This window comes from Caldicellulosiruptoraceae bacterium PP1 (genome assembly GCA_041320695.1).
Taxonomy (GTDB): Bacteria; Bacillota; Thermoanaerobacteria; order Caldicellulosiruptorales; family Caldicellulosiruptoraceae; genus JBGGOQ01.
The window spans coordinates 1-57,671 of the sequence record JBGGOQ010000009.1; the positions used below are offsets into that span (position 1 = coordinate 1).

The window sequence follows — 57,671 nt, forward strand, 5'->3', positions numbered from 1 at the left end:
ATTTCATCATTATATATTTAAATTATAGCAAAACATTATTTAAATAGATTAATATAGTTCATTTTGTAGCAAAATTAATAGAAAACATCTACTGTAAATGCAATTTTTGAATAATTGTAAATTCAGTGAAAAACATTAAAAAAGAGGCTGAATCACTATTTATTTGGCAGCCTCTTTAATTAATTTATATTAACTTTTTAATTAATGGTAATTATTATTCTGACTTAGCCCACAGATTACAATATAACCTCTCTATTTGTCCTTTTGAATTTTTCAATCTTTCTAAAGATTTCTTATCGCCTGATAGATAATCTAACATTAGTTTACCTTCATTAGAGCATAATTTATCATGTTTAGGTAATATTTCTCTTAATAAGAATAATGAATATTTTACTAATCTAAATGGACCATAAACTCTAACTGTTTCACCTGGAAGAGCTTCAACAGCCACACTATTTAAGTTTTTGATATTATTTATAATACTTTCTTGCTGTAAATTTTGAGAAAATACAATAGTATAATACCACCCAAAAAGATTTCCATTTTGACACCCATGTGAATCACTTACTCCAACAATAGGAATACTTTTCCCTTTTGATCTCTCTTCATAGTATCTAGCAACTTGCAATATATTACTATTTGCTTCACTTTTATAATATCCACCTATGAGTTCAAGAGCATCATATGGCTGATTTTCTAACATATATGATATAACAGTATCAGAAATATAATATCCTTCATTAACAAGCCAATATGGATGGCAGAATATACCAAGGCCATTTGCTTTTCTTATTTTATCAAAAACCCACAGACATGATGCACATTGATATTTTGCATCCTCGTCATGTATTTCTGGTAATCTTTCTTTTATCTTGTTTACTTCTTCATAGTATTTTTCTTTATTATTAATCATTTCTTCATTTATACTAAAATTACCGCCAAAGTTTATTATATGAACTGGGTTATTTTCTGGGTGTACTTCTTCACCAAGACATATCAAAAAATCTAAATCTAAATCTTTAAAATAGTTCTGTGCTTGAACTGAAGGTGCATACAAACCATGATCTGTTATAGCCATAAAATCTAAACCTATTTTTCTGCATGAAGCTGCTACAAATTCAGGTGATTCTTGTCCATCTGAATAATATGAATGCATATGTAAATCACCTTTATAAGGTCTTAAATCAAATAAATCTTTATGTAAAGAATATACATTAACCTTTAAGAAAGAATGATTAGAGTCCTTTTCTCTTATCTCAATAATATGTTCCTGTTCACTTTTAAAAAATTGATTTATTGAAAGTATATTATTATTAGCTTTTATAGTCCTTTTTTCTGCATACCTATATTCACCTAAAGGAGAATATCTTTCTAAAGGATAATAATAAATATCAAATTCCTTACTGTCTTTTATAAATCCTTGATTATATTTATCTTTTATAAATATGTTAGAATATTTATCTGCTAAAACTATTTTTGGCCATACTTCAAAGTTATCAATAAAGCTCATAATAGCTTTCCTCCTTAAAATAATTAATTAGTTTAATAAATTAATTATACTATAATTATATAATACTATAAGTAATATTTATATATTGACATTTAAATTTTGTTATTTTATTATTTAATTAATTTAATTAATTATATTAGGTGGAAAGTTAATGAAGCAGTATGTTGCATCTCATTTAAAAGATATGAATAGAAGAACAGTATATCAGATTTTTGAAGAAAAAGAAACACTTTCTCGAGCTGAAGTTTCCAGAATAACAGGAATTTCTGCACCAACAATATTAAAAATTACATCACATATGATGAAAAAAAATATATTATTCGAAATTGGAGAAGGTGAATCTGATTTAGGTAGGAAACCTTTACTTTTAAAATTTAATCCTGAAGCATCGTATACAATTGGAATAGATTTTCAAAATGAATATATTATTTTAGGTATAGTAGATCTAAAGGGTGAAATAAAAGGTATCAATAAAATTCAGATAAGCTCTAGTTTTATTGATATATTAAAATCAGATTTAAAATTCTATATTGAAAACTTGATAAAAGAATATAACATAGACATTTCAAAAATATTAAGTGTTGGTATTGGAATACCAGGGGTAGTAAACTCTGATGAATATATAATTAATGTCGCTCCAGCTATTGGCATAACTAAACAAGTAAATATAAGTCATGAAATAAAGTCTCTGTCAGATTACTTCAACCTACCCATTTATATAGAAAATGATGTTAATGCTGCTGCAGTTGGAGAATTTAATTTAAGAAATAAAAATTCTTATAATCATCTTGTATACCTTACTATAGGTAATGGTGTAGGTGCTGGAATAATACTAAACAAATCATTGTATAAAGGCACTAGATATGCTGCTGGTGAAGTTGGTTATATGATTTTTGATAAGAATTCGCAAACTGTTAAAGAAGACAGAGGTTGGTTAGAAAAACAAATTGATTTTAATACAGTATGTAATCTATCTGTTAATGAATCTCATAACAACCAAATACAGATAATTTTAGATCAGGTTACATCATATACAGCTTTATGTATTGCTAATATAGCTTCAGTGCTTGATATTGAAACATTTATTGTTGGCGGGGATCTTCCTAATATGTTAAAAAAACCTTTCTTTAATAAATTAGAAGAATATACTAATAAATTCTGTTTGAATAATATATTAATTGAAAGGCAAAAATCAGATTTTCCTACATTAGTTGGTGTTGCTACAATTGCTCGAATTAATTCAATTGATATTTTATTAGCAGATTAATAAAAAATTGAGGTGTTATTTTTGAACATTGATTTAATTAATAGTATAGTAGACAAACTAAAGTATAATAAAGACATTTTAAAACAATTTAATGTAACTTTAGGCTTTGATGGTTTTATTGATGTTATTTTGCGTCCAATTAAAAAAGGAAATAGCTTAAAAGTTGAAAATTATTTTTCAGAGATTAGCGAATTAGGACACTATTTATTATATCATTCAGGTAAAAGTTGTTCTATTGAGCTCAAAGAGTTTAGCTCAAAAATTGGTGGAAATACTGCAATATTTGGAAATGCATTATATGAATTGGGCACAAATGTTACTTGTATAGGTGCATTTGGATATCCAGAAATTCACCCTCAATTTTTAGAACTTGCTTCAAAATGTAACCTTGTATCAGTAGAAAACCCTGGTACAAGCTTAGCACTTGAATTTTTGGATGGTAAAGTAATGTTAGCAATGAATAATGGTATAAATAATCTTAGTTGGGATTTAATTGAGGATAGAGTTGGAACTGATAAATTAAAATCATATTATGGAAAAAGTGATCTTATTTGCCTTTTAAATTGGGGTGAATTGCCTTTTTCAACAGATATATGGAATAATCTTTATGAAAACATTTTAGCTCATATTAATAATAATAAATACATTTTTATTGATTTTTCTAATTTCAGTAGAAAGAACAAAAATCAAGTAAGAGATCTTATAAAGGTTATATCAAAGTTACACAAAAAGTTTAATGTAATCATTAGCTTAAATGAAAACGAACTTAAAGATTTATGTAATGCTTTAGATATTGATAGGAGACAATCTCTTGAAGAAATAGCAAGCAAGATTATGGATACTTTAGGAGTCTACTGCTTATTATTTCATTTTTATAAAGATTGTATGGTCTTTAGCAATAGATATTTCGTAAAGTTTGATAATTTAATTATAGAAAATCCAAGCATAACTACAGGTGGAGGAGATAATTTTAACGCTGGCTTTTGTATTGCTTTACTCTTGGGTTTAAATTTATCTGAATGCCTATTAGTAGCCTCACTCACTGCAAGTTTTTATGTAAAAAATGGTTATAGTCCGAGTTTAGATGATTTAGTAAGCTTCATACAAAATGAAATATTAATATAAGCAATTATTTAATTAAGTTAATAAATATATTTAAGAAAGGATGTTTATTATGAAAACTCCAAAGATAGTTTTTATTGGTGCTGGAAGTATGTCTTTTGGTATGTCAACTTTTAGAGATATTTTTACTGAACCAATGTTAGCTGGTGCAACTTTATCACTTGTTGATATTGATCCTGTTAATTTAGAGAGAATGTACAATTTAGCTGTAAAAATGAATGAAGTTACAGGTATGGGAATTAAAATTGAAAAAACAACAGAAAGAAGAGATGTTTTAAAAGGAGCTAACTTTGTAATCAATAGCATAGCTATTGAACGTTGCGAACTTTGGAAGCATGACTTTTTTGTTCCTAAAAAATATGGTATTAGACACTGTTTAGGAGAAAACGGTGGACCTGGAGCTTTGTTTTTTGGTATGAGAACCATCCCTGTTATTATGGACATTGTAAAAGATATGGAAGAATTGTGCCCTGATGCATACTTTTTAAACTTTTCAAATCCTGAAACAAGAATAGTATTAGCAGTTAATAAGTATTCCAAAATAAAATGCATTGGCCTTTGTCATGGAATATTTATGGCACAACACGATATTGCAAAGATATTAGGACGTCCTGCTGAAAGTATTGAAGTACTTGGTGCAGGTATGAATCACTTCCAGTGGATTTTAGAGATTAGAGATAAAGAAACTGGAGAAGATCTATATCCATTGTTTAGAGAAAAAGAAAAAACATTTGATCCAAAATTTAATCCTTATTCAAGAAGGATATTCAGATACTTTGGCTATTATCCAACACCTTCTGATGATCACCTTGGAGAGTATCAAGCTTATGGTTATGAAGCAGGAGAACATGGTTATAATTTCGAATGGGATGCACAGGAAAGAATTAGGATGGCTGAAGAGATTGCAAAAATAATATCTGGCGAATTAGATGTAAAACCTATTCTAACAAAATCAGGAGAAAAAGCAGTTGAAGTTATAACATCTATTTTCTTTAATAAAAGAAGATTTATTGAGTCAGCAATTGTATACAATGATGGCTGTATCACAAACCTACCTGATGATATTGCTGTTGAAGTACCAATTATTACAGATGCTACTGGAATTCATAAGATGCACATAGGTGAACTACCATTGGCTATTAAAAGTCTTTTAAATATGCAGGTTGGGCCCCAACAGTTGTCAGTTGAAGCAGCAGTTCAGGGATCTAAAGAGATTGCTTTACAAGCTCTATTGTGTGACCCTGTTATAAATAGTATTGATGCTGCAATAAAAACTCTTGATGAACTTTGGGAGATTAATAAAGCATATATAAGAAATTGTATATAATTGATTACTTTTAATGAAAGGCGGAAAATTTGTGGACATAAAGATTTTTGAAAGTTATCATGAACTATCAAAACAAATAGCAATAATAATTGCAAATATAGTGAAAAATAAACCAAATGCTATCCTCTGCCTGGCTGCTGGGCATACATCATTAGGAATATTTGAAGAAATGATAAAATTATCCAATGAAGGTTATGTTTCATTTGATAAATGCATCTTTGTAAGCCTTGATGAATGGGCTGGATTAGGCAAAGGTGATGATGGCAGTTGTATTGACTTTATGTATAATAATCTTTTTATACCGTTGAAAATTAACAATGAAAATATTGTCTTTTATGATGGTAAAGCAAATCTTCAAAATGAATGCAACAAGATTGATAGCTATTTAAAAGATAACGGCCCTATCGATTTTATGCTCTTAGGATTAGGAATGAATGGGCATATTGGATTAAATGAGCCGGGTGTTTCATTTGATAAATATTCTCATATTGTCGAATTAGACAACACAACTAAAATTGTTGGACAGAAATATTTCAATAAAGAAACTACTCTGTCTTATGGTATAACAATGGGTTTTCTTCATATTAAAGAAGCAAAACAAGTTATTTTAGCAGTTAGCTCAAAAAATAAGGCTGAAATTGTAAAGAAGCTTTTAGATTCGGAACCTAATTTCCTCCTCCCTGCTAGCTATTTAAAAAATCTATCTAACTGCTCTTTGTATCTTGATAAAGATGCTGCAATGTTAATTTAATTATCCCTCAGGCTGGTTCCAAAATGGATCCAGTCTTTTTTGTTAAAATATTTTATAAATTACTTAACTAAATGATATAATTAACTTTAATACTTGCAAAAAGTTGAGGGGGCATTTGCTTTGCCTGAAATTGTTAAAGAAGATTTATTCTTATTAAATGATTTTCCTTTTTCACTTTATGAATTATATCCAGAAAATAGCGATGTACCTAACTATCATTTTCATGATTACTTTGAGATAAATTATATAAAATCAGGTCATGGACTTTATTATATTAAAGATAAAAAATACTTTATTTTACCAGGTGATATTTTTATCATAAATAGTTCTGACCCTCATTTCGCATGGAGTGCAGGAGATTTAAATATACTTGCGTTGGTATTCCCTTCATCATTTATATGGGGTGGAAACCAAGATTTATATAATAATGAGTATCTGAAACCATTTTACATAAGTAGCCAAGGAGCCTTCAATAAAATTAGTTATGATGATGATATTGCAATTAAAACTGTTGAGATTATCAAGGAAATTGAAAATGAATATTATACAAAAGAAAAAGGCTATAAACCGATGATAAAAGCTTTATTGCTCCAACTCTTGTCCTATTTTATTAGATATTATAGAAAAAATAATATTAATGCTAATATTGAACTTCATAAAGAAAACTATGAAAAAATCAAGAAGGCATTAGATCATATGCAAAATAATTATAATCATCCTATTCACGTTGAACAGCTATCCAAAATATGTAACTTAAGTAAATCTCATTTTTGTTATATATTTAAAACTACAATGGGTTTAACTCCTTTGGATTATTTAACAAAGCTTAGGATACAAAAAGCTTTAGAGTTACTCGGAAATTCAAATTTGTCAGTAACAGAAATAGCATATGAGGTAGGATTTAATTCGGTAACAAGTTTTAATATTTCATTTAAAAAATGGACTGGAATAACACCTACTGAATGCAGAAAATAAAATGAGGGTGCCTCAATAGTGTGATATGCTTACCTTATAGTAGACAGCTAAAAAATGTTTAATAAGGCATGCATATCATAGATAAGTAGAACACCCTCATACATTTTATAATTATTAGTATTTTGTATTTATTTTACTATATACAGCACCAAATATAAAATAATATTAAGTTTTTAATCAGCCTTATATTCTAATCTATTTTTTTATAAACTTTAACATAGTCTACTAACATCTGCTGAGGAAAAATTGTTGTACTATCAGGATAACCAGGCCAATTACCTCCAACAGCAACATTCAATATTAAATAAAAATCTCTATCGAAAGGAGCTGGATGATCTTTATATATTCTTCCATTTTCGTCTTTTGTAAACCAATCTGTTCTGGTTAAATAGTGTACACCATCAACATACCATCTAATCTCTCCAGGTTCCCATTCTATTGAAAATATATGATAATCTTGCGAAAAATCCCCTTGTTCTAATGTATATGAACTTCCATTGTAGGTATGTGGATTCCCATAATGTATTGTTCCATATACCGTATTAGGTTCTTGCCCTAACAACTCCATAATATCTATTTCTCCACAACTTGGCCATTCACCATATTTATTCAAATCCTGTGGCATCATCCATATAGCAGGCCAAATACCTTGTGTCTTAGGTAGTTTAGCTTTTACCTCTACCTTACCATAAGTAAAATAAAATTTATCTTGTGTTGTAAGTTTACCAGAAGTATAATCATACGTTTCATTATATTTTGTATTTTCTTTTATTGCAGTAATAATTAAATTGCTATTTTCTACTTTTACATTTTCAAGCCTATCAGCATAGTATTGAAGTTCATTATTACCAAAACCACCGCCTGCATCAATTACATTCCATTTTGATCTATCTAACTCATTATCATTGAAATCATCAAAAAATATTAATTCCCATTTTTCTTGTTTATCTTTCTTATTTATCATAAGTTCATCCTCCCATTAAATTAATAGTAAATGTTTTAATAATTTACTTCATTATTTAATTTTTTATAAACATTATAGCTTCTTTCTGCGCACTCTGATATTTTTATTGGATGAAAACCAGGAATTTCTGAATACAATGTATCATTTAGTGGAGAAATCCAGTATTCAGGTATGTTTGATGCACCAACCATTGCTCCCATTATTGATCCTACGGTTGCACCATTACAATCTGTATCCCATCCTCCAAGAACAGCAGTGGTGACAGCTTTTTCAAAATCACCATCTCCAAATATTATAGCAGCAACGCATAAAGCAGCATTATTAATAGTGTGTACACAATGATAATGATTAAAGTTATCCCAAATTGAACTAACAAGTTCTTCTTGGTCCTTGGCCTTCTGAGCAATTTGCATTGCCTTTTTAATATCTCTCGATAATCTGCAATCATTAGGAATTTCACTCAAACCTATTTCCACAAGTTTAATTGGGTCTTTTTCAACAAAAGCAGCAGCAATAATTGCACTTATAAACATTGCACCATAAATACCATTTTTAACATGAGAAAATGAAGCATCTCTCCATGCAAGTTCGGCAGCTAATTCTGGATTTCCTGCTGCAGCATATGCATAAGCATCTACTCTTATTTGGGCTCCAATCCATTCTCTATATGGATTTAAATGTGTTCTTACCCATTCTATTTTCTTTTGCCAATCAGCAGGCTTTTCCCATTCGAGGTAACTAGTTACACTGCAAAAATTATAATAAGCCTGTGTTTCAGCAGTGCAAACACTTCCGTATGGTAGTTTTCGGTGCCAGTATTTACCTAAATCCCATGTGTCCCAGTTCAACCCTTTTTCTTCTAATAACGAGAGTCCAAGAACTGTATATCTTATATCATCATCAGTTTCCATAAATTTTATGTTTTCTCTTAGGCTTAACTTATTCCATATTGCCAATTTCAAACCATATTCATCTTGGGCTTTTGAATATGATGGAGTATAACCTTTTATTGGCCATGCATCAGCACCTTTAAACCAAAGCATAACATTTTTCCAACCAGGATTTTTTGAATTCCCCTCCATAAAATCCATTGCTTCTAAAGGTTTCCCTAATGCACATCCTACACATCTTCCAAGCCATGCACCATAGAATTTATTTTTAAGACTCCCATCATCATCTAATATTTCCAATCTTCTAGGTCCATTTGGCCTTAAGCTTTTTATAGTTTCAATGTCAGAAGGCTCAAAAAAAGAATTATCAATTTTTTTTGCATTTTTGAGCTCATCATATATTTTCATAAGGTCTTGTTCATTCTCTTCACAAGTATTCATGAGCTTTTCTTCAATACCTGTTACATCATATCCTTCTTCCTTTTTTTGTATAATTTCATATTTTAGAAGTTCCCTTAAAGATACCCAACCTGCCATAGTTAATCCTCCTATAAATTTTTAAACTTTTATTCTAATTAATTATATAATTGCCTTAATTTATTAAAATTGTTTTTGATTATTTATAGCTATTTAAAAACTCATAAACTTTCTCCAATGTTGGCATTGCAGTTTGAGCTCCTATGGCTGTTGTTGATAAAGCACCTACTGCATTAGCAAATCTTACACAATCAAATAAATTATCTGTTCCATTTGCTAAAGCATATGCAAAACCTGCATTAAATGAGTCACCTGCTGCTGTAGTATCTATTGGTTTTACTTTAAAAGCAGGTATATGTTCAAAAATGTTTTCACCAATAATGAAGGAACCCTTTTCCCCTGCTTTAGCAATAACAATGTTTGCACCTTTTTCAATCAATTTCTGCCCTGCTGTATAATAATCTTCAGGCCTTATTAATATAGGTGTTTGTGCTAAAGTTGCAAGTTCTACTTCATTAGGTGTAATATAGTCAACATAACTCAAAATTTCATCACGCCACACTACAGCAGGTGCTGGATCAAGAATAATAGTCTTCTCCAATTGTTTTAATTTTTTTATAGTATATAAAGTAGTACCTAACGGTATTTCCATTTGAAATAGGAATATATCACATTCAGTTATTTTATTCCATATTTTGTCTATATACTCTTCATTAACCATTTGATTTGCTCCAGGGTATACATATATCATATTATTACCTCCTGAAACAACAGTTACCACTGCTATCCCCGGATAGATATCTTCTAATATCTCTACAGTATCACATTTTATATTGTATTTTTTTAGCACTTCTAAATATTCTGGTCCATAAAAAAGACTACCTAATCTACCTACCATTCTGACATCAGCACCAAGTTTACCAAGTGCAACTGCCTGATTAGCTCCCTTACCACCGCCAACAAAAACATCAAATGTTTTGCTAAATATGGTTTCCCCAATCTTAGGAAGCCCTTCAATAGATGTAACAATATCAATATTTAAACTTCCTATAACACATATTTTCTTCATTTACTGATGAACCTCCATATATGTTACATTTTATAAATTTAACTGATTTATATTATCAAAACTATCAATAAATTCCAGAACAAAAAGGGCTATCCACTAAATGTGTCAGCCCTTTTTATTATTAGTCAGATATTAATGTCATTATGGAATGCGATGGAATTTTACTTTCAAAAAGATTATTGTCAAGCTCAAGTTCAAAATCAATATCTTGTTCTGTTCTATTTAAAATAACAATTACCCTTTTCCCATCATTTCTTTCGCATGCGAATATTTCTAATCTATCATCGTTGCAATTTGATGCCACCCTTACTGAACCAGGCTCAATAAATTTGCTAAAATGTCCTAAATAATAATATGCATTTTGATAAAATAAATCTTTTGCCTCAGTATCAACCAAAATAGGAGCATCACAGAAGTTGCCTACGTGATTAGGCCCTCCTTGCATATCTAATACAATGTTCCAGTCAATAAACCCAATTGTGTAATTATTGAGATCTCCAATAATATCATGTGCATATCTTTCTCCTAATGCCCATGAACCTGGTTTTGCTCCACCTTCTTGACATCCTTCAGTAAATAATAGATTTACATTTGGGAATTCTTCTTTTATTCTTGTAAGGTCTTCAAAATGGTCTCCACCATACCAGTGAAATGCTACACCTTCAACATATTTTGCTGCCTCTTTATCAGAAAGTATTGTTTTGGCTCTTTCATAAACTAAATCTCTATTGTGATCCCATACATATATTTTTATATCACCTAAACCGTTTTCATGTAATGTAGGGCCTAAGTAATTTTTTACAAAATCTCTTTCTTCTTCAGCAGTATAGATACATGACTCCCAAACTTGGACTGCCATAGGTTCATTTTGAACTGTTACTGCCCATACATCTATACCCTGTTCTTTATATGCCTTTATAAACTTACAAATAAACTCAGCCCAAGTTTTTTGATATTCTTCTTTTAGTTTTCCACCATGTGCCATTTCGCCATTTGTTTTCATCCAAGCAGGTGGTGACCAAGGAGATGCCAATATATGAAGCTTATTGTTATAAGATAAAGCCTTCTTTACATAAGGAATAATATTTTTTATATCTCTATCAATATTAAAATGCTTTAACTCAACATCTCCTTCAACATCATCACAGCTATATGAACTTACTGAAAAATCACAGCTATTGATGTGAATACGTGTAAGGTTATAACCTATACCATGCTCTCTATCAAAATACTTCTTAAATATTTCATCTTGCTTTTCTTCTGGTAGTAGTGAGATATTGTAGCAAGCTGCTTCAGTTAATGCTCCTCCAAAGCCAATTATTTCTTGATATCTTTTATTGGTATCTACTATTATTTTTGTTGAGTTACTATTCTTAGTATGTTTGTTATCTAATGAACCTTTGAATGTAAGCCTATCATTTGAATTTTTTGATGTTAGATAATAATTTAGTTTTGTAGTAGTCATTTGCTATTCTCCTTTCTTTATTTGGTGCCAGGAAGAACCGTCCCCATTGGCATAATTTTTTATTCACCAGTGATACCTGATTTTTCAATGCTCTCAACAAACTGTTTTTGTAAAACAAGATACATTATTAATAAAGGAAGTATAGTAATAAATGTACCTGCCATTCGTATACCTTCATTAATCCTATTTTCAGTGCTTCCATCCTCTGTAGGATACATGCTTTGATATTGACTTACAAAGTCTCTTAGCTTTAATGGTAGAGTTCTAATCTTATCTCCAAAGAATAAACCAGAGATATATGTTTCATTCCAATACCAAACAAAAGAAAATATAAAGGCAACAACAATAGCTGGCACTGCAGTTGGTAGTGCTATTCTGAAGAAAATCTGGAGACTTCCTGCTCCATCAATTTCTGCTGCTTCATCAAAAGCTTTAGGCATCATTTTGAAGAAATTGTAAAACATCAATACAAAAATAGAGCTTTTAATACCTTGTCCTGCAATTGCAGGAAGAAAAGATGCAAGCGGTGTTCCTACAATTTTAAGCCTATCAAAAAGCATATATTTAGGTATTACTGTTACCTGTGCTGGTATCAAAAATGTTGCGACAACCAAAAATAACCATAATTTTTTAAGCGGGAATTCAAATCTTGCAAGTCCATATCCTACAAGTGCTGTAGCAACTGTTTGTAAAATAGCAGGCAGCCCAGCCATAAAAATACTCTGAAATAAAGCTTTATTTGCATCTAATACTTTCCAAGCAATTTCATAATTATCAAGGTAAATTGATCTTGGAATCCATGAAACAATAGGACTTACAAGGTCATCAATACTCATTAAACTTGATGAAATCATAAAAAATAATGGATATAGATATGCATACCCAATTCCTATGAGCAATGCATAAATTATAGTTTTTGAAAGAATATTTACATAATGTTTTCTAGTGTAGGCAATTGTTTTTTCTAAGTTTACATTTTTCATCTATTTAATGTCCTCCTTGGCTCTCTTTCTCTTAAAAGAAAGAATGTAACCCCTATTATAGCTAAAACAGCTATAAAGTATATCCATGAAAGTGATGCCGAATAGCTATAAACCTTATCAATATCAAACATATGATTAGTTATACTTGTATTAATTACATTATTAGGGAAAGATGCTAAATCTACAATTGTATATACTGCATTAACTAAGATAAATGGTTTTATTATTGGGAGAGTAATCTTCCAAAATGTAACCCAACTATTTGCTCCATCTATACTTGCTGCCTCATATATATCATTGCTTATTTTTTGTAGACCCGCTAAGAAAAATAATATTTGAACACCTGAAAACCATAATATAAGTACTAAGTTATCAAAGATATATAAAAAAGGAGTATTAATACTTTTTGGCAATGTCGCAATAAATTTGTATATAAAATATCTGCTTGGATCTACTATCTTTGAAGCATTATTGCTCATAAGTTCTGATACAACAGGTCCACTTATTATTATTACAGGTAAAAAGAAAATGGCTCTAAAGATACCTCTTGCTTTGAAGTTTTTATTTAAAATAATTGAAATAATTAATGAAAAAATCACTACAAGAGGTACTGATAGTACTATATTTATAATGCTACTTGTAAAATTAAGTGGAAATTCTGTATCAACTTGAAAAGCGTATTTATAATACTGAAGACCTACAAATTTAGTTTGAATTCCATCAATATTAAAGTTTATATTATTAAGACTTAAATATATAGAAAATACAAATGGAAATACTGTAAATACTAAAAAACCTATAATCCAGGGTAGTATAAACAAATAACCCCAAAAAATATTACGACCTGCTATTGTTAACTTTCCATTATTAAAATATTTCTTTCTTTTCATTGTTTATCTACTCCTTCTTTTACAAGTCGCCAACCTTTTGCAGGGACAATTAAGTTTTTATATTTAAATGCTTTTTGAGTATAATTAACTATAATTGAATAGCCGTTCTTGTAGTCTACCTTCACAATTCCTTGCTCTAATACATTTCTGTCTACAATTTCTTGATTTTTTACAGGTTTTAAAGCCTTATTTATTTCATTGTATGTTTCTACAATTTGGTTATACCAATTTGAAAACTTTGTAGAATAAATCTCATTAAGTGCTGTATCTTTAAGTTCAAAATTATCAATTCCAGATACTATAAATGATGGGTATGCCCCATATTCAATTGCTTTTAAAATATCCTCCCTCGCATAAAAACTTAAATTGATGTATGGTGTAAAATAGTCAATATATCCTTTTAATGTTAATTGAAGAAATGGTACAGTGTCTGTCTCAAAAAGATATTGACTGTTAACCATAGGAGCATCAAAAATTTTATCTGTATATTTCCACACATACTCATTAGCTTTGTACATAGCTATATTATTTAAAGTTTTTTTAGCTTTCGAGAGAGTTGCTGTAAGTAACTCAACAGCTTTATTTCTTGTTATTTCAAATCCTCTTTTATTTTCACTATACAATCTATATCCATAGTCTTTTAATGCAATGTTCATAATTGAATCTTTTTTATAGAGTGCTAACCTGTCTGACAAATACTTTGAAACAAGTCCAATATTCATAAAATAGGTTCTATAAAACCATAGGTTTTTATTGTCCCTTTCTTCATAGATTAATGCTTGAGATAGATTTATTCCGCCTTCTTTTTTTAGGTTAATTTGCTTCTCATTCAAAGTAACAAAATTTTCAGTAAAGAATAAATTACCACCTATCATAGATAACTGTCTTTGCAATTCAAGTAGATCTTCTTTGGTACCTATCTTCTTTTCAAAACTATAATTTGATGGCTGTTGCCCATTTATTCCTCCACTTTGCCAACCTAATAAGGACATATCAATATTTTTTATGCCTTTTTTATTTAGTGAATTCACTATGTTTTTCATTTCTTTTGTTGTTGTAATTGGAATTACTGAATCAAAAATAAAACCTTTCTTGATATCCGCAGCTATTGTTTCTATATGGATTGGAATATCAGAATTATTATCTTTCTTTTTATTAAGCACACCTTTATCAATTAAAATCTTCCTATATAATTTTGACATTCCAACGTAATTAGCATCATTACCAGTTAGGAAATAATAGGTAATTTGAGCATCAAATTTATTTCTGTTTTTTTGGGCAACTTGAATACCAGAACCGCTTTTACTTGTTGGTTGCATGTATTTTTGCCTATATATAAACTTATTTGAAACCCAATTGTAGTTAGTCATAAGTCCACTTGGATAAGCAACAATTGAACTATATTCAGCACCACTTTGTATATATGCGAAAACACCATGGTTATTTGCACCATGAACAACGCCAAATACAGGCATAACAACATTGGGTTCTTCTACGATAAAGTCGTTAGGTCTGTTGGATTTTAAGTCATTTACTGCGAAAAGATTATCTATGCCATAATCCTTTCCATATATTCTTTTTTCAAAGTTTGTAAGATAATGGGCTGGTTTTGAAAATCTTATTAAGGCTCCACAACCATCAGGTACAAACATATATCCCTCAATTTCTTCCATTCTTGTTGATCCTAAAAAAGGAAAGAAATAGATAGATGCTAATTTGTATTCATCACCTTCTTTTATGTGGCTGTTTAAAACTTTAAATGTAATTGAGTTATTATTAAGTGACATTTCAAAATCAAGCTGTATATCTTGACTTTTAAAATTTACATGATATATAAGTTTATTCTTTTCGATTTTATATTCTTTGTCTACGCTTCTTGGGGCAATACTTTTGGTTTTTAATAAACCATTATAATCAAAGTATTCAATTGTGAGAAGAGAATTGCCCACACCTGCCCATGTGGTATTCATATCTTCTGGTTTCTCTTCTTTTAAACCACCCCATATATATCCAGACCTTTTATCAACAATTCGTATAGAAGCATTATCTTCCTTATGCCACACCTCAAGCACATTGTTTTCTAAAATCTTTTTATATCCTTTTAAATCCAGCCTATTCTTTATATTTACCTTTTTATCTTGCTGGGTATATCTATTTGATATAAAGTTTTCAAAACCAATATTTTTCGCTGAAATATTGGCAAATATAGAGTACTGAAAAATAGTTGAAAACAATGATATTAATAATATTAAAGAAATTACTTTCTTTTTAGTAAACACGATAAATCACCTCTTTGAATATGCTGTAGACAAAACCGATAACTTGATCCCACAGCATATATATAATGGAACCTGTTATAACAATTACAACAATCCAGAATAACGATAATAATATTGTTTTTATTGTGTTTCTTATGTTGTAATCGTGAATCTCTTTTGTTGCTATAAACATTATTATCCCGCTCCATACAACAAAAATCTGGCTTGAAAAATTGATAATAAATTGTTCATTTATAGTCAATACATAAGTTAATAAAACAACAAATGGCTGAAATAGAATATATGGAGCAAGTGAATAAGCAGTAGATATATAAATATGCTTTAACTTACCTTCGCCATCATTAATTGAACTTACAAGATAATTTGAAAATACCCACAAAGTAAGTGGTAATGTTGTAAGTATTAAAATATATGATGGTGTTTTTTGCTTTATATCGCTGCTAAATATAAAACCTCTAAAAGCATAATCTAACGCAAACACAATAATAAATAAAATATAAATTATACTTGCTGAAATAATTGATGTTTTTTCACCTTTTTTTATGTAGTAAAAACTATCAATAGGATGCTTAATAAGATTTTTTAAGTATAAAAGATCATCAATTACCTTTGCTTTCTTCAATCTTTCTCTAAGTACAAATTTTCTTTTTATTACGCCTTTAAACAATAAAATCTTATAAATCTTTATTAGTAAGTAAAGGCATATTAATACCAAAACAATAACTAACATATTTCTCTGTAAGAAATTATTTCTAAGTTCCCAGTATGCTTCTGAATATTCTTTTCTATTACCAGCAATTTTGAAATGGAATGCTGCTAATTCATAGTTCCCTTCTTGAAAATAAGCTTTACCAAGACCATTATGTGCTACCTTAGATACGCTATTTAGCCTCAATACTTCTTCCCATAATTTTTTGCTTTCTTTATATTTCCCTTGTAAAAATAGGCTTAAAGCTGAGTGTATCAAGTTAGCATACTGTGTCGGATAATAAACATGAACTATTCCTCTTTCTTTGTCAAGTACAAAGACATTATCATTTTCATCTACTGCAATTCCTGATGCAACAGTTATAAGCCCATTTCTCTCTGTTGCAATAGCTCTCCCTCCAAAAGAGAAAAGCAAAGAACCATTTTCATCATATTCATAAATTAGTCCAGTCTCTGTAATGGTATATATCTGCCCATATCTTCCTACATCAATATCAACAAAATTTTCTTCATCGGCCATTTCATTTGATTTTGATAAATAAAGTATATTATTGCCTAATGTATTATGCTTTTTTACACTATTCCCTTTTTCTTGCTGAGTAATTGTATAAATCAATCCTTTTTTATCAATTGTAATATTATAATATGGTCTTGGAATACGATAAAAAAGTTGGCTTTTCTGCTGTTCTGTAAAAAATAAATCCTGTAATACTTGAATAAATGATATAGCTACTTTGTTTGCACCAAAATATCCTAAAAATTCTCCAGTTCTATTTAACTGAATAATTCCATCAAATGAACCTTCACTTACAATATAAATATTACCTCTTTTATCAGATGCCACTTTCCTTGGTTTAAAGCTATTATACTTACCAAATAGTATTGATTCAGGTCTTTTGAACTCATTTATCTTTATTCCATTTTTATCAAAAATAAATACCTTTTCTAGCCCATAATCAGCTACATAGATATCTTCTTTTTCGTTTACAAATACTCCTGTTGGAGATTTTAGTATGCCTTGCCCAATTGTTTTTATTGCTCCATTTGATCTATCATATATTACAATTCTGCTGTTTCCTGTATCAGCAATATACAATTTATCATTTCTTATACAGATATCTTCTGGTTTATTAAGATCATAACTTTGAAATAATATCCCACTTACTAAATATGCATCCTGTGTTCTTATCCACTCATTTTCAGTTGACAATGTGTAAGTTTGAGTAGTTGAATTATTGGCATATGTAATAAGTGGTAAAACAAGTCCAATTATTAACATGAATATACTAAAAATTTTAATTATCTTACTAAGCTTATTCTTTTTATTCATTTTGCACCACCAATAAATATTATTTAATTCCTGAGTATGCCATTGTATTCATTACTCTTGATTGCATAATAATGAACAATACAAGATTTGGGATAAATAATATTAAGGACGCTGCCGCAGCCATACCCTGACCTGCAACTGTGTTACCTGTACTTGATGTAAGTGTAGTCATATAAAAAGCAAAAGTTTTTAGGTTATCATTATTTAAATATAATGTTGAAGCTTCTGTACTATTCCAAGCCATTTGGAATGCGAGAATACCAACAGTTGAAAGTGCTGGCTTAACCATGGGGATAATAACATTTTTTACTATCTGAAAATCATTTGCCCCATCAATCCAGGCTGCGTCAATCATAGCATTTGGAATTTGATCAATAAACTGCTTAACCAAAAATACACCTACTGGCATAGCTACAATTGGAAGAACATTAACAAGCATATTATCAATAAGTCCAACTTTATCTATTATTAAATATCTTGGTATAGTAACTGCAGTTGGTACAAACATTAAAGCTAAGTTATTTAATGAAAATATAAGATTTTTCCCATTAAAATCCTTTTTCGAAAGTACATAACCAGCAAAGACCGAAACCCATATTGTAAAAAATATTACTAATGCTGTAGAAACAATACTGTTTAGTAAATATCTGCTTAAAGGTATTGCTGAACTTTTTGTGGCTGCAAATAGCTCTATAAAATTGTCTAATGATGGTTTCCTAACAAAAAATCTTGGTGGATATAAAAACAATTCATCCAAAGGCTTTAATGCATGTGAAATAATAAATATAATTGGAAGTATCATAAATAAAGATATTGGTGTTAATATTACGTAAAACTTAATCTGACTTCTATGAAAATGCCTTGGATTAGTTCCGGTAGTAAATCTTGCCATTATTATCCCTCCTAATCATCTCTAAATAGCTTCCATGCAACTTTTGAAGCTAAATAGATTATCAATAATAATACAGTTGATACAGCAGCAGCATAACCCATCTCATATCTTATGAAACCGAAATCCTCTATATGGTTTGTAATTAACTGTCCAGCATATTGTGGAGTAGGATTTGAGCCTGTCAAAGCAACACCAATACCACTTGAATTAAATGTATTTACTAAAGACATTACTGCTCCAAAAAGCATTTGTGGTTTCATTGATGGTATTGTTATATAAATTATCTCTTGGACCCTATTTCTAATACCATCAATGTATGCTGCCTCATATAGTTCGTCGCTAATATTTAATATACCAGCAAGCATAGCCAAAAAGCCAACACCCATACTACTCCAAAGTGAAATTATTATCATTATTGTCATTAAGTAGTCAGGTGATTGGAGCCATTGAATTGGTTTTTCAATCAAATTCATTCTCATCAATAAACTATTCAAGTATCCGTTTTGATCTCCATTAAACAAAACACTCCATACAACAGCCATTGTTACACCTGATGTAAGAGATGGTGAATATATAATTAAAGCAAATATTGTTCTTGGTACTCTTGTAAGCTGTGCCAATAACCAAGCTAAAATAAATGAAAGAATATACCCTCCAGGGCCAACAATCAAAGCATATTTAATTGTATTTGGCAAAACCTTTTGCATAAAAACATCATCACGAGTAAGTAATGTAATATAATTCTGTATGTTAATAAATTTAGGTGTTTGGACAGTATTAAAATAAGTAAATGAAAGCCCTATTGCAATGAATACAGGCATTGCAATAAATAGAAAAAAAAGAATTAAATAAGGAGATAACATTATCCAATGAGAAAATCTATTAGCTAAGTCATTAACTTTTTTCAATTTTTATTCACCCCAATTTTTCAACTCATCAATTGAGTATATAGTATATGGCTTTATAACTTTTCCATTTTTAATATAACCAAATTCTGTTAATTTTCTTTCAAGTTCTCTGTTTATTATTATGCTTGATTTATCAATGGCAGTTCTTAGGTTATCACCATTTATAACCACATTGTTCCATATGTTGCTTATTTCTCTTTCTGACATATATCCCCCTGGATGCCTTGGTATTTCTTTTGTCCATTTCCATTGTTCCAATATAACATTTTTATGTTTATTATCAATCAAATATAACTCTTTAAAAGCATTCAAATTAGCAGTGTTCCAAAGATATAACGGTCCATACCTTGTTATAAGCATATTTGCATACTTAACTTGGGTATCTTTAGATAACCACCATTTTAAGAATTCCCAAGCTTCCTTCTTTTTATTTGATGTATTAAATACAACATCTGACCTATCACTCGCAACTTGATATCTAACAATTTGACCATTTGAGTTTTTTACCCCAGGAGAAGGAGCTATATCCCAAAGGCCAGAAAGCTCACTTGCTGCATTCATTAATGTAATATAAGTTGCGAAATTAGATACACCTATAGGAATTTTGCCATATCTAAAGTCGTTATAAAAATTAGCAACCTGTTCAGGAATACCATATATTGTAAATAATTCAGTCATTAATTCAAAGCCTTTTACTGAATTCTGAGTGTTTATTGCTGTTTTTAATCCATCTTTTGTATATAGCTGCCCTCCAGTCTGGAATATATATGGTGCAGTTGTATAAAAATATTTTGTAGCACTTGAACATAGAGGTAAATAGAAATTCATACCATACCTCTGTAGTTCAGGTAATATTTCTTTTACATCTTCCCATGTATTAGGTACAGGAATATTCAGCTTATCTAAAATATCTTTTCTATAAAATAGAACATAAAAATCCTGAGTTTCTGTAACACCATATATCTTGTCTCCAATTAAAAATGGAACTAATGTTTCAAGATTATAATCCTTTTTGATGTATGAAAGAAAATCTTTATATTCTCTAAGATCATATGCAATCCCTCTTAATGCCAACTCAAATGGTATCCAGTTGCTAATTCCAAGTGCTATATCAGGACTCTTTTGAGCGGCATTTGCTAAAATTAGCTTCTGTTCATTTGGCATTACAGAAAGCCTTGCTTTTATTCCTGTCTTTTTTGTAAAATCAGTATCTATTAAATATTGTAGTGTTTCTACATATTGTATTGGTCTATTAACCCAAATCTTTAGTTGATTATCCTGTTTATCATTGCTATATATTCCATAAGAATCATTTTTGTTTATTAAAGAATAATATAAACGTGCAATCTCTTCATATACCGACAAAGCAAATGTAGATTTTTGCTTAGGTAATTTAGTATTCTTGAAAACATAAATTCGATCGATTGACATCGGTTGTTCTTTTAATTTATTTATTAAATCACCTAATCTTTGGGCAACTGATGATGATCCTTCACTTAGCTCATCCAGTTTGTAAGGAATTTTTTCTGGTTCAGTAGCAATTCTTCTAAGTTGATCAGAAGAAATCTTTAGATCAAGCAAAAATGGGGATTTTGCACTATCAGTCATAGTCCTTAAAAATCTATATTGATTATCAAGTAAGTCAGCCCACTTATTTAAATCACTAACTATATTAGGCATATATTCTTTTATGTCCCAAGTTCTATTAGGATCTTGGTTATTTCCAACAAGCTTTTTAATATCCATTCCTAATGCTTGGATTTTATGTGTTATATCAAGTAGTTGATTAATTAAGCCTGTTATCTTTGCAGCATCTACTTCAAGGCTTATATAGTGAGTCCCTTTATTCAAATAAATCATATAAGGATTATTTTTTGGATCACTTATAATTTTATCTGTCCATTTATAGCCTGTATATTTAAAAGGATAGTTATCAAGTTCAGCAAAGGGTACTTCTCCATCTATTTTTATATTTCTGAAAACAGCCATGCCCTTATTTATATTCTGCATATATCTAAAAGCTATATTATAATATCCATCTTGTGGAACATTAAATTCCCATATAATTGTTTGACCAGGTGTCTTAAATGTTTGACCATCAATTATGTTAATCTTTTTGGTTTTAATATTATATGGATTAACAGAAATACTCTGTTCATTTCCTAAATTAATTATCCAGTCTGATTTTGCTACATAACTCTCAGCTTCAATTATTTCTAAAGTTTTTTGCTTGTCAGGAATATTAGAAATTGTTTTTATGTATTCTTTATAATCTATCTTCTTTTCTTTTTTAACTAACTTTAATTGCTTTAAAAGAATATCTTCTCCAATGTTTTTTAATACTATTTGATGACTCCCTTTTTCCAATTTTAATGTTATAGGAAGTGCATTTATTCTTTTGTTGTCTTTCATAAAATCAGTGACAAACTGATTAATAGTTTTCTGTTCTGGTGGAATCTCATTGCCATATCTATCAACATCAAATTTTTTTGTAGAATCAACAACGTAATTATTAACATATACAATATATGTATTCTTATTATTTTCATTGAGTTCAAGTAGGCTATTATTTAGCTTATTACCTAATATTTTGTATTCATAAAAAACATAGTATTCCCCTTTATCAGCTACATTAAAGTTAAAGCTAATCTCCTGATTTTTAGTTAAATAGATAGCCCCATCTTTTTCTACATATTGGTTATTTTGAGGTTTTAAATCAACCACTTTGCTATCAGTGATATTAATTTTTGGAATATTAACCTGTGTATTTAAAAGTATTTGTTTATTAGTTTGTTTAATTTGTGACCTATATGTAGCAAAACCTAAAAAGAAGGTAACAGTAAGAAGTAAAGAAACGATAATTAATATTATTAATATTCCTTTTTTGATATCAATTTTATATTTCATTTTTTCAACCTCACATCGTAACTATTGTGGTGATTAGATTTTAAATAAGGGTGGATACGAAATCCACCCCTGTTTAGTTTTAATTACCAGAAACTTGTTTTCTTATTTCAGCAAATTTCTTTTCTGCTTCTTTTAATTTCTTATTAAAGTCATCCCAACCAAGTTGTAAAGCCTTATTAGCTTTTGCCTCAATTTGTGCTGCAATAGCTGCTGGATCAGCTTTGCCTTGTCTTATTTGTTCATTTGCAGGGAAAATAACTTCCCAAACTGCTTTATCCCAACCTGGTTCTGTTTTGTAGAAGTCGCACTTAAATGTTTTGTCAAGGTTCTTAAGCATATATTTAATTCCACCTGGAACATAGCTTAATTTATCAAATGCTTTAATAACTCCTGGTGATGATGATGCAGGAACAAACCATTCTGGTGCTGGTTTACCCTTAGCATCTTTCTTAGAACCTAAATATTGAAGTCTTGCTGATATACCTTGTGTACCATATGACAACCATTTTAATAGTTGGAAAGCTTCTTTTGGATATTTAGCTGTTGCTAACATAAATGCATAGTCAGCATGTACTGGTTGTCTGTAACCAATCTTTGGATCGTTTGGCATTGGGTACATGTCAAATTTATATTTAAGTGTTTTTAGCCAACCATAATCCCATGTTCCATGGAATCCCATTAATACTTTGCCTTCTCTTAGAGCATCTGCATCTTTACCAAATTTCTTTTGGTAATCATCTTCTTTACCTTGTTTTCTTAATGCATCATTCTTTAAGTCATCTGATACAAGGCCAGGAACTGCTTTAAGCTCTTTCTGAAGTTTTATTGCAGCTGCCCAACCACCTGTTCTTAAATTAAATTTATGTTTAGATGGATCAAAACTCCATTGAGCAGTATTCTTATTTAAAACACCAGCCATTGTAGTATCGAATTCCCATAAGTGATTGATGCCAGAATATTCGTCTGTAGTAGCACTTTTTGCTAATTTTTTGAATTCGTCCACAGTCCAGTTGTATTTTGGTGCATCTAAGTTTAGCTCTTCTAATAAATCAAGGTTAACAACAAATGTGTTAAATTGTAACCATACTGGAACTGCATATGTTTTTCCGCCATACTTAAATGAATCAAGAATACTCTTTGGTATATATTTTGCTTCATTATCTTTTTGTAAAAATTCATCAAGTGGGTATACCCAACCTTGTGAAACAGGGTATGTTAAGCTTTCCCATGATATTACAATATCAGGAAGTTGTGCCTTTGAAGATACTTTAGCAGTTAAAAAATCATTTACATTGCCGTCATAAGTCAAGAATTTTACAACAATATTAGGATAAGCCTTGTTAAATAATTTTATTAATGCTGTTTTATCCTTTACATCCCAGTTCGCAACAGCAAGATATACTGTAGCTTTATTTGAGTTACTTGCTGCAAATGCATTTAGTCCTATGCCGAATGATAAAACAAATGAAACAATCAACAAGACAGCTATAAGTTTTTTCATTTTTCTCATAAAAATATCCTCCCTTTAAATTAATTTATTTTAATGAAATAAAGATTAAAAAAGATTTATATATTCACCTCCCTAATGGGATACTTTTTATTTAATGCCACACCACTGTTGCGGCAGCATAAGCTGGTAAGATATAAGTTAATGTTTTTGTTCCAAGTTTTATATTTACTTTTTTATTATCATTAGTTCTATTTGACATAATTAATACAACAGATTTATCTGGATTTTGGAATGCAACTGTTTCAAGTTTATCAGTATAATTACTTGATTCTATTCTATAAGCACCAGGAACAACAAATTTACTTATATGTCCCATAGTATAGTAATCTAAATTGTAAATAACTGAACCATCTTTTTGATTTATTTTTAGAACACCTCTACAAGTACTGTGTGAAAGAACAGTCGGCCCATTGTTCTCATCAAGTGCCATATTCCACCATACAACTGATTTAGCCCAATTCCTTGTTGACCTTATTACGTGCATCATTTGATCCATAAATGCATTGAAGAATGGTGGAACCCATTCACCACCTGATGCCTCTGTAAACCATATCTCTTTATTTGGGAACAAGTTATGAATATAAGTCATTGCCTCATGCTTTCCACCATAACAGTGCCAAGCTGAACCATCTACATATTTTGCAACCTCTGGATCACTTAGTATATAGCTTGCATAAGTTGTATTATCCCAATTGTGGTCATAAATTAAAATTTTAGTTTTAATATTATTCTTTTTGAATGCTGGTCCAAGGTAATTCTTTATAAAGTCGGCTTGTTCTTCTGCTGTCATTTTCATACCTGGATATTCACTCGGAACATATAAAGGTTCGTTTTGAGGTGAAATTGCATATATTGGAATGCCCTCTTTTTCGTAAGCCTTTATAAATTTTACAAAATAATCAGCAAAATCTTGATAGCAATCCTGCCAAAGACTCCCACCAATCATATTGTCAGATGTTTTCATCCAGCCTGGTGGGCTCCATGGTGTTGCCATTATCTTAAGGTCTTTATTTAGCTTCATGGCTTGTTTTATAAGAGGGATTATGTATTTCTTATCATGGTCTATTGAAAAGTGTTTTAATCCATGATCAGTTTGCCCTTCTGGCATGTCATCATAGCTGTATATCTTTGTTGTAAAGTCGCTTGCACCCATTGGCTGTCTTAAAAAACTAATACCAATGCCTTCCTTTCTGTCAAAAAGCTTTTTCATCACTTCATTTCTTTTTTCGGGTGTAAGCTTGTTATAGATTAGATAAGCTGATGCGTCTGTAAGAGAAGCTCCAAATCCATCCATAATCTGATACTTTTTATTTGTGTCAATGTTAACAGAATAAGAAACACTTGCATAGATATCCTGTGCTTTACTTAGATCTTGTTTTTTAAGCAAATTCTTTTGGTCAACAGTTGAAAGCCATAGTTCAACTGTCGAAGCTTGAGTATTTTCCACTTTTATCCCACCTTTTTTGACTTGATTTGTTGCAAAAGATTTTAATGACCAGCTAAATAAAAGTAATAAAGAAAGAATAAAAACTACAATGAAGTTAATCCTGCCATTTCTCATTATTTCACCACCAACTTTTTAATTATCTACAAGATTCACGAATAACTAATTTAGTGTTAATCGTGATGCTTGTTCCCGGTACAATCTTATCAATATTAGCTATTGAATCTACGACAGCTTTCCCAATCTTTTTATAGTTTTGGTTTACTGTTGTAAGATTTGGTACTATAAGCTCTGAAACTCCAATGTCATCAAAGCCTGTTATTGCTATGTCATTAGGTATTTTGAAACCCTTTTCACTAAAGTGTCTAATAGCACCCATTGCAACAATATCATTTACACACATTATCACCGAAGGTCTATCATCCAAATCTATAAAGTATTGTGCACCTGCCATTCCACTTTTTACAGTAAAATCACCATAATATATCCATTCATCTTTTGTTGATAGACCAAATTCTTCTATGTATTTCTTGAAATATTGCAACTTAGTTTCAGTTGCATTATTATTTTTAACACCTAATATCAGTCCAATTTTTCTATAACCTCTTTTGCAAATAAATCTAATTAGCTGTTTCATACCATCATTCTCATCTGTTTGAATATTGACAGTCCCAACTTCATTGTAAATACCGTTAATAGTTATGATTGGAATGTGATTATTAATATCTTTAAGTTCATCTATATGTTTTTTCTCAATGTTATATGTGGTAATTCTACCACCTATAAATACAATACCATCTACTTGTTTTTCTATCAGCGACCTTAGATATCTCGATTCCACTTCAAAGCTGCTCATAGAATTGCATAAAATAACGTTATATCCATGTTCATGAGCCTTTTTTTCAATTTCGAGATATATTTGCAAAAAGAATGGATTACTAATATCTGGCATAATAACGCCAATAAGTTTTGTCTCTTTTTTGATAAGACCTCTTGCCAAGGCATTTGGAACATAGTTATATTTTTTTATAACCTCAAGTATCCTTTCTTCCTTTTCTTTTTTAACCGGGCCACTCTTATTGAGAACCCTTGACACCATAGTTATTGATACGTTAGCCTCTTTAGCAATATCATAAATTGTAACCTTTTTCATGCTACATCCTCTTTAATTTTCATTACTAAAATTGAAATCCCTTTCACTTTTAATTATAAATATGTTTTGTTATATTGTCAACAATTTTTTTATGTTTATTTTTATTATTTTTTATGCATAATTTTTAGTTAAAGTTTTTAAGTATTTATTGTTAAATATATAACATAAGAACAATTTACATTTTCTAATAAAAACACTGCAACCCATTTCATTATTTATTTTGTTTAACAATACACAAAAGACAGCATAATATTTTCATGCTGCCTTTTTAATAATATTTAAAATCCAAGTAATGCTTTTTTATTTTCTAAGTAGTATATATAATTTTCTAATGGAACATCGGGCGGACATCTATGATCTATATGTGGTATAAAACCACCTTCGTTAATTATTGGTTCAAGTCTTTTTAGCTCTTCCAAAATCTCTTGTTTTGTTCCTTTCAACTTCATTTTGTTAACTCCACCCATAAATAGTATTCTATCACCATACATCTTTCTAAGTAAAACAGGATCTGTACCTGCATGAACTTCAACCGGAAACATGCATTTATACCCTGCTTCAAGCCACATTTCAACAATAGGTTTTATATCCCCATCGCAGTCAGTCCAGATTATATCCACACCATGTTTATTTAAAACTTTAGCAATTCTTTTATAGCGAGGTAGAAGTATTTCTTTAAACATTGTTGGTGAAATTATCGGCCCATTGTTAAAGGCTATATCTTCCCATCCACCTGCAAAATCAAACTCAATATCCATCAATGCCTTCTCCATCAAGGTGATTGTGAATTCTGTTAAATATTCTACCATTTCATCAATCAAGTCTGGCATATCATATAAAGCTAAAGCAAAGTTCTCAAAACCCATCCAATCTCTTATTTTCCCTACAATACTGCCACAGTAAATACCAAGTGGATAATCCCTATTGTTGTATTCATTCACAAGTTCAGGCCAATTAGGTGGGTATCTTTTTTGTATGTCTGGTATTAGCCTTTCTTTAAATGATTCCCAGTCAGCCTTATTTTTTATGGGATATTCAAGATAATGAGGTATGGTACTTTTCCCATCTTTTCTAATCTCACATTTAACACCTTCATTGTCAATAATAATTAGATGATTATTATTTTCACTAAGAACAGTGTATTCAAAAGATGGATCTAGTTCAAAATTAATAGGAACAGAATAATAGTTTTCTATTCCAAAATATTCATAAGCTTTTGCTTCATTATCAACATAAGTAGGTAAGCCCTGTTTATGCCATGTAGGTAGTGTTTCGTCCCAATAACCAAATTCGAAATTAGGTATCTTGTCTACATACTGAAAATGCATTGTTCTACTAAAGCGTTCTCTTAGAGATAAATTACTTAACCTTTTAGAAATAATTGAATTTGTCACGTTATTTCCTCCTTTTTATCTTGTACAAATTAAATCTTATTATTTTTTATTTAAAATATAAAGATTGTTTTTAATATATCTATAAAAATAATAATTTTTAGTAATTATTTTTTAATTAAGTTAAATAAATATATTGTATTATATTTATATAATTATATTGGAGATGAATGTTATGAAGTTTGGTGTATGCATTTCTAATTTTGAAAATGCAGTTTTTCTAAGCCAATTAGGTTATAGCTATATAGAGCTGGGGTTGCAAGAAATAGCTGATTTAAGTGATGATGAGTTTTTAAATCTTTATAAAGCTTGTCAAAGAAATCCTATAAAAGCTGAAGTTTTTAATAGTTGTATTAGAAGATATAATATTGTAGGACCAAATGTTGATTGGGATAATATAAAAATATACATAGCTAAAGCAATTCCAAGAGCATATCTTCTTGGAGCACAAATTATTGTTTTTGGAAGCGGTGGTGCAAGAAGAGTACCTGATAGATTTTCACGAGAGATTGCAAAACAACAGATTATAGATTTTTTAAAATTTATAGGTGATTTTTCAGCTAAGTTTAATATTAAAATAGCAATTGAAAACTTGAATAATAATGAATGCAATATATTAAATACAGTTGAAGAAGAACTTGAATATGTTGAGAAATGTAACCTCGCAAATGTAGGAGTATTAGCAGATTTCTATCACATGAGGGTTGAAAATGAAGATTTCAATGTTTTGAAAAAGGTTTCAAACAAGCTATTTCATGTGCATATAGCAAATAGCAATGGTAGGTTCTATCCTAAAAATATAGATGAAGATAATTATAAAGATTTCTTTGCTGTATTAAATGAAATTGGATATGATAAAAGAATAAGTATCGAAGCGAGGTTAGTTGCAGAAACCGATTATGAAAATGCTTTCAATGTTTTAAATATTTTTTTATAAAACACTACAATAATTTATATTTTATATGATAATCTTACTACAAGAATTTCTATTTACATATTAAATATATAGATTATAAAAACCATTTTCTACCTATATTCGCCAACCATATTTTCTATTTATTCGATTGAAATTCTTCTTTATTATTCTTCTATCATTAAATTAAAAACAGAAAACCTTCCTCTTGGTTTTTCTATTATTTACTTCCCAAGAAGAAGGTTTTTGTTATTTTTTATTATATTTAAGCAATATCATAAATACTTCTTATCTTAACCTGTTTCTTTAGTTCATCTGTTGTAATTCCTTGAGGTAGTTCACTCTTATCTACACATACAACCTTTTTAGTTCCACCTACTATATCAAAGTAGTTGTCATCAAAGACACAATCAAGGTTGGTAAGCATTAGCTCAACATATTTTGCATAATTCTGAGCTGATATTACAAACTCAAAGCAATTATCTTTTTCAACAACATCAACACTAAGTTTTGGATCTAAGAATTCATAATGTTTTGCTACAGTAAATAAAATTGTTCCAGAGCTTATAACTTTACCATTATCTTCAAGTTTATATTCAAAATATAATTTTCTCTTATCTTGGCTTGGTTGTAGATATTTACTGAAGTCAAGATTTACAAAGCATTTTGCTGTAAGTGGGGATATTTCAATTTCCTTTTCTGAGCTCTCAATAATCTTAGAATCTTGTGTCCTTAATGACCATGATAGTTTACCTGTGAAATTTTGCAAGGTATCATTTGTGACATATAAGTCAATTTTGTTATCATGATCTAACGCAGATGCTAATATAGGACTAAAGAATCTCTTTGCAAAGTAATGTAGTGCTTTCCATCTACCATAGTAATCAATACTTGCCCATGAAGCAACAGGCCAGCAGTCATTTAACTGCCAATAGATTGCACCCATGCATCTTCCTCTATTTCTTCTCCAGTGTTCAACACCATATTTTATAGCTTCTGCTTGTAAAATCTGTGATGTATATAAAAGTGAATCAAAATCTTTTGGGTATTTAAAGTTTTGAGATAGATAATATAGTATTTTACCATTAGCAGAACCATTTTTTTGGTGTTTCTCCATTACATAGGAGAATATATTTCTATCTTCAGGTAAAGTAAATGTTTCTATTGTCTTCAAACTTGGGAATGATTGGAATCCAAATTCAGATACAAATCTGAAATAATAATTTCTGTAATCAGTAAATGGTTTTAATCCATGCCATACATCCCAATAATGAACATCCCCTCTGTTTTCGTCATTCGGCTTGTCAAAGCCACCACCAGAAGAAGGTGAAGATTTCCAATAAAATGTATTTGGATCATATTTCTTAACAACATCTGGCAATATTATTTCAAACTGCTTAATATAGTCTGTTCTTAAATCTGCAGTTTTTGGGAAAGGCCAATCAGCCCAACCTACTTCCATTTCGTTATTACCACACCATAATCCTAAAGAAGCATGATGTCTAATTCTTTTAACATTGTCTATGGCTTCTTGAACTATGTTTTCAGTAAATTCTTCAGTCATTCTATAAACAGCACAAGCAAACATTAAATCCTGCCAAACAATGATACCATATCTATCACACAAATCAAAGAAATAATCATCAGGATAATATCCTCCACCCCAGACACGAAGCATATTAAAGTTTGCCTTAACACAGTCTTTAATAAGCCTTTCTGTACGCTCCTTGTTGCATCTTGCAAGTATATTATCCTCTGGAATATAATCTGCACCCATTGCAAAGATTGATATTCCATTTACGTTTATTTCAAAAGATTCTCCCCATTCATCTTTTTCTCTTTTGACAGTTAATGTTCTAAGTCCTATATTAAGGCTATTTGTATCAACCTTTTCCCCTTTATATTTTAGTATAACCTCAACATTGTAAAGAGGTTGGCTACCATATCCATTAGGCCACCAAAGCTCTGGTTTTTCAATATCAATACTTATGTGTGTGGTTTGTAGTGCTTCATTACATTCATAAGTTTTTTTTTCTCCACTTGGGTATGTTACAACTACTTCAATGTCAAATACATTATCATTAGAACAACATGCTTTGAATGATTCATAAGATACTCTAACATCTAAATTTACTTCTCCATTATTATGGTGCTGGGTAATATATACATCAGTTAATCTTCCATGGTTGTAGCCAATAATGTATATGTCTCTCCATATACCGAGGTCGGGCAACTTGGGGCCCCAATCCCAACCGGACATGCAATGAGCCTTTCTTAAATGAGGAAATCCGGGTATGCAATCTCCAGCACCCCAAAGTGGGTCTTCTTTGTGTTTCTTTTGCATAAATTTAGTTGGTGAATGAAGTATAATTTGTATTTTGTTTTGGCCTTCAACTAAATAACCTTTTACATCAAATTCATAAGTCCTATGCATATTATTTGTTTGAGCAATGGTGTTGCCATTTAGAATTATTGTTGATAACGTATCAATACCTTTACATACCAATAACACTTTATCACATTGAAGAAGACTATTTTCAACTGTAAATTCCCTTTTATATTCATAATCAAAGTCACATAATTTTAAAGCTATGTCTTCATTGTCACGATAGAAAGGATCCTCCATCTTCCCTGAATTTAATAAATCATTATAAACTGAACCAGGCACTTTTGCCTCTAACCATTCAGCTTGACTTATATTTCTCATCTGCCATGTTCCGTTTAAGTTAATAACCATTGGTATAAGCATCTCCTTTTTAAAAGTAATAATTTAAATTTTAACGCTACTAATATACATTTTATTAAGTTGATTATATAATATTATTGATTATATTAAATAGACTATTAAGACTTTGTTTTTAAAAAATGTCTAAAAATTTAAACGAGGTGTTTATATGGACAAGAAACAATGTTGTTATTATGATAATGTGGATATAAAAATATCTTTAGGAAATATAATAATAAACATACTTTTAATCTCTTACGAGGCTCCAAGACCTACGTGGGGGTATAAAAACCATTTTCATAGTGGATATGAATTGCATTTTATACCATCTGGCAATGGAATTTTAAAAGTTTTTAATAATCAATATAAAATTGAACCTGGCACATTTTATTTAACTGGTCCAAATGTCTATCATGAACAGATTGCAGATGATAAAAATCCAATGAGTGAATTCTGTATTAATTTTGAAATTAAGCTTTCTAAAAGCTACTATAAGAAAAACGAGCCTGAAATTCCAAATGAAATTAATACAATATTTGAAACATTAAAAAACACAAGTTTTTGGTTTGGAATTGATGAATTTTCATCAATTTCTTTATTTGAAAATATCTTTTTTGAATTTGAAAACAACCTTATAGGATATTATACATATATAAAAAGCCTTCTTACACAAATAATAATTAATGCTGTTAGATGCTTCTCAAGTAATAAAAAATCGTCATATCATATCCCACAGAAAATATTAAATGATGCAAGAAGGCGTGTTGTTGACGATTTTTTTAGAAATTTTGATAAAAATATTTCAGCAAAAGAACTTGCCGAAATGATTGGTGTTACACAAAGGCAACTAAGTCGAATTATGCAAAGTTATTATTCAATGACATTCAAAGAAAAACTAAATTTAACTAGATTAGAGGAAGCGAAAAACCTGCTTATAAGCACAAATATGCCTATTAAAGACATAGCTGATAAAACAGGTTTTAATTCATTAAGTTATTTTGTGAGGGTTTTCAATAGATACTATAATATCTCCCCAAAAGAATTTAGGATCAAATCAAAAGCTGAGAAGGAAAAAACTTAATCGGCAGATTTTCTTACAATTAAATCAGCAGGAAGAACAATATGTTGGTTTAAAACCTTTTTACCATCTAACATATCCTTCATCAAATTAACAGCAGTAATTGCAATAATATCAAGGGGTTGTCTAATTGTTGTCAATGATGGAACATTGGCAATATTAAGACTATAATATTCAATATCATCAAAGCCAATTACCTTTAATTTATCAGGAACATTTATCCCTAAATCCTTAGCTGCCAAAATTGCAGCATAAGCCATAAGATCTGATGATGCAAATATACCATCTACATCATATTTTTTTAATGTTTTTAAGCAGTTTTCATATGCTGGTTGCATCATAAAATTTCCATATATCACCATATTCTTATTAAAAGGTATACTATTATCTTCTAAGGCTTTTTTAAAACCTTCAAATCTTTCAATTGCCTCAAAATGATTTTTAGGCCCGTGTATATGTATAATTTTTTTGCAGCCTTTTTGTATAAGGTATGATGTTGCTTTATACGCACCATTAAAGTTATCTATATTAATTGTAGGAATTGATTTTAGCTTTTTGCTTGATTGTATAAGTATTGTAGGGATATTTTGGCTTATTAACATTTTCAGGTGCTTGTTATCAACATGTGCATACCCTACAATCAAAACCCCATCAACTTTCCCAATCAAAAATCTAACATAATCGAACTCCTTCGAACTATTGCAAAATAACACCCCATAGCCACTCTTTATAGCTGCTTCATTTATTCTTAATGATAACTCTCCAAAGAATGGTCCAGCAATCTCTTGGGATATTACTGCTATTGTATTTGTTTTCCTTGATGCAAGGTTTCTTGCTAACATATTTGGTGTATAATTTAACTTATCAATAGCATCTAATACAAGCTTTTTTGTTTTTTCACTAACAATCTCTGGATTATTTAAAACACGTGATACTGTTGCTATAGATACCTTTGCTTCTCTTGCTACATCTTCTATTGATGCCATCTTACCTACCTCTGTTTATTTTTTTGAAATTTAACAATATAATAATATCATATAAAGTATGAAAATTGCCAATTAGAATTTCAATTAAATTAACTAATTATTTTGTTGACAAATATTTTTAAATATTTTATATTTGAATTGAATATTTTCATTATGTTTTGTAAACGCTTACATATGATTTTATTATATAGTATTTTATTTAAAGGGGAGTTTATTTATGGATAAAAGTTTTATTCACAACAAGGATCTATCAATAGAAGAAAAGGTTGAAATACTTCTTTCCCAAATGACATTAGAAGAAAAAGTAATGCAGCTTACAAGTGTTTGGTCTTTTGAGGTTATGGAAAACAAAGAGTTCAGTCACCAAAAAGCAAATGAACGCTTAAAGTATGGTATTGGTCAGATTACACGTCTTGCAGGAGCTACAAATGCAAGTCCAGAAGTTGTAGCAAAACTTGCAAATCAAATTCAAGATTTTCTTGTTAACAACACAAGGCTTGGAATACCTGCAATAATACACGAAGAAGCTTGTAGTGGTTTTATGGGTAAAGGGGGAGATGTATTCCCACAAGCAATTGGTGTATCTTGTTCCTGGAACCCAGATGCTGTTTATAAAATGGGAAATGTAATAAAGTCTCAAATGAAAGCAGTAGGAGCTCATCAAGCGTTAGCACCTCTATTAGATGTTACAAGGGATGCAAGATGGGGTAGAGTTGAAGAAACTTTTGGTGAAGACCCATATCTTGTTGCAAGCATGGGAATAGCTTATATTAAGGGACTACAAGGCGACAATATAAAAGATGGAATAGTAGCAACAGGTAAACACTTTGTCGGCTATGGTATGACTGAAGGTGGTATGAACTGGGCACCATCGCATATTCCAGAAAGAGAATTAAGAGAGGTTTATTTATTCCCATTTGAAGCAGGTGTTAAAGAAGCTGGCCTTTTATCTATCATGGCTGCATATCATGAAAATGATAGTATTCCTCTCCATGCTCATGAATATTTACTAAATAAGGTTTTAAGAGATGAATGGGGATTTGATGGTATTGTTGTTTCTGACTATTTTGGTATTAGAATGCTTTGTGAATATCACAAAATTGCTAAAGATAGAGATGAAGCTGGCAAAATTGCACTTGAATCTGGTGTTGATATTGAACTCCCAACAATAGAAAGTTATACATTAAAGCTTGTTGATTTGGTTAAATATGGAACACTAAAAGAAGAGTATCTTGATAGAGCAATTAGAAGAATTCTTAGACTTAAATTTATGCTTGGTCTTTTTGAAAATCCATTCATTAATACTGATGAAACAAAGAAATATTTTGATGTACCAGAATTTAAGCAAATAGTATATGATGTTGCTAAAGAAAGCATAGTTCTTCTTAAAAACCAAAATAACTTTTTACCATTAAAAAATAATTATAAAAAGATTGCAGTAATTGGTCCAAATGCAAATGAACCAAGAAATATGATAGGTGATTATTCATATCCTTGCCATATAGAAACTCTACTACATGCAAACACAACATTAGGAACGGTTGTCCCTGATGCAATTGAGGTTGAGCAAGTAATGGATACAATTCAGACAATGTATAAAGCTATTTCTGAAAAAGTTCAACCTGATGTAGAAGTAAAATATGCAAAAGGTTGCGATGTTTTGGGTGAATCAAAAGAAGGTTTTGAAGAAGCTATCAATTTAGCAAAAGAAAGTGATGTTGTGATACTCTGCGTTGGTGATAAAGCAGGCTTGATGCCAGACTGCACTTCAGGTGAATCAAGAGATAGGGCATTTTTAAATTTACCTGGTGTTCAAGAGGACTTGGTTAAAGAAATATATAATGTAAATAAAAATATTGTTTTAGTATTGATAAACGGAAGGCCTATTTCAATTGATTCAGTAGAGAAATTTATTCCTGCAATTGTTGAAGGCTGGCTACCGGGCGAAAAAGGTGCAGATGCAATTGCAGATATAATATTGGGTAATGTAAATCCAAGTGGTAAGCTTTCAATAACATTCCCAAGAACAGTAGGGCAAGTACCAATGTTCTACTCAGTAAAACCATCAGGTGGAAGGTCAAATTGGCATGGTGATTATGTTGAGGTTTCTGTAAAACCACTATATCCGTTTGGATATGGACTTTCTTACTCAACATTTGAGTATTCTGACTTTGAAATAACTCCAAAATACCTACGCCCAAATCAAAGCATTAAGATAAAGCTAAAGGTTACAAATACATCTGATATTGATGGATATGAAACTGTGCAAGTTTATATTCAAAATGTCAGAAGTATAATTGCAAAGCCTGTAAAACAACTGAAAGGATTTAAAAAGGTATTTATAAAAGCACATCAAACAGTTGATGTTGAATTTGAGCTTTTTGCTGACCAATTTGTATTTTTAGATGAAAATATGAAAAAGGTATTTCATCCAGGTATAGCTAAAATAATGGTTGGCTCTTCATCACAAGATATACATTTTGAAGAGGAAATCAATTTAGTTGGTGAAAAAACATATGTTGATGATATAAAGCATATGTTTAGTAAATAGTCTCAAAGTACACTAAAAAGGGGATTTCTAAGAAAGTAGAAATCCCCTTTTTTATTTCTTTTTTTCACTTATATAAAGAAGTAATAGTGTTAATAATGATAGTATTAACGAAATAATAACAATAATTGTTTCTGCAATCCCTTTTCTAAACCATATTAACCATATACCCGAAAACACTACTACAGATGAAATAGCAGATAAAAAAACTGATTTAATTTTCATTTTTATATTCACCCATTAAATTTCATCCACTCTATGGCAAGCCACAAAATGTCCTTTTGACTTTTCTATAAGTTCTGGTGATATATTACATCTATTATCAGAATATAAACATGCATGTATAAAAGGACATTTTTTATCATCAGGAGTTCTTTTTGGAGCATCATAAGATTTAAGCTTTGGTATTTCTCTATTCCTTGAAATCTCAGGATCTGGAATAGGGCTTGAATTTATTAACACCTTTGTATAAGGGTGTAGAGGCTTTGATATAATATCATTACTTGAACAAAACTCTACAATTTTACCACCATACAGAACTGCTATATTTCCCTTTTCAGCGGTAAAATACCTTGCAGCACCAATATCATGGAGTATTAATATTATAGTTATATTTAGCTTGTCATTCAAGTCCTTCAAAAGTTTAATAATTGATGCTCTTAATGACATATCTATCATACTTATTGGTTCATCAGCAATAATAATTTCTGGGTTTACAGTTAAAGCTCTTGCTATTGCAAGTCTTTGCCTTCCTCCACCAGATAGATGGTGTGGGTATTTATTAAAGAAATACTCTGCAGGTGTCAGTCCTACAGTTTCTAAAAGACTCTTGGTTTTTTTATAAAGCTCATCTCCCTTCAAACCTTGTGCCTTTTGTAAAGGGTCAGAAATTATTTTAAATATACTTTTGCTGGGATGGAGCGATGCATAAGGGTCCTGATGAACATACTGTATTTTTACTCTTAAATCTTTATATTGTGATCTTGATAAGCTTTTGATTGGTTTATCATACCATAAAATCTCACCATTTGTTGGCGTCTCTAAATTTGATAATATACGAGCCAAAGTGGTTTTTCCCATACCACTTTCCCCAATAATTACCAGCCTATCACCTTTACCTATCTTGAGATTTATCCCATCTAATGCAAGTTTATAAGTCTTTTTTATTCTACCCTGTGAGAATACCTTATTTACATTTTTAAGCTCTAATACTGTGTTTCCCATTTTACTTTCCCCCCTTGCCTACTCATAATAAAAGCATGCTACTTTAGAACCTTCAACATCAATCATTGATGGTATCTCCATTTTGCATTTTTGGTTAGTATACTGGCATCTTGGATGAAATCTGCATCCACTTGGTGGATTTAGTAGGCTTGGTGGATCGCCAGGGATACTTTTTATCTTATCAACATCTGATGTAATTGACATTATTGAATTAACAAGACCATTTGTATAAGGATGCTTTGGTGCTTTAAATATTGACATAACAGGTGAGCATTCAACCATGCATCCACCATATATAACAAATATATTATCTGCAAGCTCTGCAGCAACTGCTATATCATGTGTAACAAATATTAGAGTTATATTAAGCTGCTTTTTTAAATCCTTTAATAGCTGAATAATATGTGCCTGTGTTAAAACATCAAGTGCTGATGTAGGTTCATCTAATATAAGTACCTTTGGGTCTAACAAAAGAGAAAGAGCAATTAATACCCTTTGCTTCATACCACCAGATAACTGCATTGGATAAGCATTAAGTATTGTCTGTGGGTCAAGTCTTACTAATTTTATCTTTTCTGCTGCTTTATCATATAACTCTTGATTTGTCCACTTCAAGCCATGTGCTTTTATTGTATCCCGAAAATGGTCTATTATCTTCATTGTTGGATTTAATGATTGCTGAGCAGCTTGAGGAACAAGTGCAATCTCTGACCATCTAATCTTTCTCAATTCTTCGTTTGTCATTGTTAGTATATCTTTACCTTTATAAAGCACCTTGCCTGATACAACACGTCCATTTGGTGGCAAAGTTCTTGTAATTGCTTCAATAACAGTACTTTTCCCTGAAGCACTTTCTCCAACAATAGCTGTTACACTATTTTCTTGTATAGTGAATGAAACATTTTCTGTTGCTTTTATTGTTCCTTCACGAACTAGGTACAAAGCTTTTAAATTCTCAATTTTTAATAACTCTTTCATGTCATTCATGCCCTCGCAATTTTGGATTAAATACTTCTTCAATTCCTTGAGCAAGTAAAATACCGCCATAAATAAGTAGTACTATATTGAGTATTATAAAGAATGGATAATGAAAGCCTTTTGGTGTATATAGTGCACCAGCTTGATATAATGAGTAATTTAGCATTATTCCCCAATGTGTTGAATCAAACTTTGCAAGTCCCAAAAACATAAGCCCAATTGTAAATTCCATTGCTCCTTTAAGTTGTGTAATAAAATTCACAAATATGTATGGCATTATAAGAGGCAATATATCACTAAAAAGGATATATCTAAGTCCCATATTTAGCATTTTGGAGCTTTCAATAAATTCCTTTGATTTTATTGATAAAACCTGTGCCGATACCTGTTTTGCAAGTGGAGCCCATAGCCATGTTGCAACTATTAGAGCAACTTCAACTGCATTTAGCTTTGTATTAGAGAAAATTGCTGCAAGTATCAGTAAGGCAGGAAAAGATGGTATTACCAAAAATACTGTAATAAATGCATCAACTACTTTTCCTAAGAATCCTTCTAAGTAACCTTTTAATATTCCTATAACTGTTCCAATTGTAACAGCAAAAAAACTTGCAAGTAATGTAAGGCTGATTACCGACCTTGAACCATGAACTATTTGAGCAAAAATATCAATACCAAAATAATCAGTACCAAATAAATGCTTTAGTGAAGGCTTTTGATATCTGTTTGCAAAATCTGAATTCATATCTAACTTTATTATCAATGGCCCTATTGTTGCCATTAAAATAAAAAAAAGTGTAATTATCAAGCCGATTAACGCTTTTTTATTTGAAGTCAATGGTTTTATAACATTATAAAAAAATCCACTTTTATTCTTCATTTTATTTTAACCTCACCCTTGGATCAATCATTGCGTATAATAGTTCTGCTATGAAGGTGGTGATAATAACACCTATAACAATTAATGAAAATAACCCAGTAAGTAACCCGAAATCTCTAAAAGCAATAGCTTTTCCAAAATAGAATCCTATTCCTGGATAATTAAATATTGCCTCAACTAAGGTGTGTCCACCTAACATATATCCAATAGTTATAGCTAAACTTGCAACTAATGGGAGCATGGCATTATTCTTTATATACTTATTTGCTATTGTAGAATCTTTAAGCCCTCTAATTTGAGCGAATCTAATGAAATCTTCTTCCATAACCTGTGAAGTATTACCTCTCATAGCAAGAGTCCATGCAGCTATTTGTGGTATTGCAGTTGCAAGTAAAGGCCCTATTGCATGATGTAAAACCTTTATTATGAAATTAATTGAAAAAGATGGTTCTACATCTATTGGATAAGCTCCACCCAATGGAATAATTTTTAACTGAACTGCACCTACAAACAATATTAAAACAGCTAAAACAAATGGAGGAATTGCTTGAATAATACTTGAAACTGCTGATATTACAATATCAATAATTTTCCCTCTTTTTTGAGCTGAAAAAGCACCTAAATAAATTCCAACAAAAAAACTTATAAATGTAGCTAACGATATAACAAACAATGTCCAGGGTAGAGCTTTTGCTATAATTTCATTCACACTTGCTTGATAGTATGTCGAATATCCAAAATTACCTTTAAGTAAATTTGTTGTGAATCTAATATATCTTGTAATTAATGATTCATTAGGATTAATACCCATCATTTGATGAGCAATTTCAAGTGCTTTGTCAATCTCCATATTTCTTTGTTGGGATATTGAAACAGCCAGGCCGTAAGCGGGGTCGCCTGGCATCTTGTTTACCATTATAAACACCCCGCTTAAGGCCAAAAGTAAAACCAAAGCAAGATAAACAACTTTATTTAATATATATTTCACTTTTTACCCTCCGGTTTTTGACTTATTTACTCTTTAACTTTCCTTCGGTAATTAAATAATTATATACTCTTTCAATTCCACCTGGTGCAAGTGACCAAATAGCATCAGTTTTAGATGGCCAACCAGTTATTCTTGATTCTGAATAATAAATTGGTAGTATTTTTTCAAATAGAGGAACAACTGGTAAATATTCATTTGTGATATACGCAAGTTTTTGAACAACTGCTATTGCTTTTTGTTGATTATTTGCAACATCTCTTAACTCTTCAGTTAAATCAAATGGAGATAATTTACCCCATGGTGTATCATATTTTACTTTTGCAGGGAATCCTGTAATATTAGCAACATCTGCTTGATATAGTCTTTGGTATCCTGTGTAAGGATTTGCATATCCCCACCAAGCTGAGCCAAATTCTATTGCACACTCATAGTCTCCGCCTTTCATAACTTGGTCTCTCATACCTTCTGGTATTAACTTCATTTCTACTTTGAAACCAAAGTTATTTAGTTGTTGAGTTAATTCTCTTGCTGCAAGAACCCAGTCATTATGTGGGCCATAAACTGAAAGTGTAAATTGAACTGGTTTGCCATTTGGATAGTACCACTGATTTCCTTTCTTTGTGTAACCAGCCTTTGTCAATATGCTTTCAGCTGTTTTTGCATTTGTTTTATATTGAGTCATCTTTTTTGTAGTATCAGCTGTAACCCAGCTACTTTCCATACTTCTTAAGATACCAGTAAAGTAATTGTCAGCATTGAATGCCTGCCATACAGATACATCTCTAACCTTTGCTTTATCTACTAAAAATGCTATTGCTTTTCTTAGGTTAATGTCTTTAAAAGTATCTTTTTTGAAGTTAAACACCAATGCTATCTCTGAAAGATCTGAAACTGTTTTTATCTTTAACTTTGGATTTAGAAGTTGTAATTGATCTACAACATCTTTTGGCATTGAAGGATGTGCTGCGTCTACCTCTCCTGAAATGAGTGATGCCCAAACAAATTCATTTGATGACCATCTTCTGAATACTATTCTTTTGATATTTGCTTTTGAAGCATTCCAATAATACTTGTTTAATGTTAAAACCATTTCTGATTGTGATATCTTTGTAGGCTCAAATGACCCAACAACAACCATCTTCTTTAACTGTTTGTATGGTTGAAAATCATTAATCTGTTTTCTCAAAGCATTTGATTTTGAATCATAATCTTTCTTTGTTTTATCATCAACAGTTTTGCCTGCTTGTTGTGTATAGAATATTTGTTTACCTAAATTAGCAACCTCTTGAGCCTGTTTTAACCATTTTGAATATATATGACTTGGTGCTAATGACCCCATTGCTGCATCTGTAAGAATAGTATGAACAAATGATTGAGGAGCATCCTTCCATAAGGTAAATTCAACTGTATTGTTATTTATAGCCTTAACTGTCTCAATCTCATATGGCCATTGCCACATTGCTTGGATAAATGCTATTGAAGATACAACGTCTTGAGCTGTAAATTGTTTACCGTCACTCCACTTAGCATTTTTTCTTAAAGTAATTGTAACTTTACCTTTTTCAATTTTCCATGATTCAGCAAGTCTTGGAATGTATTCACCTGTTTGTGGAATGTAATAAGAGAAAGGCTCAAAAGCAAACCACCAAGCTCCACCAACTGCCCCTGCTCCAAATGGATTGCCATGGAATGGATAAGGCCAATCTGTAGCAAGTTTAATCTCCGAAACCTTAGCAGTGGATGCAAATGCAACACCTAAACTTGAAAATAATAAGGACACAATTGCAATAACAACAACCAATCTTTTTGTAAATTTACTCACATTAACTCCCTCCAAAAAATAATTTTTTGTTTTAAATAATCTCAACAAAAATGAGATTATTTAATAAGTAAAATATGTTACTTTTGCTGTAACTACTTAAATTATAATATATATTTAAAAATGTGTCAATTTATTTTTATTTATTTTTAAAGTTATTTGTAACTTTATTATTTTGATATGTTTAATGATTTTCTAAAATTAATTCTACAAGATATTCTTATATCTTCTGTTGGGTCATCAGGATTATTTATTTTTTCAATAAGCCTCTTTACCGCTCTTTTACCATAATATGTTCTGTCAATATGAATCATTGAAAGGGATGGTTTAAAGTATCTTATCATTTCAGTATCATCAAATCCTAAAATGCCAATGTCCTTAGGGATCTGATATCCTAATTCTTTTATAAAATTTGCTGTTAATAATGTGGATAAATCACTTACACAGAAAAATGCTTGAGGTAGATTTTTTAGGTTTTTAATAAATTCAATAATTTCTGGTTCTGGATTTTTAGTAAAATCTTTAAATCCATCAACTTTACAAAAATCTAAATTAACTTTAAGATTTGACTCTTCATATGCTTGTAAAAAGCCCTGCCATCTTTCCTTATAGCTTGGCGAACAACTAATATCTCCAATAAATCCAATCTCGTTATATCCTTTTTTAATTAGATATCTTATAGCCATACGGGTTGAATTTATATTATCAGTGTTTATTGTATCAATGTTTCTGTTATCTACCCTATGGTCAACTAATACTATGGGTATTTCATATAATGCAATTTTTTCAATAACGTCTTCTTCCATTTTGGAAAGAATAATAAGACCTTTTAAATTGTCTTGGTTTAAAAATTGTTCAAGATATTCTTGATTCTGATCACTATAGCAGAAAAGGGTAAAATCATAGCCTTCAATTCTGATTGAATTTTCAATTGAATATAAAAGTGTGCTAAAGAAATGTGGATCATTTAGAACAATATTAGAAACGAGGAGGCCAATATAGCCTCTCTCTTGTTTCTGTTTTACTTTATAACCCATTTCATACGCTTTGTTTATTATCATTTCTCTTGTTTTTTCTGATACACCTGGTTTATTAGATAATGCTATTGATACAGCATTTTTAGATATGTTTAATTCCCTTGCAATATCATCTAATGTAACCTTCTTTTTTTTATACTTCATAGAAAAAACTCCCTTAATACTTTTTAATCAAATTTTAAATCTTTTTTACTAACCTTTGCAACACCTATTACTGTATCAGCACCACCATAATATACCCAGATCTCATCTCCTACCTCTGCTTGCCCACAACTAAATACAACGTTATTAATGTATCCGTTTATCTCCCAATCAAGTTCTGGTTCTAAAATGGGTTCACTTTGTCTTGATAAAATCTTTGTTGGATTGTTTTTGTCAAGTAGTAGAATCCCCAATCTGTAAACATTTTTTTCATCAGCAGCATGATAAATAACCACAAATCCGTCTTTTGTCTCAATTGGAGGTCCTGCGACACCTACTCTTGCACTTTCCCAAGTATTTGGTCTTGTTCTTACAAGTTCCACATGGTCATCCCACTTCAACATATCCTCTGAAAAAGCTAACCACATGTTAGGGTATCTTCTATGAAACAACACATATCTACCATCAATCTTATTAGGAAACAATGCTGCATCTTTATTAGGCTCATCAAGTGCAACACCAATTCTATCCCATGTAATTAAATTTTTTGATTTTGCTATCATTATCCTATAATCCCCATCAAATCTATCCCCAAAACCTGTATACGTCATATAAAATGTATCATCTATTTGAGTAATTCTTGGATCTTCAATACCCCTTCTTTCTTGGTCACATACTGCCTCCATTACAGGTCTGTCAAATCTGAAAAAGTTCAGACCATCTGCTGACACAGCATAGCCTATTTTAGAAATATATCTACCATATCTTGCATGCGGTGGTAAGTCTGTAGCTCTGTAAAGAACGTGAAAAAGCCCTCTATGATAAATTACCGCAGCATTAAAAACAGCAGAACTTTGCCATGCATCTTCTTTCTTTGGTTCTAATATCGGTTTTTCGCTTATTCTTGTAAGTTTAATCATAGATTTTCCTCCTTAAAATTTGATTTTATCAACCTCAATTGCAGCTACACCTATGCATGTATCACATGCCCCATAATAAACATATAATGTATCATTAATAACACATTGCCCACAACTAAAAATTACATTAGGAACAAGACCTTCTTTTTCCCACAAGAGTTCTGGCTCAATAATTGGCTCATCTTGGCGTGCAATCACCTTTGATGGGTTATTTTTATCCAATAATGCAGCCCCTAATCTATATGTGTTTTTTTCATCTACACCATGGTAGATAAGTAGCCATCCATCATTTACAAGTACTGGCGGGCCTGCAATCCCAATTTTCTTAGAATCCCATTTCCCTTCCCTGGGTTCCATAATAATGTTGTGGTCATACCAATTCTTTAAATCATCTGAAAAACATATCCATATTGAAGGTGGACGTCTGTGAAAAAGCATATACTTTCCATTTACTAACTCCGGATGTAAAGCGGCGTCTTTGTTAGGCTCGTCAAGTAAAACTCGACCTTCGCTCCAGTTTATAAGATCTTTGGATTCCCTTAACATTATTCTGATGTCTAACCAACTTCGGCCTCCAAATCCTGTATATAACATATAAAATGTATCATTTATATATGTTATTCGCGGATCCTCAAGTCCCCAATTTTCCTGTTCCATATCTCCAACAAGCAATGGTTTATCAAATCTTTCAAAATTAATACCATCTTTACTTTTTGCATATCCAATTGAAGATGTAAATTTGTATTCCTCCATTGGTTCTTCAGTATCTAAGACAAATCCATTATCTGAGGCTCTGTAAAATAAATGAACGTACCCTTGATGATAAATAACACCTGCATTAAATACTGCAGCCTTTTCCCAGTTGTTGAGGTTTTTTGCTTCAAGTATTGGCTCATTAGTTAATCTTTCAAGTTTAATCAAATTATCTCACCTCATGAAGTTAATAAATATATTCTCTATCGTGGATAATTTGATTATAAAATATTGGCAAGTTAAAATCAAGTTATTTTTTATTATTTATCAAGTGACATATATAATTAATTGTAAAGAATAAAAATTATATTTAGGCAAATAAATATTTTATCTATTTAAAAATGTTTTTCAAATGTATATGTTGAGTTATATTTTTCCGGTATTCTTTAGGAGACACTCCTTTTATCTTTTTGAAGATTTTTGAAAAATGCAATGGATCGTCATAACCTACCGATCTTGATATGTCACCAATTGAAAGAAGATTATTAGGCATTAATTCGCAAGCCTTATTTATTCTAAATCTTATTATATATTCCTGAAGACTAACATTTAGATACTCTTTGAAAAGTGAACACAGATAGCTTCTATTTAGCCCAACATATTTTGATATTCCTTCAACACTGATTTTCTTAGAATAATTAAACTCAATATATTCAACCACTTTTCTTACATATATCTCTTTACTGTTCTCTTTATTAGTTGGTAAATTATTGTTATTTCCCTCTATCAATTGTGATAGAAATTCATAAAGAAACCCTAAAAGTCTTAATTCTCTTGATTTCTCAAGATTCTTTGTCGTTATCATTTGTAAAAAGCAGTTTGCTACAAAATCATCTTTTGTATATGTGAACACTGGATTTTCCATTGTTAAATTGGCTTGTCTTAATAGCCACTCTGCTTTTATTCCATTAAAACCAACCCAAGTATAATACCAGGGATTTACCATATCTGCTTTGTAATATGTAATTGTATTAGGGCATATAAGAAAGCCTTGCCCTTTTGTTAGATTATAGCTTTTATCCTTTAAATGAAATATCCCCTTACCATCTAATATGTAATGAATAATATAATAATCCTTAACACCAGGACCAAATGAATGTCCTGGTAGACATTCTTCATAACCACATTCACACATAATGACATCAGTTAATTCTATCTTTTTAATTGGGACAAAATCATACATTATAAACTCCTGCAGCATTAATTAATATAAGATATATCTAACATTATACCATATTTTAATAGCATGGCTCCATTTACTAAGGTAATTAATTTATTAAAATGAAATTAACATAAGAATAAAAGGAGGAATCAAAATGCCAAAGATTGCATTTATGGGTGCTGGAAGCACTGTTTTTGCTAAGAATGTATTAGGAGATTGTATGTTAACACCAGCATTAAGAGATTCTCATATAGCGTTATATGATATTGACCTTCAAAGATTAAAGGAATCTGAAATGATGTTAAATAATATTAATAAAAACAATGGAGGTCATGCAAAGATTGTCGCTTATACTGATAGGAAAAAGGCTTTAGAAGGTGCTGATTATGTTGTTAATGCAATACAAGTAGGTGGATATGAACCTTGTACTGTAATTGATTTTGAAGTCCCAAAAAAATATGGTTTAAGACAAACAATTGGTGATACTCTTGGAATTGGAGGAATATTTAGAGCACTTCGAACTATACCTGTTCTTTTAGATTTTGCTAGAGATATTGAAGAGGTTTGCCCTGATGCTTGGTTTTTAAATTATACAAATCCAATGGCAATACTCACAGGTGCCATGCTCAGAGCAACTGGCGTCAAAACAGTGGGTCTTTGTCACAGTGTACAAGTATGTGCTGAAACTCTTTTAAAAAGTGTTGGAATGGAATATGATGAGAAGGTTCAATGGAAGATTGCCGGTATAAATCACATGGCATGGCTACTTGAAATTACTAAAGATGGCGTCGATTTGTACCCTGAAATAAAAAGAAGGTCAAAAGAACAAGGATATCCTGAATGGGATAAAGTAAGACATGAAATAATGCATACTTTTGGCTACTATGTTACTGAGTCGAGCGAACATAATGCAGAATATATGCCTTATTTTATAAAAAGTAAATACCCAGAATTGATAGAAAAATATAATATCCCTCTGGATGAATATCCAAGAAGATGCGTAAATCAAATTGAAGGTTGGAAAAAGATGCGTGATGAGCTTGTAAACAATAAAGATCTTACTCATGAAAGAACCCATGAATATGCTTCTTACATAATGGAAGCAATGGAAACAAACAAGCCTTATAAGATTGGTGGCAATGTTTTAAATAATGGCCTTATCACAAACCTTCCAAAAGAGGCGTGCGTTGAGGTTCCATGCCTTGTTGATGCAAGTGGTGTAACACCATGTTATGTGGGCGAGCTACCTACACAATTAGCTGCTTTGAATATGACAAATATAAATGTTCAACTTTTGACAATAGAGGCTGCATTAACTCTTAAAAAAGAATATATTTATTATGCAGCACTTCTTGACCCACATACATCATCAGAATTAACTATCGATGAGATAAAATCGCTTTGTGATGACTTAATTGAAGCTCATGGAGATTGGTTGCCTAAGTTTAAATAATATTATTTCTTGAGGATGTTAAAACACATCCTCAAGAACTTCCAATAAAATTTTTTTAAATCTTTATTTTGTTATTTATTTGTTGTATTATTTAATTAAATTAATTAAATAATACATTTTGCAGGAGGAAATGTTTAATGAAAGGTATTAAATCACATGTAGAGGTTTTAACGCAAGAAGAAATAAATAAGATACATAATGGCACATTAAAGGTTCTTGAAAGGGTTGGCTTTAAAGTTCCAAATGATGAATGTCTTAAAATTTGTAAAGAGCATGGTGCAGTTGTTGACTTTGATAATAAGATAGTTAAAGTTCCCTCTTATATCATGGAAGATATATTAGATAAAATAAGGACAGCTAACCTAAACTATAAAGAAGACAATAAACTAAATAAGATATATGGAAACATTTCGACTCAAGTTTTTGTTGTTGATTATATGACAAAAACCAGAAGATATGGACTTCTTGATGATGTTCTAAAAGGTATTGCATTAGTTGAGCATCTTGATAACATCCCAAGTTATAGTGCTGTTACAATCCCTTCAGATGTCCCGTTTGGAATGACAGATATAATATCATATCAGATGATTTATAGTTACTCAAAAAAAGATGGTGGGACATATATATTAACTCCAACTTCAGCTAAATACATAATAGAAATGTCAGAGGTAATGGGAAAAGGTATAGGCTACTTCCTTGAAACTGTAAGCCCTCTACAATTTAGAAAAGAAAGTCTTGAAATGGCTCTTTTATTTGTAAAACAAGGTAAACCTCTTGGGTTAGGGCCTATGGTTATAGGTGGTGCAACAGGTCCTATTACAGTTGCTGGAACAATAACATTACAAAATGCTGAAATTTTAGCTAGTTTATTTTTAATCTATGCCTTAACAAATAATTTTGGTGGATATGGTGCATTTAATCATTCTATGGATCTAAGAACAATGATCTGTTCTTTCGGTTCTCCAAACCAAGCATTTTTCGGTATTGCAGCAGCACAAATGGCTAAATTTTATGGTTTAACTGCAATGAGTAATTCTGGCCTTTCTGATGCTCTTATGCCAGATTTTCAATGCGGTTTTGAAAAGGCATCCACAGCTATATTTAGCTGTCTTGCTGGTTGTATCGGTATTGGGGCTCAAGGCATTGTTGGAGCTGATCAAGGATTTAGTTTCGAACAGTTAGTAATTGATAATGAATGGTTAGATGCATATAACTATATAGTACTGGGCTTTGAAGTAAATGAGGAAACAATAGCAACTGAAATAATTGAAAATGTAGGTATAGCAGGAAATTATATTTCAGAAGAACATACAGCACTTTATATGAGAGATAGTTATTGGCCTTCAAAATTGTTCAATAGGGATAGTTTTGATTCATGGGCTTCTGGTAATAAAGAAGAACTTCTTGAAAAAGCCCATAAATTTGTTGAAGAAAAGACAAAAGATTATAAAAACATGCAACCTGTAATAGATCAATCTAAATTTGAAGAACTAAATTACATTGTTAAATGTGCTAAGGAAGAAATTGTTAAGTAGATAATAAATATTTCATTTGAATCTTTTGTGTATTATTTAATGTGAATACATTATTCACTTTGTTGAATAGTTTATCTTTTATTTTAATATGCTTTATTATTTATAAGTTTTAATTATTTTATTTTGTTTTACTTATTAATTATTTTATTATTATACTTGATTCATTGAATGAAATATGTTAGTATTTTTTTAGGTGATTTATTTTGAGGTTAAGAAAAGGTAATAAAGAATTAATAAAAGATATAAATAGAGCCTTAGTTATCAACGAAATAAGAACCAATGAAAAAATTAATAGAAAAAAAATAGCTCAAAATCTTGGTTTAGGCCTGTCAACAGTAACATATATAATAGATGAGCTAATAAATCAAAATTTGGTATTTGAAGTTGGTGAAGCAGATTCAACTGGTGGCCGTAAACCAATATTATTGCAGTTCAACTATGATTATGGTTATACTATTGGAATTAGAATTAAAAATAATCTTTTCGAAATTGCATTAACAAATCTTAAACCGAATATTATTAGTATGAAAAGAATTCCTTTTAAAAAAGGTAGTTCAAGTGATTTAGTTGTTGATCTTATAATTCATGAAATTGATAATATCATAAATAGTTTATCAAGTGATAAAAAGTTATTAGGTATTGGCATTTCTGTTTCTGGTATTGTTGATTCAAATAAAGGAAAATTGATTTTTTCAGGATTATTAAATTGGGAACAGGTAGATTTTAAATTAACAATAGAAAATAAATTTGGCATCCCTGTCTATGTGGAGAATGACGTAAAGGCTTTTACTCAAACAGAGCTTTGGTTTGGTTATGGAAAGGAATTTAATAACTTTCTTGTCATTACTTATGGAGCTGGTATTGGTTCTGGTATTGTTATTAATAAAAGAATATATAATGGTGATTTTGGAGGAGCAGGTGAATTAGGACATATAATTTTATATGCCAACGGAAGAAAATGTGAATGTGGAAACCACGGTTGTTTAGAGGCTTATTCTTCCGAAAGTTTTATTTCCGATTATATACGCGAACATATTAAGTTTTATTCAGATAGCATTATTGACATAAATACTGAATTAAACATTGACGATGTGTACCAATATGCTTTATTAGGAGATTATTTAGCAATACATGCACTTAAAGCTTCTGCTCAAAATTTAGGATTAGGCATTATTAGTGCAATTAATTTGTTAAATCTTTCTACCATAATATTAGCAGGAGAAGGTATGATAGCAAAAGATTTCTTGCTTCCTGTAATTAAAGATACTGTTTCAAACAATTTTTTTAAAAGATGTGATAGTAAGGTTACAATTTTGACATCTCAACTAAATGATGATGCTTGGGTTATAGGTGCATCTATTTTAGCAGTTCGTAATTTATTTGATATTCCGATTTTTTATGAACAAAAACATAAAACAATTTAGAACACTAAATTTTTATTAATATTTTATGAAATCTAACCTTTATTTTGAAACATTATTCATACCATTTTTGGAAAAATAAATAGCAAAATAACATATAGACAATTGTTGTTATTATTTATAATATATTTATATATGCAAACGATGTTTTTGTTATATATATTATTTATTTTTTATAATTTTATGTCATTCGGTTGATTTAAATATCTATACTATATAATACTTTGGGATAAAATTTAGTAATATAATTACTAAATTTTATTTATAAAAATATTACTATAATATATGGGAGGTATTTTTTATGAATGGTTTCAAGAAATTCTTAGTTAAATTTTTAGTTGTTGTTTTTGCTTTAAGTACATTTACATCAGTATTTGTACCTAATAAGCCTGTAATGGCAGCTAAGAAAGTAACAGTTACATGGATGAACTGGGCAAATCCTGGTGAAAGAGAAAGATTTGTTAAGTTTAATCAAGATTTTATGAAAAAAAATCCTGACATTGAGCTAAAGTATATCACAGTTAGTAGTGATTATGGTCCAAAGCTATTAACACAGCTTGCAAGTAATACAGCTCCAGATGCTTTTTATATTGGTGATACAGATATTAGAAAAGCTATTCATAGTGGTAAATTAGAAGTATTAGATAAGTATTTTGGAACAGGTAAAGTTAACTTAAAGAAAGAAGATTTTAACTCAGTACTCTTCAGAGTTGCTGAAAAAGATGGAAAAACATATGGTATTCCAGTAGATTGCAATCCAATGGCAATATACTATAACAATACAATAATTAAAAAATTAGGCTTTGAATCACCAAAAGCTTTATATGATAAAGGACAATGGACATGGGACAATTTCTATAAAATAGCAAAAGCAGCTAAGGCTAAAGGTTATTATGGTTTTGTATTAGATAGTGGTTGGTTCGGACCAGTATTACCTTGGTTTGCTGCTGCTAAAAAAGATGGTTCAGAACCAATATTAACAGACTATGCAACAAAAACATATAAAATAAACAATCCTGATAATGTAGAGGCAGTTAAATTCCTTGTAAAGGGTATTAAGGATAAAGCTTTTGTTTACGGTGGTTCTTTACCACAAGGTCAAGGTTCAGATGCAATGTTCCTTACTGGTAGACTTGCTTTTGGTGCTTGGGGTAGATGGCAAGTTCCAAACTTCAAAAAGGTTAAATCATTTGAATGGGATGTTGTTCCTTATCCAACTAAATACGGTAATAAAGATGCTAAAACATATATAGCACAAGCTTGGATGAGCATGTCATCTTCAGCTAAAAATAAAGAAGCTACATGGAGATTTATAGCAGCATTTAATAATAAAGACGGTCAATATTTCAGATTACAAGGGCAAGGAAATGCTGTTCCTTCAATTAGAGGAATTGATAAGATTGTTACTGAAGATAAAGTTCCTGCATTTGCTGAAATATTCTTAAAAGGCCGTGAAAATGGATTCCCTGTAGATATGTATCCTGGTGAAGTATCAGTTCAAACACAAGTATTGCAAGATTTAGAAAAAATATGGGTATTACAAGCAGATCCTGTTGTACAACTAAATAAAATAGCTAAATATGTTACTGATACTTATAAGAAAAGTCTGAAATAAGAATATTAGAATCTTAGCAGAGGATAATTATATCCTCTGCTAAGAATTTATTATCCTCAAATATTTGGTCGGGAGGCGTTTAATTTGGCAAATAAGAAAGTAAAGGATAATTTGTGGGGTTACTTTTTCATAGCACCACAAATGATTGGTTTTTTAGTTTTTTCATTAATTCCAACATTAGCTGCTCTTGTTCTTAGTTTTTTTGAATGGGATATAGTATCTACCCCAAAATTTACCAAATTAAATAATTTCAAATTTATATTCCAAAGCGGTAGTGACTTTTTCTTAGCATTGAAAAATACAGTAATATATATAATTTATACAGTACCCATTGGCTTATTCTTAGCCTTAATTTTTGCAGTTTTACTTAATAATGTTGCAGGTAAAATGATTTATAGAGCTATATTTTTTATGCCTACAATTACTAATTCTGTTGCAATTAGTTTGGTATGGATGTGGCTGTTTAATGGTGATTTTGGAGTTATAAATACTGTTCTTAAATCAATAGGAATAAATGGTCCACAATGGTTAACAGATCCTAATATTGTAATGTTATCAATATCAATTATGTCAATATGGTGGGGACTTGGCTATAATATTACTATTTTTTTAGCAGGGCTGCAAAGTATACCCCATGTATATTACGAAGCAGCTACCATTGATGGTGCAAATGCAATTCAAAAATTCTTTAATGTAACAGTCCCACTAATTTCACCAACTACTTTCTTTGTAATGATTATGTCATTGATAAATGGATTTCAAGTATTTGATCAAATATTTATTATGACTAACGGTGGACCTGCAAAAGCAAGCTATAGTTTAGTATTCTATATTTATCAATCTGGATTTAAGGATTTCCAAATGGGTATTGCTACTTCAGTTTCTATGATGATGTTTTTGATTATTATGATAATCACTATACTACAATTCAAGTTTTCTAATAAATGGGTTTTCTATGATAGATAGTTTTAAGCTAATAAATATTATAGAGGTGATATAGCGAATGCAAAGTCAAAGAAAAAAAACCATATTAAGCAAAACCTTAATTCATTTTGTTTTAATGCTTGTCAGTGCTAGTATGATTTTCCCATTTTTATGGATGATTTCAACTTCTCTCAAAACTTTAGATCAAGTTTTTTCTATACCTCCTAAAATAATACCTGAAGAACCTCAATGGCACAATTACATTGATTCATGGAATGCTCTACCTTTTACTAATGCATATATTAACAGCTTCAAAATTGCTATAATTGCTGTTCTTGGACAGATTATAACTTGTTCTATGGCAGCATATGCCTTAGCAAAAATAAATTTTAAAGGAAAAAGTATAATATTTATGGCTTTTATTGCAACTATGATGATTCCAGGCCAAGTTACAATGATTCCTCAATTTATTCTATTTAAGTATTTAGGTTGGATAGATACTCATCTACCTCTTACTGTTCCATGGGTATTGTTTAGTGCTTTTGGTGTCTTTTTGCTAAGACAGTTTATAATGTCTCTACCTAATGATTTAGATGAAGCTGCAATTATCGATGGAGCAAATCATTTTATAATTTATACAAGAATCATTTTGCCTTTAATAATGCCTTCATTAGCAACTTTAGGTATATTTACATTTATGGCATCGTGGAATAACTTTTTAGCACCTTTAATCTATCTTAATACTCCAGAAAAATACACTGTTCCATTATTGTTGGCACAGTTCAAAGGCATATATATTACTGACTGGACTCTTTTGATGGCTGCTGCTACAACAGCAATAATACCTATTTTAATTGTATATCTTTTTGGGCAAAAATATATTATTGAAAGTATTGCCCTAACTGGAATAAAAGCATAAAACTAACAGGGGCTTATTACATATTTTAAAATTATTGCTAAAGCCCCTTTTTATTATTTTTCTTTTTTTTTTACTTTTTAATATATAGAATAATTATTGTTAAATGTAAATATTGGTCCTCAATTTTTATTTTTACTATATCTTTTTACAATCAGTATTCTTTCTTATCAACTCTATTGCATAATTTACAAATTCAACAGTTTTAGGATAGGTTTCTTCATGATTAATATTTTTGTTTCTGCAATCAATTCTCCATTCTATTGCTTTTTCAATCAAGTAAGCATATTCTGGTAATTTGTTCTTTGCCCAATTGGCTGCTTTTATTTTTGAAGTTTGTTCGAAAAATGTAAGTGTGTAAAGTGCTCTACACATTGTAAGTATAGCATAAGCTTGATATGGGCGTGAGGATTTTGTGTTTATTACATATTCTTCCCATTCTAAAGCATGTTTCTTGACTGCTTCTATAAACTCTTCTTTTGATATTGTTTCAATAAATGTAGACGGTTTAGGCCCATATAATGTTATCCCATAATCTTGTACAAAATACCAATTTAAAAGCCATTCATCACCTGCACTTACAAAATGTAATGGTTCTCCTGGGCTAATTACAGCCATTTTGCTTGATTTTACCTTGAAATCTCTCAATCCTTGCTTTGAAAAATATTGAACTTCAATTCTATCATCCCATTCTTTATATTCATGTACAAATTGATTATGCATAAGCTTAAGTTTTTCGAGTTCGTAATCATTTACATCTGAAGATAAAAACAGCTAATAAATCAATATCGCTTATATCTTTATCAAAATCTCCCCAAACTAATGAGCCATATAGGTAAAACCCCAAAAACTTAGTTCCAAAAATGTTTTGAATTCTTGATAATAATGAGTTTAGAAGATGGTTTATATCTTCATAAGGTGTTGGGAACAACATCGTCACAACCTTTCATAAAAACTTTAATATTATAATACATGAAATTACTCCACTAATAAATTTATTTATTATAAATATGCTTATTAACGGTGGATCTACTAATCTTAAAAAGGCCAGCTGAGGTCCAACTACAGATGCTAAGTTAATACATAAAGCTTCATTTATTATCTTTGATTTATAATCCATTTTATCAATATCAATAGAATTTATATTAATCTTAATTCTTAATATTTTTAAATAAATCTTATTATATTAATTACTATTGATATTGACATAAATTGTTAAATAAAAATAAAATAATTGTTATCTACAATAAATTAAAGAATTTTTTGAATAAAGAAAATGAGGCTGTCCAAAAACATATTATTCTTTTATATTTAGTGCTTTACAGATAAATACTAAATACCGACAATATGTAAAACATAAGAGGGTGTTCAATTATCTTTCGAGACACCCTCTATTTTTATAAACTTTATATGTATTTTTATATTACTGTATTGTCGTATTCACGTCCAAGAAGGTCATATAATTTTCTTCTTGATTCTTTATCAGCATCCAATTCAAATTTTGCATATTTAAATACATCAAGTGCTTTCTCACGTGGAACTACAACAACCCCATCTCCATCTGCTACAATAACATCTCCAGGATTTACAGTTACACCTTCTATATTTACAGGAATATTCATATTATCAAATTTTAATCTTCCCATAACTGTTTTTTGTGAAATAAACTTATGCCAAAATGGAATACCTTGAAGTATTAGCTCATCTGTATCCCTTGGACCACCATTTGTAATATAACCAACAGCACCTTTTGCAAAACCATCTAATGAATTGTTTGAACCCATGAGGCCTGCATCAACACCACTCTGGTCAATAACAATAAAGTCACCTTTTTGTATATCTTTCATCCATGGATAAGAACAAATATTATTGTAGTAATAGCCACTCCATTTAGCATATTCCTCGGGTGTAAGCTTTGGAATTTCTCCGTTATAAGGAACATATCTAACTGTCTTTGCAATTCCTACTGCTTTTGTTCTAAATAAGGGTTTAATTGTATATGGTATACTACAATAATGATGTAAACCGAGATAGTCTAAGCCATCTCTTACATCAGCAACCCTTAACTTGCTAAATAAATCAATTAGTTCAAGATTTTCTTTTTGATCAAACATAATAAAATCCTCCTTTAATCATTAGTATTATTAAATAATAAACACGGTTTTACTAATAAATAAACCATTAATGTAAATTTATTTTGCACTTAATGGTTATATATTTTATATTATATCAAAAAATAAATAAAAAAGTTATCCACATTTGGTCTTTTTTGTGGATAACTTTTTTAGTATTTATTCTGCTGGGTAGAAGACAAGTCCTAATAGGCCTGGTCCTCCATGAACTCCTAATGCTGGGCTTATTGAAGATATGATTATATCATTAATATTACTAAATTTTTTCACTTGTTCTGCAAACTTTTTGGCTTCGTCTATTACAACAGCATATGGTATACCTACATTTATTTTTCTGTAACTTAAACAGGCCTCTTTTAGAATATCTAACATCTTTTGTATACCTTGTTGTCTACCCCTAATTTTAGCATACATGTGATATTTGCCTTCTTCATCTAAAGTAACTATGGGCTTTAGGTTTAATATTGTTCCAAGAACTGCAGCAAATTTATCAATTCTACCACCCTTTTTTAAGTATTCAAGTGTGTCAATGATAAAATAGCCTTTCACTTTTGATTTTAATTCTTCCACTTTATCAATTATCTTTTCAAACGAAACATTGTTTTGTATCATTTTTGCTGCTTCCATTACCAAAAATCCAAGCCCAAGCGAAATGATTTTTGAATCTATAACCTTAATTACAATATCCGAAACTTGACTTGCAACTAAGTTCATCATTTGATATGTCCCACTTAAACCTGATGAAACAGTTATTGCTATACAATGGGTATAGCCTTCTATTTTTAGTTGATTAAATTTTTGTTCCACATCATGTGGTGAAGGCATTGATGTTTTTGGTATTTCATTAGGTAGGTTTTTATACACTTCTTCGCTTGATATATCAATGTTATCTCTGTATTCTCTATCGTTATAAATTATTCTTAGTGGTACAACATTGATATCATATTTTTCAATTATCTCTTTTGGTAAATCACAAGCACTATCTGTAAGCAAGGCAATTTTCTCCATTATTATCCTCCTGAAAACAAAAAATATGTACTTTTCTCTATTTATTTATACCCCAAATATATATAAAAAAACACAGGGATATAGCACTTTTTAGTTGATGTTTTAAAAAAACTATCATTTTATTTCCCATAAAATATGGAATAATTTCATTGATAACTTTTTTATTAGTTTTTTATATTTTAATCTTTTATTTTTTTTTAATATAAGTAATACCATTTTGAATTCTTTTATATAAAAACAAGGACTGCTTTTCAGCAGCCCTTGTTATTTAATTTTAATTTCAACACCAATTTTTTTTAAATACAA

Annotated in this window: 47 protein-coding genes; 14 read left to right on the forward strand and 33 right to left on the reverse strand. The window is 30.2% G+C overall.

Annotated features, from left to right (window positions below):
- Positions 1–214: 214 nt before the first annotated feature.
- Positions 215–1,510, reverse strand: a complete 1,296-nt coding sequence (locus tag ACAG39_10060) for a PHP domain-containing protein (protein ID MEZ0537574.1) — start codon at positions 1,508–1,510, stop codon at positions 215–217.
- Positions 1,511–1,661: 151 nt separating this feature from the next.
- On the opposite strand from ACAG39_10060, the gene ACAG39_10065 reads away from it, so the two are divergent.
- The 5 genes from ACAG39_10065 (at position 1,662) to ACAG39_10085 (ending at position 6,952) form a co-directional block, all read left to right on the forward strand.
- The gene (locus tag ACAG39_10065; protein MEZ0537575.1) at positions 1,662–2,777 is read left to right on the forward strand and encodes an ROK family protein; all 1,116 of its coding nucleotides are present in this window, start codon (positions 1,662–1,664) and stop codon (positions 2,775–2,777) included.
- Positions 2,778–2,798: 21 nt separating this feature from the next.
- Positions 2,799–3,902 (forward strand): PfkB family carbohydrate kinase, encoded by a 1,104-nt coding sequence (locus tag ACAG39_10070; GenBank protein MEZ0537576.1) that lies wholly within the window; start codon positions 2,799–2,801, stop codon positions 3,900–3,902.
- A gap of 49 nt (positions 3,903–3,951) precedes the next feature.
- Positions 3,952–5,226 carry an alpha-glucosidase/alpha-galactosidase gene (locus ACAG39_10075; protein MEZ0537577.1) on the forward strand — a complete coding sequence of 425 codons (1,275 nt, stop codon included), beginning with the start codon at positions 3,952–3,954 and terminating at the stop codon, positions 5,224–5,226.
- Between the two features lie 31 nt (positions 5,227–5,257).
- Positions 5,258–5,977 carry a glucosamine-6-phosphate deaminase gene (locus tag ACAG39_10080; protein ID MEZ0537578.1) on the forward strand — a complete coding sequence of 240 codons (720 nt, stop codon included), beginning with the start codon at positions 5,258–5,260 and terminating at the stop codon, positions 5,975–5,977.
- Positions 5,978–6,097: 120 nt separating this feature from the next.
- Positions 6,098–6,952: an AraC family transcriptional regulator gene (locus tag ACAG39_10085; protein MEZ0537579.1), complete on the forward strand. Its 855-nt coding sequence runs from the start codon at positions 6,098–6,100 to the stop codon at positions 6,950–6,952.
- 190 nt (positions 6,953–7,142) lie between these two features.
- Here ACAG39_10085 and ACAG39_10090 read toward each other — a convergent pair whose 3' ends face one another.
- The 15 genes from ACAG39_10090 to ACAG39_10160 all read right to left on the reverse strand — a co-directional run bounded on the left by ACAG39_10090 (position 7,143) and on the right by ACAG39_10160 (position 28,215).
- The gene (locus ACAG39_10090; protein ID MEZ0537580.1) at positions 7,143–7,916 is read right to left on the reverse strand and encodes a family 16 glycosylhydrolase; all 774 of its coding nucleotides are present in this window, start codon (positions 7,914–7,916) and stop codon (positions 7,143–7,145) included.
- 35 nt (positions 7,917–7,951) lie between these two features.
- On the reverse strand, positions 7,952–9,343 hold the full coding sequence (locus ACAG39_10095; GenBank protein ID MEZ0537581.1) for an ADP-ribosylglycohydrolase family protein: 1,392 nt from the start codon (positions 9,341–9,343) through the stop codon (positions 7,952–7,954).
- 79 nt (positions 9,344–9,422) lie between these two features.
- Complete coding sequence (gene rbsK, locus ACAG39_10100) at positions 9,423–10,352, reverse strand: ribokinase (protein MEZ0537582.1); 930 nt, start codon at positions 10,350–10,352, stop codon at positions 9,423–9,425.
- A 121-nt stretch (positions 10,353–10,473) separates the two neighbouring features.
- Positions 10,474–11,817: a glycoside hydrolase family 30 beta sandwich domain-containing protein gene (locus ACAG39_10105; protein MEZ0537583.1), complete on the reverse strand. Its 1,344-nt coding sequence runs from the start codon at positions 11,815–11,817 to the stop codon at positions 10,474–10,476.
- 59 nt (positions 11,818–11,876) lie between these two features.
- Complete coding sequence (locus ACAG39_10110; protein ID MEZ0537584.1) at positions 11,877–12,800, reverse strand: carbohydrate ABC transporter permease; 924 nt, start codon at positions 12,798–12,800, stop codon at positions 11,877–11,879.
- The gene (locus tag ACAG39_10115) at positions 12,797–13,690 is read right to left on the reverse strand and encodes a carbohydrate ABC transporter permease (protein ID MEZ0537585.1); all 894 of its coding nucleotides are present in this window, start codon (positions 13,688–13,690) and stop codon (positions 12,797–12,799) included. The genes ACAG39_10110 and ACAG39_10115 overlap by 4 nt, the downstream gene beginning before the upstream one ends.
- Positions 13,687–15,969: a DUF5696 domain-containing protein gene (locus ACAG39_10120; protein MEZ0537586.1), complete on the reverse strand. Its 2,283-nt coding sequence runs from the start codon at positions 15,967–15,969 to the stop codon at positions 13,687–13,689. Before ACAG39_10120 ends, ACAG39_10115 begins: the two co-directional genes overlap by 4 nt.
- Positions 15,959–18,007: a YIP1 family protein gene (locus ACAG39_10125; GenBank protein MEZ0537587.1), complete on the reverse strand. Its 2,049-nt coding sequence runs from the start codon at positions 18,005–18,007 to the stop codon at positions 15,959–15,961. Before ACAG39_10125 ends, ACAG39_10120 begins: the two co-directional genes overlap by 11 nt.
- A 19-nt stretch (positions 18,008–18,026) precedes the next feature.
- A complete protein-coding gene (locus ACAG39_10130; protein MEZ0537588.1) occupies positions 18,027–18,899 on the reverse strand; it encodes a carbohydrate ABC transporter permease in 873 nt (290 codons plus the stop codon).
- Between the two features lie 11 nt (positions 18,900–18,910).
- On the reverse strand, positions 18,911–19,762 hold the full coding sequence (locus ACAG39_10135) for a carbohydrate ABC transporter permease (GenBank protein ID MEZ0537589.1): 852 nt from the start codon (positions 19,760–19,762) through the stop codon (positions 18,911–18,913).
- 48 nt (positions 19,763–19,810) lie between these two features.
- On the reverse strand, positions 19,811–22,714 hold the full coding sequence (locus tag ACAG39_10140; GenBank protein MEZ0537590.1) for an extracellular solute-binding protein: 2,904 nt from the start codon (positions 22,712–22,714) through the stop codon (positions 19,811–19,813).
- A 79-nt stretch (positions 22,715–22,793) separates the two neighbouring features.
- On the reverse strand, positions 22,794–24,224 hold the full coding sequence (locus ACAG39_10145) for an ABC transporter substrate-binding protein (protein ID MEZ0537591.1): 1,431 nt from the start codon (positions 24,222–24,224) through the stop codon (positions 22,794–22,796).
- Positions 24,225–24,315: 91 nt separating this feature from the next.
- Positions 24,316–25,785, reverse strand: a complete 1,470-nt coding sequence (locus ACAG39_10150) for a glycoside hydrolase family 30 beta sandwich domain-containing protein (protein ID MEZ0537592.1) — start codon at positions 25,783–25,785, stop codon at positions 24,316–24,318.
- 22 nt (positions 25,786–25,807) lie between these two features.
- Positions 25,808–26,821, reverse strand: coding sequence for a LacI family DNA-binding transcriptional regulator (locus tag ACAG39_10155; GenBank protein MEZ0537593.1), 1,014 nt, complete (start codon positions 26,819–26,821; stop codon positions 25,808–25,810).
- Positions 26,822–27,099: 278 nt separating this feature from the next.
- Positions 27,100–28,215: a uroporphyrinogen decarboxylase family protein gene (locus ACAG39_10160; protein MEZ0537594.1), complete on the reverse strand. Its 1,116-nt coding sequence runs from the start codon at positions 28,213–28,215 to the stop codon at positions 27,100–27,102.
- 172 nt (positions 28,216–28,387) lie between these two features.
- Between ACAG39_10160 and ACAG39_10165 the strand changes: the two genes are divergently transcribed.
- Complete coding sequence (locus tag ACAG39_10165; protein ID MEZ0537595.1) at positions 28,388–29,149, forward strand: sugar phosphate isomerase/epimerase family protein; 762 nt, start codon at positions 28,388–28,390, stop codon at positions 29,147–29,149.
- A 241-nt stretch (positions 29,150–29,390) separates the two neighbouring features.
- Here ACAG39_10165 and ACAG39_10170 read toward each other — a convergent pair whose 3' ends face one another.
- On the reverse strand, positions 29,391–31,862 hold the full coding sequence (locus ACAG39_10170) for a glycoside hydrolase family 2 protein (protein MEZ0537596.1): 2,472 nt from the start codon (positions 31,860–31,862) through the stop codon (positions 29,391–29,393).
- 157 nt (positions 31,863–32,019) lie between these two features.
- Here ACAG39_10170 and ACAG39_10175 point away from each other — a divergent pair, with 157 nt between their 5' ends.
- On the forward strand, positions 32,020–32,931 hold the full coding sequence (locus tag ACAG39_10175; GenBank protein MEZ0537597.1) for an AraC family transcriptional regulator: 912 nt from the start codon (positions 32,020–32,022) through the stop codon (positions 32,929–32,931).
- Here the strand turns inward: ACAG39_10175 and ACAG39_10180 are convergent.
- Positions 32,928–33,914: a LacI family DNA-binding transcriptional regulator gene (locus ACAG39_10180; GenBank protein MEZ0537598.1), complete on the reverse strand. Its 987-nt coding sequence runs from the start codon at positions 33,912–33,914 to the stop codon at positions 32,928–32,930. The genes ACAG39_10175 and ACAG39_10180 overlap by 4 nt on opposite strands.
- Before the next feature lie 217 nt (positions 33,915–34,131).
- Between ACAG39_10180 and ACAG39_10185 the strand changes: the two genes are divergently transcribed.
- A complete protein-coding gene (locus ACAG39_10185) occupies positions 34,132–36,465 on the forward strand; it encodes a glycoside hydrolase family 3 N-terminal domain-containing protein (GenBank protein MEZ0537599.1) in 2,334 nt (777 codons plus the stop codon).
- A 51-nt stretch (positions 36,466–36,516) separates the two neighbouring features.
- Here the strand turns inward: ACAG39_10185 and ACAG39_10190 are convergent, their stop codons facing one another.
- The 10 genes from ACAG39_10190 to ACAG39_10235 all read right to left on the reverse strand — a co-directional run bounded on the left by ACAG39_10190 (position 36,517) and on the right by ACAG39_10235 (position 46,382).
- Positions 36,517–36,687, reverse strand: coding sequence for a hypothetical protein (locus ACAG39_10190; GenBank protein ID MEZ0537600.1), 171 nt, complete (start codon positions 36,685–36,687; stop codon positions 36,517–36,519).
- 15 nt (positions 36,688–36,702) lie between these two features.
- Positions 36,703–37,686 carry an ABC transporter ATP-binding protein gene (locus ACAG39_10195; GenBank protein ID MEZ0537601.1) on the reverse strand — a complete coding sequence of 328 codons (984 nt, stop codon included), beginning with the start codon at positions 37,684–37,686 and terminating at the stop codon, positions 36,703–36,705.
- A gap of 18 nt (positions 37,687–37,704) precedes the next feature.
- On the reverse strand, positions 37,705–38,664 hold the full coding sequence (locus tag ACAG39_10200; GenBank protein ID MEZ0537602.1) for an ABC transporter ATP-binding protein: 960 nt from the start codon (positions 38,662–38,664) through the stop codon (positions 37,705–37,707).
- 1 nt (position 38,665) lies between these two features.
- The gene (locus tag ACAG39_10205; GenBank protein MEZ0537603.1) at positions 38,666–39,541 is read right to left on the reverse strand and encodes an ABC transporter permease; all 876 of its coding nucleotides are present in this window, start codon (positions 39,539–39,541) and stop codon (positions 38,666–38,668) included.
- 1 nt (position 39,542) lies between these two features.
- The gene (locus ACAG39_10210) at positions 39,543–40,529 is read right to left on the reverse strand and encodes an ABC transporter permease (protein MEZ0537604.1); all 987 of its coding nucleotides are present in this window, start codon (positions 40,527–40,529) and stop codon (positions 39,543–39,545) included.
- 22 nt (positions 40,530–40,551) lie between these two features.
- Positions 40,552–42,309 carry an ABC transporter substrate-binding protein gene (locus ACAG39_10215; protein MEZ0537605.1) on the reverse strand — a complete coding sequence of 586 codons (1,758 nt, stop codon included), beginning with the start codon at positions 42,307–42,309 and terminating at the stop codon, positions 40,552–40,554.
- Between the two features lie 209 nt (positions 42,310–42,518).
- Positions 42,519–43,529 (reverse strand): LacI family DNA-binding transcriptional regulator, encoded by a 1,011-nt coding sequence (locus ACAG39_10220; protein ID MEZ0537606.1) that lies wholly within the window; start codon positions 43,527–43,529, stop codon positions 42,519–42,521.
- 23 nt (positions 43,530–43,552) lie between these two features.
- Positions 43,553–44,446: a glycosidase gene (locus ACAG39_10225; protein ID MEZ0537607.1), complete on the reverse strand. Its 894-nt coding sequence runs from the start codon at positions 44,444–44,446 to the stop codon at positions 43,553–43,555.
- A gap of 12 nt (positions 44,447–44,458) precedes the next feature.
- Positions 44,459–45,367 carry a glycosidase gene (locus ACAG39_10230; protein MEZ0537608.1) on the reverse strand — a complete coding sequence of 303 codons (909 nt, stop codon included), beginning with the start codon at positions 45,365–45,367 and terminating at the stop codon, positions 44,459–44,461.
- A 163-nt stretch (positions 45,368–45,530) separates the two neighbouring features.
- Entirely contained in the window at positions 45,531–46,382 is an 852-nt protein-coding gene (locus ACAG39_10235) for an AraC family transcriptional regulator (protein ID MEZ0537609.1), read from the reverse strand.
- Between the two features lie 133 nt (positions 46,383–46,515).
- On the opposite strand from ACAG39_10235, the gene ACAG39_10240 reads away from it, so the two are divergent.
- The 6 genes from ACAG39_10240 (at position 46,516) to ACAG39_10265 (ending at position 54,228) form a co-directional block, all read left to right on the forward strand.
- Entirely contained in the window at positions 46,516–47,814 is a 1,299-nt protein-coding gene (locus ACAG39_10240; protein MEZ0537610.1) for an alpha-glucosidase/alpha-galactosidase, read from the forward strand.
- A 137-nt stretch (positions 47,815–47,951) separates the two neighbouring features.
- The gene (locus tag ACAG39_10245) at positions 47,952–49,349 is read left to right on the forward strand and encodes a trimethylamine methyltransferase family protein (protein MEZ0537611.1); all 1,398 of its coding nucleotides are present in this window, start codon (positions 47,952–47,954) and stop codon (positions 49,347–49,349) included.
- Between the two features lie 203 nt (positions 49,350–49,552).
- Complete coding sequence (locus ACAG39_10250) at positions 49,553–50,773, forward strand: ROK family protein (GenBank protein ID MEZ0537612.1); 1,221 nt, start codon at positions 49,553–49,555, stop codon at positions 50,771–50,773.
- Between the two features lie 298 nt (positions 50,774–51,071).
- A complete protein-coding gene (locus tag ACAG39_10255; protein ID MEZ0537613.1) occupies positions 51,072–52,385 on the forward strand; it encodes a sugar ABC transporter substrate-binding protein in 1,314 nt (437 codons plus the stop codon).
- 84 nt (positions 52,386–52,469) lie between these two features.
- Positions 52,470–53,351 carry a carbohydrate ABC transporter permease gene (locus ACAG39_10260; GenBank protein MEZ0537614.1) on the forward strand — a complete coding sequence of 294 codons (882 nt, stop codon included), beginning with the start codon at positions 52,470–52,472 and terminating at the stop codon, positions 53,349–53,351.
- Between the two features lie 37 nt (positions 53,352–53,388).
- Positions 53,389–54,228 carry a carbohydrate ABC transporter permease gene (locus ACAG39_10265; protein MEZ0537615.1) on the forward strand — a complete coding sequence of 280 codons (840 nt, stop codon included), beginning with the start codon at positions 53,389–53,391 and terminating at the stop codon, positions 54,226–54,228.
- Positions 54,229–54,363: 135 nt separating this feature from the next.
- On the opposite strand, the gene ACAG39_10270 is transcribed toward ACAG39_10265, so the two are convergent.
- The 5 genes from ACAG39_10270 to ACAG39_10290 all read right to left on the reverse strand — a co-directional run bounded on the left by ACAG39_10270 (position 54,364) and on the right by ACAG39_10290 (position 57,365).
- Positions 54,364–54,948 (reverse strand): aminoglycoside adenylyltransferase domain-containing protein, encoded by a 585-nt coding sequence (locus ACAG39_10270; protein ID MEZ0537616.1) that lies wholly within the window; start codon positions 54,946–54,948, stop codon positions 54,364–54,366.
- 25 nt (positions 54,949–54,973) lie between these two features.
- Positions 54,974–55,156 carry a nucleotidyltransferase domain-containing protein gene (locus tag ACAG39_10275; protein ID MEZ0537617.1) on the reverse strand — a complete coding sequence of 61 codons (183 nt, stop codon included), beginning with the start codon at positions 55,154–55,156 and terminating at the stop codon, positions 54,974–54,976.
- Between the two features lie 15 nt (positions 55,157–55,171).
- On the reverse strand, positions 55,172–55,345 hold the full coding sequence (eutH, locus tag ACAG39_10280; protein MEZ0537618.1) for an ethanolamine utilization protein EutH: 174 nt from the start codon (positions 55,343–55,345) through the stop codon (positions 55,172–55,174).
- A gap of 298 nt (positions 55,346–55,643) precedes the next feature.
- Positions 55,644–56,339 carry an RraA family protein gene (locus ACAG39_10285; protein ID MEZ0537619.1) on the reverse strand — a complete coding sequence of 232 codons (696 nt, stop codon included), beginning with the start codon at positions 56,337–56,339 and terminating at the stop codon, positions 55,644–55,646.
- Positions 56,340–56,516: 177 nt separating this feature from the next.
- Complete coding sequence (locus ACAG39_10290) at positions 56,517–57,365, reverse strand: DegV family protein (protein MEZ0537620.1); 849 nt, start codon at positions 57,363–57,365, stop codon at positions 56,517–56,519.
- Positions 57,366–57,671 lie beyond the last annotated feature (306 nt).

Coding starts and splice junctions, on each gene's coding strand:
- rbsK (MEZ0537582.1), bottom strand. CDS start 10,352: ATGAAGAAAATATGTGTTATAGGAAGTTTAAATATTGATATTGTTACA.
- ACAG39_10075 (MEZ0537577.1), top strand. CDS start 3,952: ATGAAAACTCCAAAGATAGTTTTTATTGGTGCTGGAAGTATGTCTTTT.
- ACAG39_10115 (MEZ0537585.1), bottom strand. CDS start 13,690: ATGAAAAGAAAGAAATATTTTAATAATGGAAAGTTAACAATAGCAGGT.
- ACAG39_10240 (MEZ0537610.1), top strand. CDS start 46,516: ATGCCAAAGATTGCATTTATGGGTGCTGGAAGCACTGTTTTTGCTAAG.
- ACAG39_10060 (MEZ0537574.1), bottom strand. CDS start 1,510: ATGAGCTTTATTGATAACTTTGAAGTATGGCCAAAAATAGTTTTAGCA.
- eutH (MEZ0537618.1), bottom strand. CDS start 55,345: ATGGATTATAAATCAAAGATAATAAATGAAGCTTTATGTATTAACTTA.
- ACAG39_10095 (MEZ0537581.1), bottom strand. CDS start 9,343: ATGGCAGGTTGGGTATCTTTAAGGGAACTTCTAAAATATGAAATTATA.
- ACAG39_10255 (MEZ0537613.1), top strand. CDS start 51,072: ATGAATGGTTTCAAGAAATTCTTAGTTAAATTTTTAGTTGTTGTTTTT.
- ACAG39_10110 (MEZ0537584.1), bottom strand. CDS start 12,800: ATGAAAAATGTAAACTTAGAAAAAACAATTGCCTACACTAGAAAACAT.
- ACAG39_10170 (MEZ0537596.1), bottom strand. CDS start 31,862: ATGGTTATTAACTTAAACGGAACATGGCAGATGAGAAATATAAGTCAA.
- ACAG39_10185 (MEZ0537599.1), top strand. CDS start 34,132: ATGGATAAAAGTTTTATTCACAACAAGGATCTATCAATAGAAGAAAAG.
- ACAG39_10090 (MEZ0537580.1), bottom strand. CDS start 7,916: ATGATAAATAAGAAAGATAAACAAGAAAAATGGGAATTAATATTTTTT.
- ACAG39_10200 (MEZ0537602.1), bottom strand. CDS start 38,664: ATGAAAGAGTTATTAAAAATTGAGAATTTAAAAGCTTTGTACCTAGTT.
- ACAG39_10175 (MEZ0537597.1), top strand. CDS start 32,020: ATGGACAAGAAACAATGTTGTTATTATGATAATGTGGATATAAAAATA.
- ACAG39_10225 (MEZ0537607.1), bottom strand. CDS start 44,446: ATGATTAAACTTACAAGAATAAGCGAAAAACCGATATTAGAACCAAAG.
- ACAG39_10105 (MEZ0537583.1), bottom strand. CDS start 11,817: ATGACTACTACAAAACTAAATTATTATCTAACATCAAAAAATTCAAAT.
- ACAG39_10145 (MEZ0537591.1), bottom strand. CDS start 24,224: ATGAGAAAAATGAAAAAACTTATAGCTGTCTTGTTGATTGTTTCATTT.
- ACAG39_10125 (MEZ0537587.1), bottom strand. CDS start 18,007: ATGAATAAAAAGAATAAGCTTAGTAAGATAATTAAAATTTTTAGTATA.
- ACAG39_10245 (MEZ0537611.1), top strand. CDS start 47,952: ATGAAAGGTATTAAATCACATGTAGAGGTTTTAACGCAAGAAGAAATA.
- ACAG39_10265 (MEZ0537615.1), top strand. CDS start 53,389: ATGCAAAGTCAAAGAAAAAAAACCATATTAAGCAAAACCTTAATTCAT.
- ACAG39_10150 (MEZ0537592.1), bottom strand. CDS start 25,785: ATGAGAAATGGCAGGATTAACTTCATTGTAGTTTTTATTCTTTCTTTA.
- ACAG39_10290 (MEZ0537620.1), bottom strand. CDS start 57,365: ATGGAGAAAATTGCCTTGCTTACAGATAGTGCTTGTGATTTACCAAAA.
- ACAG39_10135 (MEZ0537589.1), bottom strand. CDS start 19,762: ATGTTATCTCCTTATTTAATTCTTTTTTTTCTATTTATTGCAATGCCT.
- ACAG39_10195 (MEZ0537601.1), bottom strand. CDS start 37,686: ATGGGAAACACAGTATTAGAGCTTAAAAATGTAAATAAGGTATTCTCA.
- ACAG39_10220 (MEZ0537606.1), bottom strand. CDS start 43,529: ATGAAGTATAAAAAAAAGAAGGTTACATTAGATGATATTGCAAGGGAA.
- ACAG39_10180 (MEZ0537598.1), bottom strand. CDS start 33,914: ATGGCATCAATAGAAGATGTAGCAAGAGAAGCAAAGGTATCTATAGCA.
- ACAG39_10205 (MEZ0537603.1), bottom strand. CDS start 39,541: ATGAAGAATAAAAGTGGATTTTTTTATAATGTTATAAAACCATTGACT.
- ACAG39_10130 (MEZ0537588.1), bottom strand. CDS start 18,899: ATGGCAAGATTTACTACCGGAACTAATCCAAGGCATTTTCATAGAAGT.
- ACAG39_10235 (MEZ0537609.1), bottom strand. CDS start 46,382: ATGTATGATTTTGTCCCAATTAAAAAGATAGAATTAACTGATGTCATT.
- ACAG39_10165 (MEZ0537595.1), top strand. CDS start 28,388: ATGAAGTTTGGTGTATGCATTTCTAATTTTGAAAATGCAGTTTTTCTA.
- ACAG39_10155 (MEZ0537593.1), bottom strand. CDS start 26,821: ATGAAAAAGGTTACAATTTATGATATTGCTAAAGAGGCTAACGTATCA.
- ACAG39_10065 (MEZ0537575.1), top strand. CDS start 1,662: ATGAAGCAGTATGTTGCATCTCATTTAAAAGATATGAATAGAAGAACA.
- ACAG39_10190 (MEZ0537600.1), bottom strand. CDS start 36,687: ATGAAAATTAAATCAGTTTTTTTATCTGCTATTTCATCTGTAGTAGTG.
- ACAG39_10140 (MEZ0537590.1), bottom strand. CDS start 22,714: ATGAAATATAAAATTGATATCAAAAAAGGAATATTAATAATATTAATT.
- ACAG39_10285 (MEZ0537619.1), bottom strand. CDS start 56,339: ATGTTTGATCAAAAAGAAAATCTTGAACTAATTGATTTATTTAGCAAG.
- ACAG39_10270 (MEZ0537616.1), bottom strand. CDS start 54,948: ATGCATAATCAATTTGTACATGAATATAAAGAATGGGATGATAGAATT.